The sequence below is a fragment of the Candidatus Latescibacterota bacterium genome (assembly GCA_020633725.1).
Classification (GTDB): domain Bacteria; phylum Krumholzibacteriota; class Krumholzibacteriia; order JACNKJ01; family JACNKJ01; genus VGXI01.
On sequence record JACKDC010000003.1, the window covers coordinates 346,029 to 403,699 of the forward strand.

A 57,671-nucleotide genomic window follows, 5' to 3' on the forward strand; every position below is an offset into this window, starting at 1 on the left:
GTCCCACGCGATTCGCCGGAGCCGCTTCGCGGTGGACCGGGACCCGGTGCTGGGCGAGAGCGCCACGGCCTCGGTCTTCCAGGTGCCGGAGACCTTCTGGCAGCTGGTGGTGGTGACGCCCCAGGGCGCGGCCCTGGCCTCGGCCACCTTCATCCGCCGCGCGCTCTTCCTGGCCATGCTGGGCGCCGCGCTGCTCTGCCTGCTGGCGGCCTTCGTGGTGCTGCGCGCGATTCTCATCCGTCCGCTGACGGGCATGACCCGCCAGCTCCAGGCCTCCTTCGCCCGCAGCGAACCCGGCAGCCTGCTGGTCCGCGCGCCGGACGGCGGCGAGCTCGGCGCGCTGGCCTACTGGTTCAACCAGCGCAGCCTCCAGCTCGATCGCCTGCTGCGTCGCCGCGAGGAGGACCAGGCCGCGCTGGTGGTGGCGAAGCGCAACGCCGAGGCCGCGACGCGCGCCAAGAGCGAGTTCCTGGCGGCCATGAGCCACGAGGTGCGCACGCCGCTCAACGCGATCCTGGGCATGACCGGCCTGCTGCTCGACTCGACGCTGCAGCGCGAGCAGCGCGACTACGCCGAGACCGTGCGCGCCCAGGCGAGCACCATGGTGACGCTCATCAACGACATCCTCGACTTCTCCAAGATCGAGGCCGGGCGGCTGGACCTGGAGGCCATCCCCTTCCAGCCGTCGGCGCTCTGCGCCGAGGTGGTGGACCTGCTCAGCTTCCGCGCCAAGGAGAAGGGCATCGGGCTCGACTACCCGCGCGGCCCCGGCGACGACGGCAGTTTCCTCGGCGATCCGGGCCGGATCCGCCAGATCCTGCTCAACCTGGTGGGCAACGCGGTCAAGTTCACCGGCGAAGGCCAGGTGGAGCTGCGCTGCGCGGTGGAGAACACTGGCGAGAACGGACAGATCCGCTTCACCGTGCGCGACTCGGGCGTGGGCATCCCCGCCGAGGCGCAGCACAAGCTCTTCCAGGCTTTCGCCCAGGGCGAGCGGAGCACCACGCGCCGTTTCGGCGGCACGGGGCTGGGCCTGGCGATCTCGCGGCAGCTGGTGGAGCTGATGGGCGGGTCCATCGGCTTCGAGAGCGAGGAGGGCGCCGGCGCCACCTTCTGGGTGCTGCTCACGCTGCCCCGTTCGCGCGTGATGCCGCCGCAGTCGCCCCGCGGCAAGAGCGCCGATGACGCCGAGCCCGGCCTGCGCGTGGACGCGCGCGTCCTGCTCGTGGAGGACAATCCCGTCAACCAGAAGGTCGCCATGCTCCAGCTCGAGCGCATGGGCTGCAGCGTGGACCTGGCCACCAACGGCCTGGAGGCCATCGACGCCTACAAGCGCCTCGAGTACGACATCATCCTGATGGACTGCCAGATGCCCGAGATGGACGGCTTCGAGGCCACGCGCATGATCCGCACGCTCGAGGTGCCGGGCAAGCGCACGCCGGTGATCGCCCTGACGGCCAACGCGATGAAGGGCGACCGCGACCGCTGCTTCGCCTCGGGCATGGACGACTACCTGGCCAAGCCCGTCGAACGCCGCGAGCTCGCCCGCACGCTCAAGCGCTGGGCCCGCGAGCGCCGCGACCAGGAGCTCCTGCGCCGGCGCTAGTCGTCCGCCCGCTCCAGCCCCAAGCGGCGCATCAACTTGCTCAGGCTCGAGTGATCGGCGAGGCCCAGCTCGCGCGCGGTGCGGGTGAGCTGGCCGCCGTTGCGCGCCAGGGCCTCGCGCACGATGCGCCGCTCCGCGACCCGGCGTCGCTCGCGAAAGCTGCCGACGTCCTCGCGACCCTCCCCCTCGGGCGCGCCGCGCAGCTCGGCCGGCAGGTGCCGCGTCTCGAGCGTGTCGCCGTCGGCCGCGATGACCATCTGCTCCAGCACGTTCCGCAGCTCGCGTACGTTGTTCTGCCGCCAGTCGTGCCGCTGCAGCGCGGCGACGGCCCCGGGCGCGAGCCGCGCCGGCCGGCGGCCGAAGTCCCGCGCGATGCGCGCGAGCAGCTGCTCGGCGATGGCGGGGAGGTCGTCCAGGCGCGCGCGCAGCGGCGGCAGCGCGAGCGTGTGCACCTTGAGGCGGAAGAGCAGGTCGCGGCGGAAGCGTCCCGCCTCCACGTCGGCCGCCAGATCGCGATGGGTGGCGGCGACCACCCGCGCGTCCACGGCCACCGGCTGGCTCGAGCCCAGGCGCAGGATGCGCTTCTCCTCCAGCACGCGCAGCAGGGCCGCCTGGGCGGGCGGCGGGAGTTCGCCGATCTCGTCGAGGAAGAGTGTGCCGCCCGCGGCTTCCTCGAAGGCGCCCTTGCGCGGACGGTCCGCCCCCGTGAACGCGCCCTTCACGTGGCCGAAGAGCTCGTCCTCCAGGGTCTGGCCCGGCAGCGCGGCACAGTTCACGGCGAGGTAGGTGCCCGCGCGGCCGCTCTGCCGGTGCAGCTCGCGCGCCACCAGCTCCTTGCCGCTGCCGCTCTCGCCCGCGATCAGCACGGTGGACGGGATCGCCGCCACGCGCGCGATGGCGTCCTTCAGCGCGCGCATGGGCGCGCTGTCGCCGACGAGCGGCGTGTCCTCCCCCGCGCGGGCGCGGCTGCGGCGCAGCTCGCCGCCGAGGCGCTCGTGCTCCAGCGCGCGCTCGATCTCCACCATCAGCCGCTCGATGGGGTCGCGCTTTTCCACGAAGCCCCGCGCGCCCAGGCGCATGGCGCGCACGGCGCGCTCCACGTCCCCCGTGCCCGTGTAGACGATCACCGGCACCTCGCTCCCCTCGTGCTGCAGGGTGCGCAGCAGCTCGAAGCCGTCGACGCGCGGCATCTCGAGGTCGAGCACGACGCAGTGCACGGGCTCCGCGCGCAGGCGCTGCAGGGCCTCGTCGCCCGCGGACGCGGTGAGGGTCTCGTAGCCGCCCAGCCGCGCGATGTCGTAGGCGTACTGCTCGCGCATGGCTTCCACGTCGTCCACGATCAGGATGCGTTTCACCGTTCACTCCCGGGACTGGGGTCGGACAGGGGCAGGAGCACGCGGAAGCGCGCGCCCGCTCCTGGCGCGCTGTCCAGTTCCACGCGGCCGCCCAGGTCGGCGGCGAGCCGCCGCACCACCGAGAGGCCGAGCCCGCTGCCCTGGGCCTTGCTGGTGTAGAAGTCCTCGAAGACGCGCGACCGGTCTTCGGGCGCGATGCCGCAGCCGTCGTCGGCGACCTCGAGCCGCAGATGGGGTTCGCCGTCGCGTTCGACCTGCCGCAGGTCCACGTCCACGCGCCCGCCCTCCGGGCCGAGCGCCTCGCGCGCGTTGCGCAGCAGGTTCTCGGCGATGCGCCGCAGGCTCGCGGGATCGGCGACGAGCCGCGGCAGATCGGGCGCCACCGCGAGCCGCGTCCTGACGCCGCCGGCCTCCCCCACCGGGACGATCTCCCTCAACAGCGCGCCCAGATCCACGCGCTCCGCCCGGCGCTCGGGACGCAGGCGCGCGTAGTGGTCGGCCAGGTCTTCGAGGTAGGCGAGCCCGCGCGTCAACGTGCCCTCCCGCTCCAGGTAGACGGCCGGCAGCTCGGCCGGCGTCTCCCGCGCCAGGCGCGAGAGATGCGCCAGCACGTTGCGCAGCGGCGTGAAGCCGTTGCGGATGTCGTGCGTGACCTGCCGCGCGAGATCGCCCAGGGTGGCGCGGCGCTCGGCCTCGACCAGGGCCACGCGTCCGCTGCGCAGGCGCGACGTGAGCAGCGACAGCGTCCGCGCCAGCGCGCCCACCTCGTCGCGGCGCTCACCGGCAAGGGGGAAGTCGGCGTCCAGGTTGTCCAGGTCGAGGCGTTCGGTCCGCGCGGCGAGGTCGCGCAGCGGACGGCCCAGCCGCGTGGACAGCCAGAGCGCCAGCGCGAGCCCGCCGGCCAGGGTCGCCGTCAGCGCGCCCAGCAGCCACAGGTCGAAGCCGCCGAGCAGCGCGGCCAGCGCGCCGCGGGACTCCGCCAGCAGCAGCACGCCCTCGCGCGGCTCGCCCCGCGGACCCAGCGCCGCCAGCGGCAGGCTGCGATCCGCCTCGCCGGGCAGCGGGCCGCCGCTCGTCGCGCGCGGCTCGCCATCCACGAGGAGCGCCAGGCGCAGACCGCTGCCGCCGGCGAGGCGGCGCAAGGCCGCGTCGTCCAGGCGTTCGCCGCCGAGCAGGCGGTAGTCGCGGCCGTCCAGGCGCAGGGAGTCCAGGCGCGTCAGGGCGAGCAGGCTGCCCTCCGGCCGACGGAACTCCGCCAGCGCCGTGCCGCCCGGCTGCCGCGCCAGCGCGTCGGCCAGGCCTGGCTCGCGGCGGTCGAAGGCGTCCCGAAAGTGCCCCGCGCTGAGGATGCGGCCCTCGGCGTCCTGGATCTGGAGGACGTCCAGGCCCATCAGCGCCATGCGCCGGGCCGCGAGGTCGATGCGGAGGCGCTGCGAGGCGGGGTCGTCGCCGGTCAGCGCGCGCCGCAGCGCGAGGTCGCCCTGCAGGTCGCGGCCGAGCGCGGCGAGGCGGGCCGCGATGGCGTCCGCGCGCAGCGCGAGGTCCTCCTCGAGCAGCGTGGCCATGGCGTCCAGCCGCGCGGCGTGCTGTTCGCGCAGGCGATGGGCCGTCTGCTGCCGCCCGGCCAGGGACAGCACGAGCGTCGGCAGCAGCACCAGCAGCGAGGCCGCCAGCAGGATGCGGGTGCGCAGGGTCATGGGGCGGCGCTCCGTGCGCCGATCTGATCGATGAGCAGGCGGCCGTCGCCCCCCCGCGCGAGGCCGGCGAGATCGTCGCGCAGGGCGAGCACGGGGCGGGTGCGCACGAGGGGGACGATGCGGAGCTCCTCGCGCGCCAGCAGCGCGGGTTGGGCCTCGCCGGGGCGCACGGCCAGCAGGAGCGGCGACGTCGTCAGTGCGTAGGGCTGCGCCGGTGGATCCGCCAGCGCGCGGAGCAGCGCGTCGAGGCTGTCGGGCGCGAGCGGCGCGGCCAGCAGGGTGATGCCGGTGCCGTCGCCCTGCGCGTCCGGGAGGGACACCAGCGCGGCCAGCCGGCGCGCCAGGTCGCCGGCGGCGGGGTCGTCGGCGGCGTAGGCCAGGCGCAGCGGACCGGCCGGCGCGGGGCCGGGCCAGGGCAGCGGGCCGGCGTCGGGCGTCCAGGGCAGCGGTTCCGCACGCGTGCTGGCGAGCAGGCCGGCCTCGGCGTCGCGGGCCAGCGCCGCGCGTAGGCGCTCCGCGTCCAGCGGCAGCGATGGAGGCAGGGCCAGCAGGTAGTGGGTCGCGTCCGCCGACGCGAGCAGACGCGCGTTCGGCAGGGCGCCGTAGGCGTCGGCGCGCCCGCGGTCCAGCAGGAGACGCAGGTCGGCGACGCCCGGCGCGAGGCGCGGCAGCGCCTGCGGCGATGCCGCCCTCACCACGAGGTCGGCCCAGCGCGCGGGGCGCGGGTGCCACGGATTCGGCTCGCAGGCGAGGACGTCCGCGGGGCCGGGCTGCGGCCGGCAGGGCCCCGTGCCCAGGCGCCAGACGTCCGCCGGCGCCGACGCGCTGACCGCGTAGCTCGGCGAGGCGAGACGCGCGGGGAGGTCGGCGCAGGGGGTGTCGAGATCGATGGCGAGGCGGCGGTCGTCCACGAGGCGCAGATGCTCGGCCACGGGGTGCAGGGGCGGGCAGGGCAGGGCGAGCCCCCGCGACTCGGCCTGGCGCTCGGTCCAGAGCCAGGCGGCGGCCACGTCGGCGGGCTCGAGGGCGCGGCCGTCCCAGAAGCGTGCGCCCTCGCGCAGGGTGAAGGTCCAGCGACGCCCCTCGCCACTCGCGCTCCAGGCGCCGGCCAAGGCGGGCCGCGCGTGGCCCTGGGCGTCCAGCCGGGTCAGCGACTCGTAGAGCTGCGCGTTGAGCAGGGCCTGGCCGGGGTCGCGGGGGAAGGGGAAGCCCGCCGGGGCGGTGGCCGCGGGCAGCTGCAGGCCGAGCCGGTCGCCGGGCGCCGCGTCCTGGGGGCCCAGGGCCACGCGGACGTCGCCGCCCCCGCAACCCGCCAGCAGCAGCGCGAGCGCGGCCAGGGCGGGGACGTGATGCGGGGCGGGCCGTGACCAGGGCATTGCTCGATCCTCGCGGCGAAGATAGCTTAGGCGCAGAGCCGCACCAAGAACGAAGGCGCCGGGGGGCGCCCGGTTCCCGGCGGCCGCCTTGGAGGTGCGACGTGCTCGCCGAGCGATTCCGCCTGCCCCGGTCCGAGGCCCTGGCCCTGCTGGCGCGTGCGCACGTCGTCCAGGTGGCGGGCGTGGGGCCAGACGGCGCCCCCCTCCTGCGCACGCTGCACGCCGCGCTCGTGCCCGGCGACGACGGCGACGCCCTCGTCTGGCACGGCTCGCACAAGGGCGAGAAGTCCGAGCTGGTGGGGCGTCCCCTGGCCATTGCCGCCCACGAGACCCTGGCGGAGATCCCGAGCCACTTCGTCGACCCCGAGCGCGCCTGCCCGGCCACCACCTACTACGAAAGCGTGCAGGCCACCGGCGTGGCGGAGGATCTCGTCTCGCCGGGCGACAAGGCCCGCGCGCTGCAGGCCCTCATGGAGAAGTACCAGCCGGAGGGCGGGCACCGCCCCCTGACCGGCGACGACCCGCTCTACACCGCCGACCTCAAGGGCACGCGGGTGCTGCGCATGCCCATCGCCACGCTCGCCGGCAAGTCGAAGCTGGGACAGAACCGCAGCCCCGCGCAGCGCGCGCGGATCGTGGAGCGGCTCTGGGAGCGCGGCGCGCCGGGCGACCTGACCGCCGTGGACCGCATCCTCGCGGGCAACCCGGACACGCCCTGCCCGGGGTTCCTGGCCGCGCCCGCGGGGGCGCGCCTGCTGGCGGGCCCGCCGGCCGCGCTGGCCCCGGCCGCCGCGGCCCTGCTGGAGGGGGCCTACTGGACCGTCGGCGAGACCCCGGAGGCCCTGGCCGCCGCGCACCGGCGCAGCGACGCCTGGGTGGCGGCGGTGGACGCGGCCAGCGGCGAGCTGCTCGCCTCCGGGCGCGTGCTCGGCGACGGCCTGCGGGTCGCCTGGCTGCTGGACGTGGTGGTGCGCCCCGACTGGAGGGGCCGCGGCCTGGGCTCGGCGATCGTCCGGCTCCTGGTGGACCACCCCCGCGCCCGGGGGGCGAGGGAGCTTCGCCTGCGGACCCGGGACGCCCAGAACTTCTACGCCCGCTTCGGGTTCCAGCCCTTGGTCCCCGGCGAGGAGGCCATTCCGACGCTGCGTCGCGCCGGGGCCTGACTCGGGCCGTAGATTCCCTTTTTGTAAAGGAAGCCCGTCCCTTTCCGGGTTCGTGATCCCCCTTACAGTGGCCGCGTCTGAACTCTGCGACAGTTGCCTCTCACGCAGTCGTCAACGCAGTCACTTTCCACGGAGGACCACGAATGTTCGCTCGCCAGTCAACAGCTCCGGGACGCGCGATCCTGGGTCTGTCCGCGCTCGGTCTGGCGCTCGCCCTGAGCCTGCCAGCCCTTGCGTCGGAGACCCCCAATCGCGGCCCGGCCACCGAGACGCCGGCCCAGAGTGCCGAGTCCATCCAGGCGCCGGTCATGGGCCCGCTGCTTCCCGAGAACCTGCGGCTCGGCGGTCCGCTCGAGCCGGTGACCCTGTCCCCGGTCGACGAGCTCGACCGCGGCTCGACCTTCACCGACGCCGGCCTCGGCCTGCGCGCCGAGGGCGATGACGTCCTCAACGCCATCGAGCGCGCCAAGCTCGACATGGCCCGCGCCGCCGTCGAGGCGTCGCGCGCCGCCGGCACGCTGTACGTGATGGGCCCGCAGCCCGGCAACCCCGCCGACCTGGACGCGCTGCGCGCGGCCAAGGACGCCCTCCAGCAGTCCATGCCGCCGGCGGCCGTCCCCAGCACGCCGGGCCTGAGCGGCATCGGCGCCGAGATCGATCCCATCCAGCTCGTGGGTCCCACCGAGCTCTCCCCCGCCGAGCTGGAGAAGCTGAACCACAGCTATCCGGCCCAGTCGGCGCCCGAACTGTCGACGCCCACCCCGGCCCGCCCGGCCGACGCGGCGCCCGCGACCGATCCCGATCGCCAGGCCGGCGCCCAGGAGGTGAAGTGATGCTTCGCAAGCTCCAGCTCACCGCGAGCGCCGCGCTGCTCGCCCTCGGCCTCGGCGCCGTGGCGGCGCAGGCCCAGTTCCCCGAGCCCACGCTCGGACACATGACCCGCGAGGACGTCGAGGCCGCCCGCCTCAGCGCCTCCAACAATCCGCTGGGCGACGATCCCGCCGCCTGGGAGGACGTCGACGGCATGGCCAACCAGGCCTTCGAGCCCGAGGGCAACGGCGACCGCGCCAACGACGACAACGACACCGCGCACTATGCCCGCGGCAGCACCCTGATCATCCACGTGTTCATCAGCCACGACGGCGGCACCTGGACCAGCACCGACCGCAACGCGGCCGCGGCGAAGGCCCAGGTGGCGAAGGAGCACTACCTCGACATCGCGCCGGCCGAGGCGAACCTCCGCTTCGACGGCAACGGCACGGCCTTCTGGTACTACTCCGCCGACCTGAACTACACGATCCCCTACAGCGGGACCGACGGCACCGTGGTCGAGGACGCCCTCGCGCAGATCGGCTTCTCCGACGCCGACGGCGACGGCAGCCGCGTCGACGACATGACGATGTACCTGCAGAACTGGAACGGCGGCTACGACAACGTGATCGCGTCGTTCGAGTCCTACGTCAACGGCCGCGCCTGGGCCGCCTACGGCAACGCCCAGATCCGGCTCTACCTGGACAGCAGCGGCAACGTCTGGGCGCACGAGATGGGCCACAGCTTCGGCGCCTGCGACGAGTACGTCGAGAGCGGCCAGTGCAACGGCGGCATCGACTGCGGGCTCTGCCAGAGCTGGTACCTGGACTACAGCGTCAACAACGGCAACTGCCAGCTCGCGACCTGCCCCATCGACGTCAGCTGCCTCATGATCAACAACACCTTCACCAACATCTGCGACTACACGCGGCAGCACTGGGCCTGGTGGGACAGCGACAGCAACGGCCAGCTCGACAAGACCAAGCGCCGCGTCTCCGGCAGCACCTACACGAACATCTGGGAGCTCTGGCACAACGGCTACTTCTACTGGAACAACGTCGACCAGGGGATGATGGCGGCCCAGAAGTGGACGAGCTGGTCGGTCTTCGGCCTGCGCAGCCCGGCCACCGCGGACTACGATCCCTACCTCTACGCCGACAACAACCACAACAACTACCTGGCGAACTCCTACACCGGCTACCCAGTGGACTTCATCGTCGGCGACTACAACCACAACCGCCTGGGCGACGAGCACATCGAGGTGCGCCGCTACTCGGGCGACACGGCCAACTACAACCTCACCTTCGAGAGCGGCACGGGCGTGCTCTACCCCGACGGCATCTCCCGCGTGGTGAACTGGAGCGACTACAACACCGTGCGCGTCTGGGACGTGCCGCTCTTCGCCGGCGAGGAGGTCACCTTCTACGGGTGGAACGTCAGCGCGGGCGTGGACATCGGCCTGGCGCTCTTCAAGAGCAACGGCGACACCTACTTCGCCGGCCGCACCAGCGCGGTGGCCCTGGCGGACGCCGCCGGCGCCGGCGCGAGCGAGAGCTTCACCTACATCGTGCCCGAGGACGACGTCTACGGTCTCGTGGCCTTCGCCAACACCGCGGTGAACGGCAGCTTCGAGATCCAGATCGGCCCCTCGCCGGCCACGCTGGCGGAGGAGACGCCCTTCCTGTCGGCCTTCCCGCTGCGCCTGTTCAACTACGACCCCAACGCGATCTACTGGTCCGTGGTGGGCACGCGTCCGGACGCCGGCACCGACGTCATCGGCCAGCTCTTCGCCGACGAGAACTACACGCAGCTCCTGGACGAGTCCACGACCTACATCCCCGGCACGCCCGAGTACGTGGCGGTGGACTACTACTACGCGCCCTACAACCGCGACTACTGGCGGGTGAACCGCACGAGCGGCGCCGGCCTGCACCGCACGGAGTGGGAGCACGACCCCGAGCTGCTGCCGGGCTACCAGTACAGCAGCTGGGCCACGGGGCACGTGGTCAAGATCTGGGACTTCTCCGCCACGAGCGGACAGAACTACTTCTTCCGCGAGTACCACAGCACCGGCAGCCTCATGGACACGGCGCTCTACGCCTACACGTCCAGCAACGGCGCGGACAACTACCACGGCCGCGGCGACTTCATCGGCATCTCGAACTACCATCCCGCCGGGGACGGCGGCGAGTGGTTCAACGTCACCTCGCCGGTGAACGGCTGGCTGGGCTTCGTGATGATGACCCAGGACGACAACGGCGGGAGCTACGAGCTGATGGCCGGCCCGGACATCAGCATGAGCGAGGACGTGGCGGTCACCCGTTCCGACGAGATGGTCTTCGCCAGCCACACGATCCCTTCGTCCTGGTGGACGGTCTGGGGCGTGCGCCCCTCCGCCGGCGACGAGGCCAGCGTGTGGCTCTACGGCGACGACGCCTACACGATCGGCACCCTGGCGGTCTCCGACCAGACGGGCCCCGGCGTTGCCTTCGTGGTGGGCGACTACAACCACATCGGCAGCGGCAGCACCGTCTACCCCCGCTTCTGGCGGCGCTCCGGCACCGGCGCGCTCGACATGGAGTTCGAGGGCGGCGGCGAGACGCTCAGCTACACCCCCGGCGACGCCAACAGCTACGATCTGACCTGGCCCGCCGGTGACGTGGCGGAGATCTGGGACGTCTACCTGAGCGACGGCGACCAGGTGCGCTTCCGTCTCGAGGACCTCAGCGGCGGCATGAACCTGGGCATGGCGCTCTTCGCCTCCAACGGCGCGGCCTACTACGCGCCGGAAGAGGCGGCGAACCTGCTGCTGGACGGCGTGGGCCCCGGCGGCGAAGGCTCCTTCGTCTTCACCGCGGACCACAGCGACTGGTACGGCTTCGTGGTCTACAACGAGCGTGACAACGGCGGCTCCTACCGCGTCACGCTGCAGGACGAGACCACCGTGGCCGTGGGCGATCCCCTGCTGCCGGCGGACTTCGGCCTGCAGGCGGCGTCGTCCAACCCCTTCGCGGACGGCATCACGCTGCGCTACAGCCTGCCCAGCGAGGGGCCGGTGGCGATCGACGTCTTCGACGTCACCGGGCGCCGCGTCCGCTCGCTGCTGAACGGACAGGGTCCGGCGGGCGATCACCTGCTGGTCTGGGACGGCCGGAACGACGCGGGCACGGCGATGCCGGGCGGCGTCTACCTGGCGCGGCTCCGGGCCGGCGGCGAGGTGCACAGCGCCAAGCTGGTGCGCGTGCAGTAGCCGTCAGGACTTTGCTTCGACGCGAGGCCGCCGGCGATCGCCGGCGGCCTTTTTCGTGTGCTCCGGCATTTCGTACCGATTCCGTGCTCTTTCGCCTTGCGCCCCCGGGGACCGCTTAGTAGGTTCTGCACGCAAACAGTACTGATACGGTCCAGTTTCCGGAAAGCCTGAGAATTTCCATGATTCGGGTCGCCAAGCTCACCGACTACGGCATCGCGCTCATGACTCGCCTGGCCCAGGAAGAGCCGGGCGGGAGCATCACGGCGCGCGATCTGGCCGCCTCCCTGGGCCTGCCCCTGCCCACGGTCAGCAAGCTGCTCAAGCTGCTCGCGCGGCGGCAGCTGCTGGTGTCCCAGCGGGGCGCCCACGGCGGCTACGCGCTGGCGCGGCGACCCGAGGAGATCACCCTGGCCGAGCTGGTGGGCGCCCTGGAAGGGCCGGTGGCCGTCACCGAGTGCGCGGCGGACGACTGCAGCTGCGAGCTCGAAACCACCTGCGACGTCAAGGACAACTGGAGCTGGATCAACCGGCAGGTGATGAGCGCCCTGGAGGGCGTCACGCTGCGGGAAATGACCGGCTCCCTGGCCAGGCCCGCGGGCGGCAAGCACGAAGGAAGCGCCTGATGTCCCAGCTCGAGAATGCGCCCCAGAATTCCCAGCCGAGCGAGAGCGAGCAGATGCTCGAGGAGCTCACGCGGCAGGACTACAAGTGGGGTTTCGTCACCGACATCGAGGCGGACACGGTTCCGCCCGGGCTCAACGAAGACGTCATCCGCCTGATCTCCGCCAAGAAGGGCGAGCCCGAGTGGCTGCTGGACTGGCGGCTCAAGGCCTTCCGCCACTGGCAGACCCTGGACGAGCCGCACTGGGCGAAGGTGGAGTACCCGGCGGTGGACTACCAGGCCATCAGCTACTACTCCGCGCCGAAGGCCAAGAAGCAGCTGGCGAGCCTCGACGAGGTGGATCCGGCGCTGCTCGAGACCTACGACAAGCTGGGCATCCCGCTCGAGGAACAGAAGCTGCTGGCCGGCGTGGCGGTGGACGCGGTCTTCGACAGCGTCTCGGTGGCCACGACCTTCAAGGAGAAGCTGAAGGAGATGGGCGTCGTGTTCCTCTCCTTCTCGGAGGCCGTGCGCGAGCATCCCGAGCTGGTGAAGAAGTACCTGGGCAAGGTCGTGCCCTCCACCGACAACTTCTACGCCGCGCTCAACGCGGCGGTGTTCACGGACGGCAGCTTCGTCTACGTGCCCAAGGGCCTTCACTGCCCCATGGAGCTGTCCACCTACTTCCGCATCAACGCCGCCAACACGGGGCAGTTCGAGCGCACGCTGATCGTGGCCGACGAGGGCGCGTCCGTGAGCTACCTCGAGGGCTGCACGGCCCCCCAGCGCGACGAGAACCAGCTCCACGCCGCGGTGGTGGAGCTCTACGCGCACGCGGACGCCACGATCAAGTACAGCACCGTGCAGAACTGGTACCCGGGCGACAAGGACGGCAAGGGCGGCATCTACAACTTCGTCACCAAGCGCGGCCTCTGCGCCGGCGACCGCGCGAAGATCTCGTGGACGCAGGTGGAGACGGGCTCGTCGATCACCTGGAAGTACCCGAGCTGCGTGCTCAAGGGCGACGACTCCGTCGGCGAGTTCTACTCGGTGGCCCTGACCAACAACCGCCAGCAGGCGGACACGGGCACCAAGATGATCCACCTGGGCAAGCGCACCAGCAGCACGATCATCTCCAAGGGCATCAGCGCCGGCCGCGGCGACCAGACCTACCGCGGCCTGGTGCGCATCGCCCGCGGCGCCGACGGCGCGCGCAACTTCACCCAGTGCGACTCCATGCTGCTGGGCGACCGCTGCGGCGCGCACACCTTCCCCTACATCGAGTCCAGCAACCCGACGGCCCGCATGGAGCACGAGGCCACCACCACCAAGATCGGGGACGACCAGCTCTTCTACTGCAACCAGCGCGGCATCTCCACCGAGGACGCCGTGTCGATGATCGTCAACGGCTTCTGCAAGGAGGTCTTCCGCGAGCTGCCCATGGAGTTCGCCGTGGAGGCGCAGAAGCTGCTCAGCGTGAGCCTCGAGGGCAGCGTCGGCTAGCCCCGGTCCAGACAAGGAGTGACTTCCACCATGCTCGAGATCCGCAACCTGCACGCCGAGGCCGACGGCAAGGCCATCCTGAAGGGCATCGACCTGACGCTGCCCCCCGGCGAGGTGCACGCCATCATGGGCCCCAACGGCTCCGGCAAGAGCACGCTGGCCCAGGTGCTGGCGGGCAACGAGGCGTTCACCGTCACCGAGGGCGAGGTGCTCTACGCGGGCCGGAACCTGCTGGAGATGGAGGCCGACGAGCGCGCGCTCGCGGGCGTCTTCCTGGCCTTCCAGTACCCGGTGGAGATCCCCGGCGTCAGCAACACCTACTTCCTGCGCGCCGCGCTCAACGCCGCGCGCAAGCACCGCGGCGAGCCCGAGCTGGACGCCATGGACTTCCTGACGCTGGCCAAGGAGAAGATGCGCCTCTTCGAGCTGGATCCCGCGCTGATGAACCGCTCGCTGAACGTGGGCTTCTCGGGCGGTGAGAAGAAGCGCAACGAGGGCTTCCAGATGGCCGTGCTGGAGCCGCGCCTGGCCATCATGGACGAGACCGACTCCGGCCTCGACATCGACGCGCTGCAGATCGTGGCCAAGGGCGTGAGCGCCCTGCGCGGCCCCGAGCGCTCCTTCCTCGTGATCACCCACTACCAGCGCCTGCTCCAGTACATCGTGCCCGACCGCGTGCACGTGCTGGCCGGCGGCCGCATCGTCCGCTCGGGCGGCAAGGAGCTGGCCGAGGAGCTGGAGGCCAAGGGCTACGGCTGGCTGGAGAAGGAGACGGCAGCGTGAACACCCGCAGCGACAACGGCAGCGCCGCCACCCTGGTGGCCGACTTCGCGGACTTCGCGGGCCGCCGCACCGAGGACGCCGGCCTGCACGCGGGCCGCGTGGAGGCGGCCGCGCAGTTCGCGCGCCTGGGCCTGCCCGGGCGCGAGCGCGAGGAGTGGAAGTACGCCGACCTGCGCCCGTTCGCCGCGGCCGGCTTCCGCGCACCGCTGGCGGAGCGGTCCGCCGTGGACGCCGCGACCGTCGCCGCGCTGGCGCTGCCGGGCCTCGAGGCCCACCGCTTCGTGCTCGTGGACGGCCACTACGCCCCCGCGCTCTCGTCCCCCGGCAGTCTGCCCGCCGGCGTGACGATCACGCCGCTCGCCGCGGCCACGTCCGCGCAGCTGCAGGCTGCCAGCTTCGGTCAGCTGGCGCGGACCGCCGACAACGCCTTCGCCGCCCTGAACGCCGCCTACTGGCAGGACGGTCTGCTCGTCACCCTGGCGCCGGGAACCGCGCTCGAGGCGCCGATCGAGCTGCTGCTGGTGAGCACCGCCGCCGCCGCCGGGCGCCTGGTGGCGCCTCGCGTCATCGTGAGTAGCGGCTGCGAGAGCAGCGCGACGATCGTGGAGCGGCACGTCGGCCTGCCCGGCGCGGCGATCTTCTGCGACGCCATCACGGAGCTGCGCGTGGCCGACGACGCCCGCGTCACGCACCTCAAGCTGCTGCAGGAGGACGCCGCGGCCTGGCACATCGGCGGCACCCATGTGCTGCAAAGCGGCGCGCGCAGCCTCTACCGCTCGCTGGAGATCGTCCTCGGCGGCGCCTCGGCCCGCCGCGAGCTGCACCTCGACCTGGCCGGCGACCACGCCCGCTGCGAGCTCGAGGCGCTCTACCTGGCGAGCGGCGACCAGCGCCGCGACCTGCGCACGCGCGTGCGCCACTCGGTGCCCGACTGCGAGACCCACGAGCTCTACAAGGGCGTCCTCGACGGTCACGCGCGCGGCATCTTCGACGGCCTCATCTACGTGGCCCAGGACGCCCAGCGCACCAACGCCCGCCAGACCAACCGCAACCTGCTGCTCTCGGCCGACGCCACCGCCTACAGCATGCCGCGGCTCGAGATCTACGCCGACGACGTCCGCTGCACCCACGGCTCCACCAGCGGCCAGATCGCCGACGAGCAGCTCTTCTACCTGCGCTCCCGCGGCTACGACGTCGAGAGCGCCCGCGCGCTGCTCACCTTCGCCTTCGCCAGCGAGCTGCTGGAGCGCGTGGAGGCGGAGCCCCTGCGCAAGGCCCTGACGGGCGCGCTGCTGGAACGTCTCCCCCGCAGGGAACTGGTGGAGGGATCGCTGTGAGCAAGGACGACGAAAACGGCCTCCCCGGCGCGCCGGCCGCCTCCGCGACCAGGTCCCGTCCCGCCGGCGCCCGCGCGGGCGCGCTGCTGGACGGCGGCCTGCGCGCGGACTTCCCCATCTTCAAGCACAGGGTGCGGGGGCACGATCTCGTCTACCTGGACAGCGCGGCCAGCGCCCAGAAGCCCCAGGTGGTGCTGGACACGCTGCACCGCTTCTACGCCGAGGGCTACGCGAACATCCACCGCGGGGTGTATCGGCTGAGCGAGGAGGCGACGCGCATCTACGAGGGCGCCCGCGAGAAGGTGCGGCGCTTCCTGGGCGCGGCCGAGACGCGGGAGATCGTCTTCGTGCGCGGCACGACGGAGGGGATCAACCTCCTCGCGCAGACACTGGGTCGCCAGCGCGTGGGCGCGGGCGACGAGGTGCTGCTGACCCAGCTCGAGCACCACTCGAACATCGTGCCCTGGCAGATGCTCTGCGAATCCGTGGGCGCGACGCTGAAGGTGGCGCCCATCGACGACGCAGGCCGCGTCGACCTGGACGCCTACGCCGCCCTGCTCGGCCCGAAGACCAAGCTCGTGGCCCTCGGGCACGTCTCCAACGCGCTGGGCACGATCAACCCCGTGAAGCGGATGGTCGCGCTGGCCCACGAGCACGGCGCGCCGGTGGTGGTGGACGGTGCCCAGGCGGTGCCGCACCTGCCCGTGGACGTGCAGGACCTGGACTGCGACTTCTATGTCTTCAGCGGCCACAAGCTCTACGGCCCCACGGGGATCGGCATCCTCTACGGCAAGGGCGAGCTGCTGGAATCGCTCCCGCCCTACCAGGGCGGCGGCGACATGATCCGCTCGGTCACCTTCGAGAAGACCACCTTCGCCCCGCCGCCCGGACGCTTCGAGGCGGGCACGCCCGACATCGCCGGCGCGATCGGCCTGGGCGCGGCGATCTACTACCTCGAGAGCATCGGCTTCGACGCGATCCAGGCCCACGAGCAGGAGCTGCTGGCCTACGGCACGCGCCTGCTGGCCGGGATCGACGGCCTCCGCCTCATCGGCACCGCGCCGGAGAAGGTGGGCGTGTTCTCCTTCGTGATCGAGGGCGTGCATCCGCACGACATCGGCACCATCCTGGACGGCGAGGGCATCTGCGTGCGCGCCGGTCACCACTGCGCGCAGCCGGTGATGGAGCGCTACTGCGTGCCGGCGACCACGCGGGCCTCGCTCGGCCTCTACAACACGACGGCGGACCTGGACGCGCTGGCCGCCGGCCTGCGCCGCGTGAAGGAGATCTTCCAGTCATGAGCGACCTGCGCGACCTCTACCAGGAGATCATCCTCGACCACGGGCGCCACCCGCGGAACCGGCGGCGCATCGAGGGCTGCGACGCCCACGCCGACTGCCGCCGCGCCGAGGGCTTCAACCCCCTCTGCGGCGACACGCTGACGCTCTACCTCAAGCTGGACGGCGACCGCGTCGCCGACGCCGCCTTCGAAGGCGCGGGCTGCGCGATCTTCACGGCCTCGTCCTCGTTGCTCACGGACGCGCTGCGCGGCCGCACGGTGGACGAAGCCCGCGCGCTGCTGCACGAGTTCCTGGCCATGGTCACCGACGAGAACGCGGCGCCCGACCCCGAGGCGCTGGGCAAGCTGGCCGTCTTCGCGGGCGTGCGCGAGTTCCCCGTGCGCGTGAAGTGCGCGAGCCTGGCCTGGCGCACGCTCGAGGCCGCCCTCGACGACGCCGGCGCGAAGCCGGTGAGCACCGAAGTGGAGACGCCATGAGCGAGGAAGCGAAGCCCAGCGTCGCCGAGCTGGACGCCCTGAAGGCCCAGGTCATCGAAGCCCTGCGCACGGTCTTCGACCCGGAGATCCCCGTGAACATCTGGGAGCTGGGCCTGGTCTACAGGGTCGAGGTCACGGAGGACCGAGAGGTGGACATCGTGATGACCCTCACCTCGCCCGCCTGCCCCGTGGCCGGCAGCCTGCCCGGCGAGGTGGAGCGCAAGGCCGCCGCCGTGGACGGCATCGCCGCCGCGCGCGTGGAGCTCACCTGGGAGCCGCAGTGGACGACGTCCATGATGTCCGAGAGCGCGCGGCTGGAGCTGGGCTTCTTTTAGCCGAGATTCCGGTGACAGCTCATGCAGGCCGCCCCCTGGCCGTGCACCGTCGACTCCCGGTAGTGACACTTCACGCAGAGCGCCTTCTGGTCGGGGTGCGCGTAGGGATTGGGCAGCGCGTAGGAGCCCGAGACGCGGCCGTCATGGTCCAGGAACTCCACGTTGGGATCCCAGCGCGTGGACGCCGGCCCGCTGCTCGCGTGCGCGCGGTGACAGCCGAGGCAGGTCAGGCGGCTGTCCTTGGCGGCGCCGCCGGTGCCGTCCACGGTCGTCTCGGCCTGCTCCAGCGGCACCTCCGGCAGGTAGGCGCTGTTCACGTCGCCCTCGCCCGGCGCGTCCGGCCCGTCGTAGCTGTTGTAGCTGCGGCGGGGTTCCCCGCTCAGCACCCGGTCCACGGGATGGCCGAAGCCGGCCGTCCCCTCCTCGTGGTAGAAGCCGTGGCAGTTGGCGCACCAGGCGGACCAGCCGGCGCGGTAGGCCGTGTGCGCCGTGGGGCTCTCGGGGCCGCCGGAGAGCGGCAGTCCCTCGCCCGCTGGCGCGTCGAAGAGGAAGGTGTAGCCGGCGGCGTCGGTCTGCCCCGCGCCGCGCAGGAAGCGGAAGGTCGCGCCGCCGTGCGGGTCGTGGCAGCTCGTGCAGCCCAGGGCGCTGGAGGGATAGCTGCCCCCGGGGGCGACGGGATAGTCCGGATCGGGATCGAGGCCGAGGTCCAGCGACACGATGCTGTGCCCCGCGTGCTCGCCGCCGATGGGGTGAACGGCGCCGTCCGCCGCATCGTTCAGGTTGATCGCCGCGAGGAAGGCGAAGTTGCCGCCGCCCAGTTCGGGGGGTGGGTTCCGCGGGTCGGCGCCCATCACGGCGCCGTTGGCGGTGGCGTGGCAGGCCAGGCAGAGATCGGTGGCCGAGGCGTAGCGGAGCAGGCCGGACACGCCGCCCGGCGCCTCGCCCCCCTCGCCGTGGAGCACGTGACAGACCTCGCAGATCCCGACGCCGCCGTCGTGGAAGGCGCGCGCCGGCCCGGCCAGGGCGGTCGACAGCAAGAGCAGGCCGATGACCGGCGGGATGCGCACCCTCGGACTCCCCTCCGCGCGGCCGCGGGGGCATCCCCGGCGGCGCCTCGTGATCGTGGACACGGGCCGCGCGCGAGTATAGCCGATCCCTGAGCCCGAAACCAGACTCCGCCTCTGCCCCGCCAGCGAGCGGACCCTTGGGTCGAGCGCCTCACGCAGTGTGAAGCGAGACCAAGGGTCCGCGAGCGCCCGTGTGAAGCGAGGCAGAACGCCCGCGAGCGACCTTACTTCACGACGCTGAGCGCCGCCTCCTGCGACTCGTAGATCGCCAGGAACTGCTCCAGGTTCAGCAGGCGGATCACCGAGAGCACGGCCTTCGACGCCGGCGCCAGGTAGAAGCCGCCCTCGGCGCCGAACTCCTCGGTGAGCGCGAGCAGCGCGCCGACGCCGCTGGACGCCACGAAGGTCACGCCGCTCAGGTCCAGGGCCAGGTGCTTGTGGCCCGCCTGGCGCAGCGCGGTGCAGGCGTGGCGCAGGTCGCCGGCCGCGGCGCCGTCGAGACGGCCGGTGGCCGCCAGGGCCGCCACGTTCCCCTCGCGCAAGGTCTCCTTCAACGTGAACTCGTCATGCATGGATGCTCTCCTCGGGTGTCGGAACTTCGGCGTCGGCAAAGGACAACACGGTGAGGTTGCCCTCCGCGGTCTTCGGGAAGTACTCGAAGCGGCGCGTGACGCCGCGGATGATGTCCAGCCCGATCCCGCGGCCGCGGCCGCGGACCTCGGGCTGGCTGAAGTCGCTGGCCGGGCGCGCGGCCGGCTCGAAGCTGTGGCCGTCGTCGCGCAGCAGGAAGAAACCCCCCGCGAGCCCCTGGCCCTCGGCCATCGCGCAGGCGCTCGGCGCCACCCACCACAGATCGTAGTGTCGCCGCGTGTCGAGCCCGTAGGCGTGCTCTGCCACGTTGGCGGCGGCCTCGTAGACCGCCGTCTCCACCAGCGCCCGGCTCTCCGCGTCGAGGCCGGCGATCGCATCGCAGTGGTCCAGCCAGTCGCTCAGCACCGACAGCGCGCTCAGATCCGCCGGCAGCTCCAGGTGACGCCCCGCGCGCCGCGCGCGCGCCAGCCACCTCGCGCCCGGGTCCTTCGAGACGGTGGCGCCCTCGAAGGCGATGGCCAGCAGGGTCTCGTCGTCGCTGGGGGCGCCCTCGCCCGACCACTCCTGCACGCCCTCGTGCAGGGCGGCGAGCACCGCCGCACCGCCCGCCTCGCCGCGCCGCTTCAGGCAGCGCTCGATGCGCGTGAGCCCGAACTGCTCGCCCGCGGCGTTGAAGGCCTCGTTCACGCCGTCGGTGTACTGCAGCAGCAGGTCGCCCGGCGCGAGCTCCACCTCGTCCTCCACCAGGGTCGAGGCCAGCGCGCGCGTGGACACCGCCCCGAGGGGAATCGCCTGCGTCACGCGCCACTCGATCTCACCGTTGGCGCGGCGCAGGGCCAGCGGGCTGTGGGCCGCCGAGGCGAAGCGCAGCCGTCCCGTGGCCGGATCCAGCAGTCCGTAGAACATGGTGACGAACTGCCCGGTCTTGAGCGTCGGCGAGAGCTGTTCGTCCAGCGCCAGGAGCAGCTCGCGCGGCGAGTCGTAGCGCGGCGCGTGCGAGCGCCAGAGCGCCGACAGCATGGACATGATCAGGCAGCCCGCCAGCCCCTTGCCCGAGACGTCGGCGATGGCCACGGCCACGCGGCCATCCGGCAGGGTGAGGAAGTCGTAGTAGTCGCCGCCCACCTCGGCCGCCGCGCGGTGCTTGCCCGCCAGCAGGAAGGGGCCGGCGTGGACGTCGCCGTGGGGCAGGAGGCTGGTCTGGATCTCCCGCGCCAGCTCCAGCTCGTGGGACAGGCGCTCCTTCTCCACCATGTCCGCCTGCGCCACGCGCAGGCGCGTGGCCATCTCGTTGACGGTCTCGGCCAGCAGGCTGAACTCCGTGCGCCCGGTGACGGGCAGGCTCGTGTCCAGATCGCCGTCACCGATGCGCTCCAGCCCCTCGCGCAGCGGCTTCACCGGCCGCAGCAGGTGCGACATGACCAGCAGGATCGCCAGCAGCGACACGCCCAGGATCGCGCCGATCACCACCAGCTGCTGCACGCGCGCCGCGGCCAGCAGCTGGGCGACGTAGCTGCGCTCCATGGCCACCACCGCGCGCCCGATGGGCTCGCCGCTGGGATGCAGCACCGGCGCCTGGGCCAGGATCAAGGTCGGCCCCGTGCCGAGGATCTCCCCGTCGCGCAGGCTGAGGCCGGCGCCGGCCTCCACCGCCTCGGGCGGCTGATAGGCCTGGCCGAGCTGCCGCGCGTCCGAGTGGCCCTGGATGACGCCGTCGTGGTCGATCACCTCCACCAGCACCAGGCTCGGCTGCTCGCGCTGCATCTCCTTGATCAGCGGGTGCAGCGTGAGCTCCGGGTAGTCGCTGAGCAGCGCGCCCGAGCTCATCATGGCCAGGTTGCGCGCGGTCAGCAGCAGCCGCGTCTCCAGCTCCGCGCCCAGCTGCTCGCGGCTCTGCCGCTCCGAGAAGACACCCAGGGCGAGCACTCCCGCCGCGGTGAGTCCCGCCGCCAGCATGGTGACGATGGGCCGAAGGCCGACGATACGCCGCCGGCGCGATGGCTTGCTCATGTCACCCCCCCTTCTGCCCTCACGGGCTATCGCTTGAAGATCTCCTGCGTCCGCGCGAGCTGCTCGCGCGCCCGCGCCAGGTAGCCCTGCGCGCGCTCGTCGGTGGGATCCACGGCCAGCGCCTTCTCCCAGAGCGCCGCGGCCTCCTCGAGGCGGCCGGCGGCGAAGGTCTCCATGCCGCGCACCAGGTACTCGCGCTTCAGATGCTCGGCCACCTGCTGGTAGTCCGGGTCCTTGCTCCAGATCAGCTCCCAGTAGCGCAGGGCCTCGTCGCCGCGGCCCGCCTGGGCGGCGGCCATGCCGTGCTGATAGAGGTCCCCCAGCTCGGCCTTTTCCCTGGCGCTGAGCGCCGGACGCGTCGGCGCGGCGGGAGCCGCCTTCGCGGACGCTCGCGCGGCCGCCACGCGCTCCGACTCCGCCTTCCGCTGGGCCAGCGCACGGCGCTGCGTCAGCGCGCGGCCACGCAGGGCGCCGATGCGCGGATCGTCCGCGGCCAGGCCGGCGGCCTCGTCGAGGGCGGCGTCGCACTCGTCCAGCAGACCGCGGTCGAGCAGACGGCCCGCCTGCTCCAGCGTGGCGTCCACGCTGTGGGCGATGGCGACGTCCGTGCGCTCCAGCATGGCGCGCGCCTCGGCGTCGTCGGGCTGCTGGGCGAGGATCGCGCGGAACTCCCCGCGGGCCTCCAGCAGGCGGTCGGCGCCGAAGGCGTCGAGACCGCGGTCGAAGCGCTCGCGCAGGGCCGCGCTGCGCTTCGCGCGACGGTCGCTCTCGGCCTGGCAGCGCGCCAGTCCCTCGAGCATGAGCGGGTGGTCGGGCATGAAGACCAGCGCGCGGCGGTAGGACAGGCCGGCCGCGGTGAAGTCGCCGTCGGCCTCCTGCGCCTCGGCGAGATCGCAGTGCACCCGCGCCGCCAGCGCCGTGGCCCGCGCCTCGCCGGGGGCGAGCGCGAGCAGCGTGGCCAGGGAGGACAGCGCGTCGTCCGCGCGGCCCTCCTCGCGGGCGACCGTGGCGGCGGCGAGGAGGTCCTCCACCTGGGCGCGCTGCCGCTCGGCGAAGGCGCTGTCCAGCTGCGCCTGCAGCGCGTCGTCGCGGGCCTGGGCCGCGGCCTGGCGGTGCTCGTCGACGCCCGCACCGAAGCGGAAGCTCACGCCGACGCGATGCACCGCCTCCAGCGCGTTGTCCTCGAAGACGTAGTCCACGCCCAGGTCGCGCCAGCGCAGCTCGGCCCCCGCGTGCAGGCGGCCGTAGCCGTAGCCGCCGCGCAGGGCGAGCACGCCGTAGCGCAGCTCGAGCCCCGCGTGCAGCTGCGCGCTGCGCTGACCGGCGACCTCGAGGTCGAGGGCGCCGTCCACGTCGAGCCCGGCCAGCGGACGTCCATAGGCCAGACCCAGGCGCAGCACGCCCGGATCGCGGACGCTCTCGCTGTCCAGGCGCAGCGTGGGCTGGATGGCGTTGCGCAGGGCCAGGCCCAGGCGCAGCCGCTCGGCCCGCTGCCAGCCCAGCGCGGCCGCGGGCGCGACGAGCGCGCCGAGATCCAGGCCCAGCGCGCCGCCGGAGTAGCCGGCCAGCGACTGGCGTCGCAGCTTGAGGTTCGCGCCCAGGCTCCAGGCGTCCCCGAAGGCGCGCGAGTAGGCGAGGCTGAGCTGCTGCTCGAGATCGGTGAGATCCTCGTCGAGGAGCAGGTTGCGGTCGTCGCGGCCTTCGATCCCGCCCACGCCGTAGTGGCGCAGGCCCACGGCCACCACGCCCCAGCGGTAGTCGGGCCAGGCCACGGCCGCGAACTCCTCGTTGAAGCCGAGGCCGTAGAGGCTCGTGTGGCCCAGGCTCAGCTCCCGGCGCTGCAGCCGGCCCAGCGCACCGGGGTTCCAGAAGAGCAGCGTGGCGCCCTCCTCCGTGGCGCAGGCCGCGCCGCCCATGCCCAGCGCGCGGGCGCCGGCCCCGTAGGCGAAGATCGACTGGCTGCCCGCGTCCTCCGCGGCGCGCGCGGAGCACGCCGCCGAGAGCGCCGTCAGCAGCACCCATGCGCGGAGCGCCCTCATCGCAGCACCGCCACCTTGCGGAGGATGCGCTCGCTCCCCCCGTCGTCGTAGTCCACGCGCAGCTCGGCCAGGTAGACGCCGCTCTGCACCGCGTTGCCGGCCCCGTTCAGGCCGTCCCAGCGCTCGTCCTGGTGCAGGCCCGCGGCGCGCGCGGTGTCGTCGATCACCGTGAAGACGGCCTCGCCCCGCCCCGTCCACAGCCGCAGCGTCACGTGCGCGGGGCGGTCGAGGTAGTAGGTGAAGCGGGTGGACGTGCGGCCGGCCGCGAAGGGGTTGGGGAAGTTGCTGTAGCTGTCGGCCAGGCTGCGCGGGCTCAGGTTGCCGGTCGCCGTCCAGAGCGGGAAGCTCTGCCCCGACGCCGCGCGCGTGGCGATGGCCAGCAGCGGGTTGGCGGGCTGGACCACGTGGACGTCCCCGTCGCGCAGGCCCAGGCGCAGGCTGGGGCCGGCGAAGTCCTCCTGCAGCTCCACGCGCAGCTCCAGGACGCGCGCCTGCTGCGGCTCCACCGGCAGCGGCGTGGCCGCGCCGACCCAGGCCCCGAGCGAATCGGCCGTGAGGACGGCGCTCTCGGCCCAGAGCGTGTCGTCCAGGTAGAGGCGCGCGCGGCGCAGCGCGGCGCCCACGGGCAGTGCGACGCCTCGGCCGTCCTCGGCGCAGAGGACCAGGCCGGCCAGGGGCACGGCGCCGTCGCCGGCCGCCGCGGGATTGGACAGGGTGAAGCTGGCGCAGGCCAGCTCGAGGCCGTCGGCCGCGAGCACGGCGGGCATCCGGCTCTCGATGCCCACGCTCAGCTCGCGCGGCGGCGCCTCCAGCCAGATCAGCCCGGAGACCAGCGGGAAGCTCTGCCCGATCTCGGGGCCCAGCGCGACGGGGGCGGACGTGTTCTCGTCCACGGCCTGCCAGCCGGGGCCGTCGATGGCCAGCTCGAGGAAGCCGCCCGCGGCCGCGGGGTCCAGATCGATGGCGATGTCGAGCGTGGCCGAGTCGCCGGGCGCGAGCACCGCGTCGCCCAGGGGCAGCCAGACCGAACCGCCGCTCGCGGGCAGCTCGGGCAGCGGCAGCGGCTGGCCGTTCCACTGCGCGCGCAGGGCGGAGAGGAGGTCGCCCGGGGGCAGGGAGTCGCGGGACGCGTCCCAGAAGCGGATGGCGCAGCCGTGGCTGCGCAGCGCGGCGCTCTCGGGGCCGCCGGGATGGCGCAGCCGCAGGCCGAGCACCGGCACGGCCGTGGCGCCGAGGCTCACGCTGTCGGGCGCCGCCGCGACCCGGCGCGCCAGCAGCATGCCGGCGGCCGCCTCCACGCGCACGCGATGGCCGAGGAGCGTGGGCGCCGCGTAGGCCGGCGTGACCGGGCCGCCGCTGATCGCGTCGTGCACGACCATGCTGGACGGCGGCTCGAGACGCGCGCGCAGGATCCCCAGCGGCGCGTCGGGCGCGATGTCGCCCAGCAGCAGCAGGGTCTGCGGCGTGCCGCTGGCCACGGCGAGGAGCGGCGAGCAGACCAGGGCGAGCGGGGCCGTGTCACCCGCGTCGAGGCCGCGCTCCGCGTGCGTGACGCCCAGGCCGTCCACCACGCGCAGACGCGTCAGCACGGCGCCGGGCGCGATCGCGTTCACGCCGCTGCTGTCCGCGAAGCCGAGGCCAAAGGCGAGGAGGCGGGCGTCGGCGGTGATGTCGGGGATGCCGTCGTTGTCGAGGGTCAGCACGCCCAGGAGCACGGCCGGCTGGCCCTGCCCCGCGGGGCGCAGGCTGTCCGGCGCCGCGCTCACCAGCAGGGTCTCGGCCGGAGCGCTCACCTGCGCGGGGCCGGCGCTGACCGGATAGCTGCCGGATTCGAGCGCCACCGACACCGGCGCGCCGCTGGTGGCGTCCACCGCGTCGAAGACGCTCGCGCCCGTGATCTTGACGCTGAAGCCCGGCACCACGGTGCCCGGGGCGACGTCGACCTCGAGGTCCAGCGTCACCGGCGCGCCCGGCGCGACGCTCACCACCGGATCCAAGGGCAGCGACAGCGTGGAGCCGGCGGTCTCGATCTCGGCGGCCGTCTTGACCAGGTAGACGTCGCCGCCCTCCTTCACCCGCACGCCGTCGAAGAGCTCCGCCGGCACGATGCCGCCGCCACCGGTGGCCTCCAGCTCGAGGGAGAAGCCGCGCAGGTTCACCGCCGACGCCTCCGCGCCGCCGCCGTTGCTGAAGGTGAGGTGCAGCGGCACCACGCCATCCTGCCCGCGGTTGACGAAGAACGGCAGGCTCGGCACCGGATGCAGGCTCAGGCTGTCCGTGGCGACGAAGACCGTGTGCGCGTTGGAGTGGCTGGTGAGCGACAGATGGGTGAGGCCGCTCTCGTCGCCGGTGCCCGACGCGCTGCCCGCGAGCAGCACGCCCCCGGGGGCGGCGGCGCGATAGGTCCACTGCACGCTGCTGTCGGCGCCGGCCTCCAGATCGAGACTCGGCGGCGTGGGGCCGGCGATCAGCGTGAGCTGCCCGTCGCCGCTGGCGGCGAGCGGCGAGGGCGCGATCCCGGACATGCGTTCGCCGCCCTGGTTGCGCAGCACCATGACCACGTTCACGTCCTGGCCCACGATGCTCGCGACCGGACTGATGCTGAGGCTGCTGAGCAGAGTGGCGGGGCTGAGCAGCTGCGACTCGGCGTTGACCAGCGGCGCGTCCCGCGGGCCGTCGTTGTCGGAGGCCATGATCAGGCCGTCCTGGGGCACGCCCAGCTGCACGGTGGACGAGTCCGCCAGCGACGACGCCACCGTGAAGCTCACGTAGAGCCGCAGGCCGCCCTCCGGCACCGGGATCGACGACAGGGCGCTCTGCCAGCTGTCCCCCAGCCAGGCCAGCGCGCCGAGCTCGACGTCGTCGCCACCGGCGTCGCCGGCGTCCCAGGCATCGTTGCCGCCGTCGCTCCAGAGCGTGAGGGTCGGGAGCGCGTCGCCGTCGGCGTCGCCGCCGAGGTTGGCCACGGTGACGTGCTGCAGCGCGTCCGGCAGGTAGCCGTTGGCCGGCAGCGTGAAGGCCAGGCCGAGCACGGGCCCCTCACCCGGGCCCACCGTGGCCACGGGCGCGCCGAGGTTGCCGAGCTGGGCGGCCACCATGCCGTCCACGCGCAGCGCGCCGCCCGAGCCCAGGGGGAAGATGGCCGCGGGCGCGGTGCCGTCGGCGAAGGCGAGCGCCTCCACGCCGGCGACCTCCACGGCCTGCAGGTCGCCGTCGGCGGCGTCCAGCAGGGAGACGTCCGCCGTCACCAGCAGCTGCACCTGGCTCTCGGCCGGCACGGTGAAGCCGAAGCCCGTGAAGTCCACGACGCCGTCCGCGCCCATCGCCGCGCCGTCGAGGGGTTGCGCGCCGGCGTCCGGCAGGCCGTCGCCGTTTGCGTCCGCCCAGAGCCGCAGGTAGTCGAGCCCCTGGGCGAGCTGGGCGGGCGTGCCGGCGCCGCTGGCGCTGGACTCGAGCTCCAGGCTCTCCAGCAGCTTCGGCTCGCCGAAGCTGTTGCCCAGCAGCAGGCGCAGGACGGGCGCGTTCCGGGCGCCCGGCGCCGCGCTGCGCTCGGGCAGCTCGATGCTGGACACGGTCAGGCGGTTGTCCGCCGTGATCACCTGCGTCAGCGGCGCGGGCACGGCGCGGTCCACGGGGCCGTCGTTGCTGCTGCTCATGCCGAGGGCCGTGTCGGTGGGGTCGGCCGGCAGGCCCAGCGCCACCGTCGCGCCCTCGGTGGCGAGCAGATTCAGATCGGCGCTGACGAAGAGCTGCAGCCCGCCCACCGGCACCGGCTCGCTGAGGCCGTAGAGCTCCCAGCGCGCCTGCGTGCTCACCAGCTCGCCGAGGGGCTGGTCGGTCTCGGTGTCGAAGTCGCCGTCGCCGTCGTCGCGCCAGAGGCGCAGCGCGGTGATGTCCCCGCCCGGCTGCGCGCTGCCGCCGTTCACGACGTTCACCTTCTGCAGCACGTCGGGCAGGTAGCCGTTGGCCGGCACGCGCAGGCGCATCACCAGCGCGTCGGTGGCGCCGGTCATGAGCGCGGCCGAGTCGGGCGCGACGGGCGCGTCGAGCCGGATCTGCGCGGCGGACATGCCGTCCACCAGGAAGCTGCCCGCGGGATCCAGCGGCCAGGTCGCGAGCAGCGAACAGGGCGCGGCGAAGCCGAGGTCCGCGGCCGTCTCGAGGCGCAGGTCGAGGCGGTCGCCGTCGCGCGCGGTGAGCGAGGCGCCGGCGCGGACGTCCACGCGCAGCGAGTCGCCGGGATCAAGGGCGAGCCCCAGCGCGTCGAACTGCGCGACGCCGCCGACGAAGACCACGTCCGCGCGCTCGATCACCTCGCTGATCTCGGCGGGACTGCGCAGCGTCTCCAGCCCGAGCGGGGTCCAGATGGAGTCCAGCTGGCCGGCGCTGCCGAGCCCGGTGGCGCGGTTGTGGAGCGTGAGTCCGTCGAGGGTCTGCAGCTCCTGGCTCTCGTTCACGATGCGCAGGGCCAGCACGCTCGGGCGCGTGGCTCCCGGGAACAGCGTCTGCACGCTCTGTTCGAGGACGGTCACCCGCAGGCGGGGCAGGTAGTCGCCGGCCACGACCAGTTCCACGCCGGCGCTGTTGTTGGCCGGCGCGGGATCGTCGGTGTGGGCCTGGGCCAGGCCGCTCAGCGCCAGCAGCTGTCCCGCGGCCTCGGGCTCGACGCGCAGGTCGAGATTGAGCACGGCGGCGCTGCCCGCGCCGAGATCGCCCAGGCTCCAGATCCCGGAGTCCACGGCGAAGGCGCCCTGGCCCGTGCTCTGGGCCTCCACCGTGAGCCCGGCGGGCAGCGTGACCAGCACCGACGCGTCCTCGGCCGTCTGGGGACCCGAGTTCGCGAGGGTGAGCGACACGTAGCTCAGCGCCCCCACCTCGAGGTCCGTGGGCGCGGCGGACATGGCCAGCGCGAGATTGGCGGAGCGGACGGCGATCGCCGCGCTGTCCGCGTCGGCCGCGCCCCCGGGGTCGGGCTGGTCGCTGGCCGCCACCCAGGCGCGATTGATCAGCGTCTGGCCCGCGTGCCCGGCGCCCAGCACGGTCGCCAGCTCGAGCACGAGGCTGTCGCCGGCGGCGAGGTCGCCCAGCGTCCACACCCCGGTCGCCGGGTCGTAGTCGCCCTGCTGGGGCGAGGCGTTCGTCACGCTGAGGCCGGGGGGCAGCGAGTCGCGCACGCTGACGCCGGTGGCGTCGTTGGGACCGAGATTCTCCAGCACCACGCTGAAGACGAAGGGGTCGCCCGGATCGCCGGCGGGCAGGTCCACGGACTTGCGCAGCGCGAGGTCGGCGCCGGCCACCGCGAGGAGCACGCGCGCGCTGTCGTTGGCGGTCACCGGGTCGGGCGGCGAGGCGGCGTCCACCCAGGCGTCCACCGCGAGCTCGCCGCTGGCGCCCGGGTCCACCGTGGCGTCCAGCAGCAGCGCGCGGGCGTCGCCGGCGGCGAGGTCGCCCAGGGTCCAGAGGCCGGTGCCGCTGTCGTAGGCGCCCTGCTCGGGCGTGTCCGCCTGGTAGACGAGTTCCGCCGGCAGCGGAAGCAGCAGCTGCGCGCCCGTGGCGTCGTTGGGGCCGTTGTTGGTGACCCGCAGCGTGAACTGCAGGGCGCCCCCGGGGTCGGGGGCGGGGTCGTCCACGGCGAGCTCGAGCGCGAGATCCGCGGCCACGGCGCTCACGGTGACGCTGCAGCTGTCGTTGACGGCCACGGGGTCGCCCTGGTCGGCGGCCACGCGCCAGGCGCGGTGCGTGAGCGGCGCGCCGCCAGCGCCCGCGGGCACGGTTGCGCTGATGTCCAGCGTCGCGCTGTCGCCCGCGGCCACGGCGCCCACCAGCCAGCGGCCCCCTACCACGACGAAGCTCCCCTGGCTGGGCGTCGCGCCGCTGAGCGTGAGCCCCGTGTCCAGCGAGTCGCCCACGACGATCCCGCTGCCGTCGCTCGGCCCCAGGTTGCGCAGCACGAGCCGGTAGTTGACGGTCCCGCCCGGCAGCGGGTGCAGCGTGTCCGCGCGCATCGTGAGCGCCAGGTCGGACGACGTGACCTGCAGCGTGACCGTCGCGACGTCGTTCGCGGCCACCGGATCCGCCTGGGCCAGGTTGGCCACGCTCAGGCTGTCCACCAGGGTCGCGCCCGCGGCGTCCGCGGCCACGTCGGCCTCGATCCGCAGCGTGACGCTCTCGCCCACGGGCAGGCCGCCCAGGGTCCAGAGCCCGGTGGCGGACGAGTAGCTGCCGCGGTCCGGCGTGGCGGACACGAAGTCGAGGCCGGCCGGCAGCGCCGCGCGCAGCAGCAGCGCGGCGGCGTCCTGGGGACCGGCGTTCTCCACCGTCGCGGTGAGCTGGACGCGCTGCCCCGCGTCGGGCGCGGGGTCGTCGACGTTCAGGCTCACCCCGAGGTCGGCGCTGCCGGTGGTGGTGACGATGAGCTTGGGGCGCCGGGGGGCGTTGCTCTCCTCCCTGGAGTAGTAGCGGGACTCGTCGTCGTAGGAGGTCGCCTCGAGCAGGAACCCGTGGTTGGGCTGCACGCCGTCCACCCAGTCGCGGACCAGGGAGGTGACGTCCACCTGATAGGCGTGCGGCAGCGCCGGCAGCAGGGTGGCGACCACCGCTGGGTCGAAGGCGCTGCCATGGCTGTTCCAGGTGGCCGTGGCCTCGTCCCAGGGGGAAGTCACCCGATGGATCAGCACCGGATCGCCGGAGGCGTCGGCGCTGCGGACCGTGAGCTGCAGCTGCGCGGACTGCACCTGGCTGCCGGCGGGGAAGGACGACAGGTCGAAGCCGAACAGGGAGAAGCGGTCGTCGCCAGTCTTGTGCTTGACCTTGGTGTCGCCTTCGTCACCGTGGGTGTCGGTGGGGTGACCCTCCTCGAGCCAGGTGTCGCCCATCGCTTCCAGCGTCGTGATCTGCAGCGCGGTGACGGTGACCGTCGCGCTCGCGACGTCGTCCTCGGGCGTAGGGTCGCCCGGCGTGGAGGTCAGCAGCGCCGCGTCCACGGGAATGAGCTCGCCCTCGGTGCCGGGCTGCGCGGCGACGAGCACGCGCAGCGTCACAGCCTCCCCCGCGGCGATGGGGCCCGGCGACCACAGGCCGCTGACCGGATTGTAGGCGCCCGGTCCGCTGACACTCAGCAGGTTGAGACCCGCCGAGACGTGCAGGGAGATCTGGACCCCCGTGGCCCCGTTGGGGCCGAGGTTCTGCGCCACGAGCTCCAGGGCGGTGCTGTCGCCCTCGGCGATGACCGGCGGCGAGGCCGCCATGCCCAGCACCAGGTCGGCGCCGGGGATGTCGAGCTGCAGGGTGGCGCTGTCATCGGCGGGGTGCAGATCCAGCAACTCGTTCGCGACGATGGCGCCGTCCACGGTGATCGCACTGCCCGCCGTGCCCTCCGCGACGAGGCAGACGAGCTTGAGCGTCACCGACTGCCCCGCGGGTAGCGCGCCCAGGGTCCAGTCACCGGTGACGGGATCGTAGTCGCCCTGCCCCGCCGAGGCCTGCTGCAGCAGCAGCTCGGCCGGCAGCGCGCAGTTCAGCGCCACGCCGCGCGCGGTGCGCGGGCCGTCGTTGCGCACGCGCAGGCTGAGCGTGACCTCCTGCCCCTGCCCGGGCGTGGCCGTGTCGGCGCTCAAGTCGAGCGCCAGCTCGGCGTGATCCGCGCCGCGCAGCGCCAGCCAGTAGAAGGCCTGCGCGTTCTGGTTGACGTTCGCGCTCGTCCCCAGCGTCACGCCGTCCGCGGTGAGCGCCTGGATGCCGTTGGGGAAGGAGGCGAGCGGCGAGAACTGCAGGGTCAGGTCGCCCTGCAGCGCGCTGGGCCGGTGCGCGCCCGCGGTCACGCCGCCGGACTTCACCCAGACGTAGTCGGGCTGGAAGCCGCCGAGCGGCACGTTGCGATTGTCCAGACCGTCGCCCCAGTAGCGGCCCGAGGCCACCCGCCCCGGCTCGGCCTTGAAGGCGACGTAGTGATAGCTGCCGAAGAGCGCGTTCACCTCGGTCGACGTGCCGACCTTGAAGCCGTCCGCGACCAGCGCCGTGATGCAGCTCGTGCTGGACCCCACGTCCGCGAAGGGCAGGCTCGAGCCGTCGTTCATGGACTGGCCGCGATGCCACACGCGCGTGGAGCCCTCGCCCATCACCAGCACCAGCTCGGGCGCGAATCCCACACCGGTGATGGTCTGCGCCGCCAGACCGAGGCCGGTGTAGCTGCCGAGGGCGATCTCGTCGCCCGCGCTCACCGCGATCCAGGTGAAGGTGACGCCCGCGGCGTTGACCTCGGCGCTCCCGCCGACGCTGAAGCCGTCGGCATCGAAGCCGAGGATGCGGTCGGTCAGCAGCGAGGACGCGCCGGCCAGCCGCTTGGAGCGGCCGTCGGGCAGCGTCGCGCTGCGGCAGACCGCGGCGGACATCTCCCCGCTCTTCACGATCACGAACACCGGCTCGAAGCCCAGACCGCCGATGGTCTGTCCGCCGCTGCCGTCGCCGACGTAGCTGCCGCTGGCCACGAATGCGGGATCGGCCTCGGCGGCCCGCGCGCCCAGGCCAAGGCCCGGCACGAGCGCCAACAGCACGCTCAGGACGCGGACGACGATGTCGCGGCGACGGATCACGGCGATTCCCCAGGCCTCCCCGTCGGGGTTCATGAGGGCACGGACAGACCGGGACCCGGCGGGGGTCCCGGCCCTTCGCCGTGACATCGGCCGCTATCGCCTTGATCTTGACGTGTTTGTACGGGATTCGCGGGCCCTCGCCCGGCCGTCGCGCCGGGCGAGGGGAAAGCGCAATCTAGACGAGGACGCCCAGCGCCGCCGCGTAATCGGGCTCGTTGGCCGTCTCGGCCACGAGCTGGCTGTGGATGACCTTGCCGTCCGTGTCCACCACCACCACGGAGCGCGCGAGCAGGCCCTCGAACTTGCCGTCGAGGATGCGCACGCCGTAGCTGTCACCGAACTTGCGCGTGCGGAAGTCCGAGACCGGCACCACGTTCTCGAGGCCTTCGGCCGCGCAGAACTGCTGGTGGGCGAAGGGCAAGTCCATGGACACGCAGACCACGACCGTGTTCGTCAGCGTGCTGGCCTCGGCGTTGAAGCGCCGGACGCTGGTGGCGCAAACGCCCGTGCCGATGCTGGGGAAGATGTTGAGCACCACGCGCTTGCCCTTGAGTTCGGAGAGCGTCAGCGGGCTCAGGTCGGTCTTGGTGAGCGTGAAGTCCGGGGCGGCGCTGCCCACCGCGGGCAGGTCGCCCACCGTGTTGCAGGGATTGCCGCCGAGGGTGAAGCGAGCCATCGTGGCCTCCTCGTTTGGGTCCAGGCCCTCAGCCATAGCACAGCCACCCGGCGAAGACCAGCCCCGCCGGGTGACCGCATGCTTCGGGCGCCTACGGCTCGGCGGGCAGCACCCGGTCGCCGACGAACGCGCGCCCCTCCAGTTCCAGCAGGGCCATCTTCGCCGGCAGTCCGCCGCCGAAGCCCGTGAGCCGCCCGTTCGCCCCGATCACACGATGACAGGGGACGATCACCGGCAGCGGGTTCGCCCCGTTGGCCGCCCCCACGGCGCGCACCGCCTGCGGACGCCCGACGCGCCGCGCCAGTTCGCCGTAGCTGAGGGTCGCGCCATAGGGGATCTCCCGCAGGCCCAGCCACACGCTGCGCTGGAAGTCCGTGCCCGTCGGCGCCAGGGGAAGGTCGAAGCGCTGACGACGCCCCGCGAAGTACTCCCCCAGCTGCTCGGCCGCGCGCGCGAGCACGGCGGCGGCGGCGGGGCTGTCGTCGCCGGCGGGAAACGGGCCCTCGTGGCCCGGGAAGAAGACGTGGGTCAGCCCTTCGGCGCGGGCGATCAGCGTGAGCGGCCCGATGGGGCTCTTCAGCGTGAGGGTGCCGTGGGTGCATTTCATGTCAGTTCCTTTCGCGTTGTCGCGGGGGACCGGGGAGGTCGGACTGCCAGAGCAGCATGGCGGCATAGCCGCGCCAGGGGCGCCAGCCCTCGGCGCGCCTGCGCAGCGCCGCGGCCGTCGGCAACGGGTGCTGCTCGCCCCCGGGGGCGAGCGCAGGCAGGGCGCGACGCAGACCGAGGTCGCCAGCGGGAAAGGCGTCGGGCTCCTTCAGTGCCCGCAGCGCGATGTACTGCGCCGTCCAGTCGCCGACGCCATCCAGCGCGGTGAGCCGGTCGACCGCCTGCTGCGACGACGCCGCCAGCTCGAGCAGCGGCGCGCCGCTCGCCACGGCGCTCGCGAAGCCGCGGATCGCATCAGCGCGCGCGCCGGGCATGCCGAGGCTTGCGATGTCCGCGTCCGCCAGATCTTGCGGACGCGGGAAGAGCCAGGCCGGTTCGCGCGAGGCGACCGCTTCCGGCGCGCTCGTTCGCGCGTCGAGCGGACGCCCCCAGCGCCGCACCAGACGACCTGCCAGGCGCGTGGCCGCCGCGACGGAAATCTGCTGGCCCAGGAGCGCGCGAATCGCCAGCTCGAAGCGGTCCCAGGCACCCGGCGCGCGGAGCCCCGGATGTTGCGCGAGCAGCGGAGCCAGAACCGGGTCCGCAGCCAGCACGCTCCCGATCGCCGCGGGGTCGGCATCCAGGTCGAAGAGCGACCGCGCCCGGGCGGCCAGCGCCGCGAGCACGGCGGCCGCGGAGGGCGGCGCGCTCAGCACCAGCGCCCCGCCCCCGGGGGCGAGCGACACGCGCACGACGCCGGCGAAATCGCCCTGAGCGACGGTCCGGCTGTAGCTGTCGCCGTCTACTCGCTCCACACCGGGGATCGCCCGTGGAGCGAGATAGGCCAGCAGGGCGGACCAGTCGAGCGGCGGACGAAACGCGAGGCGCAGCTGCAGTTCTCTCCCCGCCGCCCGTCGCGCTCCACGGCGAATCTCGCTGGGGCTGCACTGGAAGCGCTCGCGAATGCTCGCGTTGAAGCGCCGCACGTTCGGGAAGCCGGCCGCCAGCGCGATGCGCGTCATCGGCAGCGACGACACCTCGATCAGTCGCCGCGCCAGATGCGCTCGCCGCGTCTGCGCCACCGCCAGCGGCGACGCCCCCAGCTGCTCCGCGAACAGCCGCCGCAGGTGCCTGCCCCCCACGCCCAGCCGCTCGGCGAGGTTCTCCACGCCGTGGCCCTCGTCGTCCAGCGCGCCGTCGTCGATCAACCTCAGCGCGCGCGACACCGTTGACGCGCTGCCCTGCCACGCCGGTGTACCGGGCGCGGTTTCGGGCCTGCAACGTCGGCACGGGCGGAAGCCCGCCTCCTCGGCCGCCGCCGCACAGGCGAAGAACCTGCAGTTCTCCACCCTGGGAGTGCGCGCTGGGCAGACTGGCCTGCAGTAGATGCCCGTGCTGGTCACGCCGGTGAAGAAGCGTCCGTCGAAGCGCGCGTCGCGGCTTCGCAGCGCGCGATAGCAGATGGTGGCATCGAGCTCCATGCGGATAGGGTAGCAACTTTCGCGGGCGAGGCTGGTCGTTTTCGGACATCGCCGTGGAACGGTGGTGCCCCGCCCCCGGGGGCGGGTTGTTCAGCGGCGGCGCGTGTCTGGCGGTATCGGACCTCCTGGTCTCGCTCGCCCCCGGGGGCGGGTGGGGACTGCCGCGGGAAGATTCTCTCGACTATCTGCTGTGCCGCCCTTGACGGCCTTCGTATGATACTATACATTAGTATCCATCGCAAGCCTCCCGCTCCACTTTCCTGGGACTTTCATCATGGAGACTCGAGCCGACCGCGCCCGGCGACTGCACCGGGCTCTGACGACTGAACTTCAGCGATTGCAGCGCCTCGAGAAGGGCGCGCTGCTCTCCTTCGCTACTATCATGGAAGATCAGCTCTACCGCGAGCTGGGCTACTCCTCGATCCACGCCTATGGCCGCGATGCGCTGGGCTTCTCCGAGCGCAAGCTCTCGGCCTTCGTGCGCATGGCGGGTGCACTCGAGCGCCTGCCGGAGACACGACGCGCCGTCGAGGCCGGCGAGCTGCCCTGGACCAAGGCGCGTGAGCTCGTGTCCGTGGCGACGCCGGCGAACGAAGGCCACTGGCTCGACGATGCCAAGCGGCTCGGCCGCCGCGCGCTCGAGCGCAAGGTGAAGGCGAGCCGGCCGCGGCCGCCGAGGAAGCGCCAGGATCCCCCGGCGCTGTTCGCGGCGGGCGAGCCCGAAGCGCGCCGCGAGGAGGCCGAAGCCGCCGCGCCCCTGCGCGTCACGCTGAACTTCACGCCGGAGCAGTACGCGCGCTGGGAAGCGCTGATCGAGCAACTGCGCAAGGACGGCCAGCTAGACCCGAAGGAAGAACTGGTGCTCGACGCGCTCGCCACCCGCCCCCGGGGGCCGGTGAAGCAGGCCGCCACCGTGATCATTCGTCGCTGTCCGGACTGCGGGGCACAGGCCTACGTCACGGGCCGCGGCGAACTGCCCGCCCCCGGGGGCGACCTGCCGCGCACGCTCACGCCGGCACTGCGGCGGAAGATCCTCGCCCGTGACGGCCACCGCTGCCAGGGTCCGGGCTGCACGAGCACGCGCTTCCTCGAAGTGCACCACCGGAAGCCCCGCGCGAATGGCGGCACGAACGACCCGAGCAACCTGATCACGCTCTGCAGCGCCTGCCATCAACTCCATCACGCGCGCGGCCTCGCGCGGACGGTTGTCGCCGGGGCGAGCGCGCGCGGCTCGCCCTGACCGACGCCGCCGCACGAAAAAGCCCGGCGACACGGGGTCGCCGGGCAGGGCGGAGCTGTGCCCAGCGCGCTACTTGAGCAGGGTGCACTTCCGAACGATCACAGCGTCGTCCGTGCGCAGGCGAATCAGGTAGAGGCCGGACGGAAGGTCCGCGGGACGCCACTCGATCTGGTGCGCGCCGGCATCGAGCGCGCCGTTCACGAGCACTGCGACTTCGCGGCCAGCGACGTCCGCCACGCTGAGGTGAGTCTGGCTGCGCCGGGTGAGGGTGAAGTCGATGCGGGTCGCAGGATTGAACGGGTTCGGAAAGTTCTGGGCCAACTGCGCCGCCGGTGCGGCGACCGGAACCGCGGTCGGGTCTGCGAATTCGTCGATCACGATTTGCCGCGAGAGGACGCCGCCGGCGCCTTCGCAGCGATAGGCGCCGTAGTCGTTCGCGCCGACGGTGTTCAGGGTCAGCGTCGAGGCGGTTTCGCCGGGCAGCGCGATGCCGTCGCGATACCACTGGTAGCTCGCGGCGCTCAGCTGTGAGTCGAGGACGAAGCTGGGAACATCGATGCCGGGCCCCGCGCCGACGGCCTGGTCGAGTGCGCCGGCCACGATGACAGTGGTGTTCGTCCACAGGCCGAGGTTCTGGGCATCGCCCTGCAGGCGCAGGGTGAGCACGCCCACGTTGTCCTGGATCGTGCCCTGGTTGAGGAGCGGGCCGTCCACGGTCAGGGTCGGGCTGTAGAACTCCCAGCACTGGAGGGTGTCCTGCACAGTCAGGCCGCCCGTGAACTGGCTGTCGAAGGAGATTCGCATTGCGCCCGCGAGGACGACCGAGTCGAACACGAGATCGCCTAGCGCGCCATGGGTGCCGCTCATGCTGATCGTGTTCCCGTTGGCGAACACGGTGCCGCCGCCCATGCCGGCGTAGTCGTTGAAGTGGAGATCGGCGCCGGGCATGAGCGTGAGCGTGCCGCCGCTCAGTGACAAGCCGCTGGAAAACGTGAGTGGTGTTTCGGCGACGACGTCGCCTCCGACGAACTCGGGAAGGAAGAGGTTGGCATCGAAGAGCGCGCCGGGGCTCGCACTCAGGTGGTGCGGGGCGTCGCCCACGAGTTCGATGAAGGAGTTGTCGATCAGGCCGTGATTGATCAGGTCGCCGGTCAGGCTGAAGGTGAAGCTGTAGTCGTCGTGCGAGATGTGCCCCTCGTTCACGAGGTCGCCCTCGATGCTGGACTGCGTCCCGCCGGTGAAGACCGCGTTGCGCAGGCCGTCCTTGACCGTCAGCCCGCCGGTGAAGGTGACCTGATAGCTGACCTCGGTCTCGCCGAAGAGCACGGCCTGGTCGAGGTTGGCGTACTCGAGGTAGGTCCAGCCCTCCACGTGGATCGGCGTGCCGCCGCAGAAGACATCGCCGGAGATCGCGCCGTCCGTGACGGTGAGCGGGCAGTCGGGGGCGAGCGTGAGCTGGCCGCCGCGTACGTCGACGTTACCGGTGAGCGTGAACGGGGTGTCCAGGGTGAGGGCGCAGGTGGCGCCGTCGGCGACGTCGAGGGATGTCATCACCTGCGAGCCGGGTTCCATGCTCAACTGGTAGTCGCCCGCACCGGCGAAGATCGTGCTGCGGCAGAGCAGGCTGCCGCTGTTGTGGAGATCGCCGGCAAGCTGGAGGTCGAAATAGAAGGGGTCGTCGATCACCGTGCCGGCGTTGTCGACGGGCCCGCCGACCTCGAGGCGGTTGGGGGCGCCGGGCAGTCCGCGCAGGCTGCCGGCCGGCTCGACGCTGAGCGACAGGCAGGACTGGACGCTCGGCACCACCACCGGTCCGGCGATCACCACCTCGTCGCCCGCGCCGGGCACGAGCCCGCCGACCCAGGTGCTGCCCACGGCCCAGTTTCCGCCGCTGGACGTGGAGGTGATCACGCTGGCGGCCGCCGGCCACGCCAGTAGCAGCAGACTCGCGCCGAGAAGAAGCGCACGCTTCATGGGGACCTCCCGGTTTGGCCTGGACCGATTGTACATTAATCGGAATTATTGGGCAATGCCGGACATAGCGCGCAGCCCTGGCCAGCGGGCGAGGGACTCGCTAGGCTCGGAATGCAGCGGGCAAAGGAGGTCGCCGATGCTGCATCGAATCGTGGGGATGGTTCTGCTGCTGAGCGTGTCGCTGCTGTTGAGCTGCGCCGCTGGACCCAACGAGCTGCGTCAGACGCCGGACGAGACCGGCGAGGTGGCGGGCTTCTGGCTCGGGCTCTGGCAAGGGATCATCCTGCCCTTCGCGTTCATCGTGTCGCTGTTCAACGACGGCGTGTCGGTCTACGACGCGCACAACAACGGGCACCTCTACGACCTGGGCTTCGTGCTGGGCGCGATGCTCATCCTGGGCAGCGGCGGCAAGTCCACGCGCCGGCGCAAGCGGAAGGACTAGCCAGGGCATCAGCGGTAGAGCGATTTGACGCGGCTCCAGCTCATCAGCTCCGCCCCCGGGGGCGGCGTCACGCCCGTAGGATCCAGCACGCGAAACTCCACCGGCAGGCAGCGCGAGATCCACATCGTGTGCGCGCGCAGCCTGGCGGTGTAGAGCCCCGGTTCGAGGCCGGTGGCGTCCGCCGTCAGCGTGACGTCGAAGTAGTCGTGCTCGACGAGCTTGTGCACGGCGCTGAGCCAGGGGGCCGTGGTGTCGAGCTGCACCTGGGACCAGCAGAGGTCGATCCCGTTCACCTCGGTCGAAGCGACGGCGCTGGCGCCGGGCGGCGCGCTGAGTTCGAGGGACTCGGTCGGGAAGAAGGGGCTGCAGGGCGGCAGGTAGCCACAGTGGAAGCGCGTGTACTCGCAGTCCTCGCCGAGCTCGGCGAAGCAGAAGACCGGGTAGGTCTGCACGGTCGTGGGCGGACAGCCCAGCGTCACCGTGCTCCCGTTGTGGTACTCGGCCCAGAAGCGTCCCGGCTCGGTGGCGTTGAACACGAAGCGCGCCATCAGGAACACGCCGCCGTCCTCGATCGGCAGGTTCGGGCAGTCCCACCACTCGAGGGTGAGCGCGTGGGGAGAGCCGGTCCAGTCGAGTTGGCCCCAGTCCGCGGAGCAGCCGTCGGCGTCGAGGAGTTGCCAGGCCTCGGGCCAGTGAAGCTCCGTGTGAAGACTCGAGAGCCGCACCGGCTGGTGGGACTGCTGCCAGTAGATGGGCTGGAAGTAGAGGAGAAACTCCACCTGCCCAAGGGCCAGCGCGCTGCCCTCGATGTCGTCGCAGTGCGTGATCGGGCTGTCGCAGTTCCAGGCCGGCGTCTGCACGTGGACTTCGAGCGCGGCGTCCGGCGTGACGTCCGCGCGCGCGGGCAGGCCGCCCGCGATCGACAGGCCACCCAGCACCAGCACCCACGAGAAGACGCTACGCATCCCCGCACCTCCCGGTCGGCGCAGGGAGTGTAGTCCCGCTTCCGGCCGCCGTCGAGGGGCTCAGGGGCGCCAGCGCACCGTCACGTCGTGCTGCGGCCAGAACTCGCAGGCCTCGTAGACGTAACGACCGGCACACGCCGAGTCGGGCAGGAAGGGGAAGCTGAACTCCAGCGGCCGGGCGCCCTGCGGCAGCCGGATCCCGAAGCCTGCGTAGTTCAGGGGCCGTCCCCAGCCGCCCACCGTGGTGACGATGTAGCGCGCGTAGTCCGTGCGCCGCGCCTGCCGGTAGACGGCCTCGAGCACCAGGGTGTCGGCCGTGCACGGCGGCACCCAGAGCCGCACGGCCGAGGCGCCGGGCATGGGCTCCCAGCGGATGGGTGCGGGCGGATCGCCGGCGACGCGCGCGTCGATCATGCGCCAGCCGCCGAGCAGGGAGTCGACGGGGAAGGGAAAGACCAGCGGTGTCGGGCGCTCCGTGCGTCCGCGGCAGCGCATCACGTAGCGCGCGTCCACCTGCAGGCTGTCGGGGACGATCGTGAGCTCCACCCACTCCGAGTCGAAGAGCAGCGGGAACGCCCCCGGGGGCGAAGGGTGTCGGGGCTGCCCGGCGGCTACCAGTGCCGGCAGGAGCACAGCGATGGCCAGTGCGCCGATGGGTCGCATTCCCCCTCCCTTCGCCCACCGAGTATAGCGCCACGGCGCCCCAGCGGCGAAACGGAGCCGAAATGCGCCATAGCGAGATCTTTGCGATTTCTTGGTGGTTGCGCTATGCTCGGGGACCCTCAGCCACGGAGTGTCGCCATGGAACGTCGCAGCCTGCTCAAGACCCTGCTTCTCGGCCTCGGCTATGCCTCGCTGCCGCGCCCCGTGCGCAGGGCCTTCGCGCGAGGGGCGACGCGTTCGCCGCGGGACGGGAGCAGTTGCTGGATCACGCCCGAGGAGACGGCCGGCCCCTTCTACTTCGATCCGAACCTGCTGCGGCAGGACATCCGCGAGGACCGGCTGGGCGTGCCGCTCGATCTCGAGATGACCGTCATCGACGAGAACTGCGTCCCCGTGCCCGGCGTGCTCGTGGACGTCTGGCACTGCGACCGGGGCGGCTGCTACTCGGGCTACAGCCAGGTCACCTGCAACGCCGTGGGCGAGACCTTCCTCCGCGGCACCCAGCTCAGCGACGCCGAGGGCAAGGTGCGCTTCACCACCGTCTACCCGGGCTGGTACCCGGGGCGGGCGACGCACATCCACTTCAAGGCGCGCAGCGAGGACGCCATCTACAAGACGTCGCAGTTCGCGTTCCTCGACAGCGTGAACGACACGGTCTACGCCTCGCCGCTCTACGCCGACCGCGGGCCCAATCCCACGAGCAACGCGCAGGACGGCATCTTCCACGCCGACGAACCGCTCTACCTCACGGCCGAGGCCAACGGCGATCCGGCCAACGGCTACCAGGCCGCCTTCACCATGGGGCTCGAGGCGGGGATCACGAGCGTGGAGGCCGACTCCGCGGAGGACGCCCTGGAACTGGCGGGCTGGCCCACGGCCTTCCGCCGGCAGGCGACGCTCGAGGCCTCGCTGGGCAGCGCCGGGGAGATCGCGCTCAGCATCCACGATGCGCAGGGGCGGCGGTTGCGTCGATTGGCCGCGGGCTACCGCGAGGCCGGGCGTTTCCGCATCAGCTGGGACGGCCGCGACGAGCAAGGCCGCAACCTGCCGGCGGGCGTCTACCTGGCGGTGCTGGAGCAGGCGGGACGCAAGTCCACCGCGCGGCTGGTCAGGCTGCGCTAGCGCGAGCGCTCAGTCCGCGCGCGGCAGCGCGAGGCGCAGCACCCCGACCCCGAGCAGCGCCGAGAGTATCGACCCGCCGAACACGCCCAGCCGCGTGGCCACGGCGTAGTCGCCGGGCTGTCCCTCGAAGGCGAGCATGCCGATGAAGAGGCTCATCGTGAAGCCGATCCCCGCGAGCAGGCCCACGCCGAGCAGCGCCGGCCAGCTGACGCCGGCCGGCAGTCGCGCCACGCCGAGGAGCACCGCCAGGGCGGAGAAGCCGAAGACGCCCACCGTCTTGCCGAGCACGAGTCCGAGCGTGATGCCGAGCGAGACCGGCCCCAGCCACAGCTCGGCGCCCACCCCGCGAAAGCTCACGCCGGCGTTCGCGAAGGCGAAGAGCGGCAGGATGAGGTAGGCCACCCACGGGTGCAGGATGTGCTCGAGGTGCCGCAGCGGCGAGTGCCCTTCCGCGTCGCGGGCGCGCAGCGGGATGGCGAAGCCCGTCACCACGCCGGCCAGCGTGGCGTGGATGCCCGACTTCAGGACGCAGATCCAGATGAAGGTCCCCACCAGGAAGTAGGCGCCCAGGCGCGTGACCCGCCGCCGATTGAGCGCGACGAGCCCCACCACACCCACCAGCCCGAGGCCCAGGGCCAGCAGCGAGAGCTTCTGCGTGTAGAAGAGCGCGATGATGAGAATGGCGCCCAGGTCGTCCACCACCGCCACCGCGGTGAGGAAGACCTTGAGCCCCAGCGGCGCGCGCGAGCCGAGCAGCGCCAGGACGCCCAGCGAGAAGGCGATGTCCGTCGCCGCGGGAATCGCCCAGCCGCCGCGGGCCACCGGGTCGGCCTGCGCCATCGCCAGGTAGACCGCCGCCGGCACGAGGATGCCGCCGATGGACGCCAGCACCGGCAGCACGAGGCGCTGCGCGCCGGCGAGCTCGCCCTCGAGGATCTCGCGCTTGATCTCCAGGGCGACCAGCAGGAAGAAGATGGCCATCAGGCCGTCATTCACCAGCAGCAGGAAGTTCTTGTGCAGCTCGAGTCCGCCCAGCGTCAGCTCCACGGGCAGGTCGAGCAGCGCCTGGTAGAGACGCGCCAGGCCGGGCAGATTGGCTGCGAGCACGGCGAGCAGCGCCGCGAACATCAGGAGGATGCCGCCGGCCGACTGCAGCTTCAGGAAGCGCTGCAGCATCTGCAGCACATCGGCGCCACCGCCCTGGGATCTCGACACGGGACCTCCTCGGCCGGCCGCGCCTGGCGCGGCGTCAGGTTCTCGAGCCCTTGCTCTTGGGCACGTCGTGGCTGCGGTTGTACTTGATCGCCGCGCGGACGAGCGCCTTGAAGGCCGTCTTGTCGAGCGCGTCACCCTCGTGTAGGTCGATGGCCCGCCACTTGTTCCCTTCGAGACCCGCATTGAAGAGGCCCTTGGGGTCGTCGAGCTGCGCGCCGTGGTGGAAGGTGATCTTCACCTTGCCCTTGAAGGCGCCCGCGTTGGCGATCATCCCGTCGCGGGACCAGACCGGCGCCCCGCGCCACTTCCAGTCCTCCACCACCTCGGGATCCACCGCGTGGATGAGCGCGCGGATCTCGGCCAGCCGCTCGCCGCGCCAGTCGTCGAGGGCCGCGATCATCGCGTCGATCTGCTTGCTGGCCGCCGAGCGGGCGGCGGGGCTGTCGCTGGTTTTCGACGTTTTCCCGGGCATCAGCGAGTCCTCCGTCCAGCCGGCGTCAGCGGCTCGAGGTTGAAGCGTCCGTAGGCGAGGAACGCCGCCAGGAGACCGATGGCCAGGCTCCAGACCAGCGGGTTCGTCGCGGCGATGGCGAGCGAGGTCTTCGCATAGAACGCCGCCAGGCCGAGGGCCTCCACGGCGAGCAGGGTCGCGGCGATCGGGGTCAGCCGCGGTGCGCGCCGCACGCCGGCCGGAATCACCATCAGCAGCGCGAGGACGATCTGCAAGATCCACAGCAAGGCGTTCATCGACGCGACCTCCTACGGCGGTGCAGCGCAGTCTAGTCGCGGCCCGGCGCGCTGTCAAAGCGGCGCGCCACCGGGACTTGTGGACCCTCAAGGCGCGAACGGCACCCCTCGCCGCGCCCCCGGGGGCGTGACTATCTTGACCGCGACGGAAAGGAGCGCGCCATGAGCGACGAGCGCATGCCCGTGGTCTTCGTCGGCCACGGTTCGCCGATGAACGCGATCGAGGACAACCGCTGGAGCCGCGGCTTCGCCGAACTCGGGCGGATGCTCCCGCGGCCGGCCGCGATCCTCTCGGTCTCGGCGCACTGGTTCGTCGACGGCCTCTACCTCACGGGCGACGCGCGGCCGAAGACGCTCCACGACTTCGGCGGTTTCCCGCCGGCGCTCTACGAAGTGGACTACCCCGCGCCCGGCAAGGTGGACCTGGCCGAACGGGTGCGCGCGCTGCTGGGCGAGCGGGACGCGAGCCTCAGCACGCGCTGGGGCCTCGACCACGGGACCTGGAGCGTGCTGAAGTGGATCTATCCCCACGCGGACGTCCCCGTGGTCCAGCTCAGCATCGACCGGCGGCTCGGCCTGCGGGAGCACCTCGAGCTGGCGCGCTCGCTCCGGGATCTGCGGCAGCAGGGTGTGCTCGTGATGGGCAGTGGCAACGTCGTGCACAACCTGAGCGACGCCTTCCGCCGTATGCAGACCGGCGACGCGACGACCCCCGAATGGGCGGCGCGCTTCGACGCGACGGTGAAGGCGGCGACGCTGCAGGGTGACGCCGCGGCGCTGGTGTCGCTCTGGGACGCGAGCGACGACCGCCGCCTCGCCCACCCCACGCCGGACCACTGGCTGCCGTTCATCTACGCGCTCGGCGCGACGGACGCGGACGACCAGGCGCGCTTCCCCACCGAGGGCTTCGACCTGGGCTCGCTGTCGATGCGGAACGTGCTCTGGGACTGAGTTCGCCCCGCGGGTGACCACGCTGTTCCTCGAAATCCGCACGAACGGTCGGTTGCGCCCTGTGCGTTCACAGGTGTAAACTTTATCGCCACCCAGCCTCCATGTCGGATCACCCCATGCCCCTGGAGACGCCATGAAGACCCCAGCCCTGCTCGCTCTCGCCTTCCTGGTCTTCGCGACCCACCCAGCCCTCGCCGTGAACCACTGGCACGTGTCGACCTACTGGGCCGAGTACGTCCCGGGCCATGGCCAGGACAACCACGCACTCTACTGCGGCGACGAGACCATCCCCGCCTGCGAGTACCCGGACACGCTCGGCGGCGTCAGCGGCGGCTGGATCGACGAGGTCGAGTGGCGCCACACCGTCGACGACCCGTCGCTGTCCACCGCCGTGCGGATCACGGGGCTGCTGAACTACGACCTCCCCGACGAGGGCTGGGACTTCCTCGACCTCTACATCCAGCGCGGCGCCGTGGAGGAGCTCTTCGAGACCTGGACGGGCGGCGACTACGGCACGGTCTACGTCGACTTCGGCGCCGTGCTCTACCCCGGCGACTACACCGGCCCGTACAACGACGAGGTGCGGCTCGTCTGGCGCGTGCGGACCTCCACGGATGGCTGGGACGACGAGGACTGCCTCAACCCCAGCCACGGCGCCTGCCAGCTCGACGACCTCGCCGTCGCCTTCGACGGCGCGCAGATCACGTTCGACGACTTCGAGCCCGGCAGCCCCGTCCACTGGACGCCCGTCTCGGATCTGACCGGCGTCGACGACAGCGCGCCAGCCACCGCGCAGCTCGCCATCGCGGCCCATCCGAATCCGTTCAACCCCAAGACCACGCTGGCCTTCACGCTGCCGACGGCCGGCGACGTGACGCTGGCCGTCTACGACCTCCAGGGCCAGCGCGTGCGCACGCTGCTCGATCGGGTGGCGACCACCGCGGGGCATCACGAGCAGATCTGGGACGGCCGCGACGACAGCGGGCGCGCCGTGACGAGCGGCATCTACTTCTACCGGCTCAGCGCGGGTGAAGCGCGGCGCGCGGGGAAGCTGACGCTCGTCAAGTAGCGCTCAGGATCTACCTCGCTACGGGAGGCGGTCATGTCTCGGCTGGCACCGCAGTTTCGCGCGCTGCAAGGCAGATTCCAGGGCAGCGGCGCCGCGGGAAGCGCCCCCACGGGGGTGCACGGCGTGCGGTTCTTCTGGGCGACGGAGTTCGTGCCGCGCGCGCCGCTGCTCTACAGCGCGGGCATCGTCATCGTAGGCCAGGGACACAAGGTCGGCTACCTCGGCGACCGCAGCTTCCGCTACGACGAGAACACCGCACTCGTCCTCGGCGTGCCCATCCCCTTCGAGTGCGAGACCCACCCGGCCGTGGACGGGCCCCTGCTCGGCCTGCGCATCGACATCGACATGGCCGCGCTGCACGGTTTCGTGGCCAGCCTGGGCGTCGGGACGGACCGGACCCAGGACCCCGCGCCACCGAGCGGGCTGGAGCCCGTCCCGCTGCACGACGACGTGCGGGAGGCGACGGTCCGGCTGTTGCGATGCCTGGGCGACCCGGTGGACAGCAGGGTGCTGGGAACCGCGATGGCGGGCGAGATCGTCTACCGCGTTCTGCGCGAAGAGGCGGGGCGGGTGCTCTACGCGCTCACGCAGCAACACACGCCGTACACGGCGATCGCCCACGCGCTGGACCGGATCCATGGCGACTACCGCGAGGCGCTCAGCGTGGAGCGCCTGGCGGACGAGAACGCCATGAGCGTGTCCGCCTTCCACCGGGCCTTCAAGCGCGTCACGGGCGACTCGCCGCTCCAGTACCTGAAGAAGGTGCGGCTGGAGAAGGCCAAGGGCCTGCTCGTGCAGCAGGGCATGCGGGTGAACTCCGTGGCTTTCGAGGTGGGCTACGAGAGCCCGTCGCAGTTCAGCCGTGAGTTCAAGCGCTACTTCCAGGTCCCCCCATCCGAGGCCAGCACGCTCGCCTACACCTAGCCTGGAGCGCGGCCGCCCGCGCCGGAGGCTCGCCGGTCGGCGATCCCGATTCACCTGTCTGCCATGAACCCCCGTGGCAGGATTGGGCATGCCTTCGCCAGCCTCGCCCATTCCCTTCGCGGGGGCTTTCGACCAGATTGGTCTGCGTGCCCCGGGGCGGTCCCGCGATCGACCCGGCGGCGAGCGAGAAAGGAGAGTCGCATGAACATCCAGCGTGCAGGTTCGCAGCCCTCGATGCCGGGACCGAACGACTGGTTCACCGGCGCCGTTCGCATCGATCCGCTCTTCCAGGCCGCGGCGCCCGCCCGCGTGGCCGGGGCCACGGTCACCTTCGAGCCGTCCGCGCGAACGGCCTGGCACACCCATCCGCTGGGGCAGACGCTCATCGTCACCGCCGGCCTTGGCCGGGTGCAGCGCGAGGGCGGGCCCATCGAGGAGATCCGCCCGGGCGACGTGGTCTGGTTCGAGCCCGGCGAGAAGCACTGGCACGGCGCAGCGCCGGGAACGGCAATGGTTCACATCGCGATCCAGGAGGCCCTGGACGGCAAGGCGGTGGAGTGGATGGAGAAGGTCACCGACGCGCAGTATGGAGGCAGCCATGAGTAGCGGAATCGAGAACAAGGTCGTGATCATCGCCGGCGCGAGCAGCGGCATCGGCGAGGCGACGACCCGCCGCCTGGCCCGGGACGGGGCGAAGCTGGTGATCGGCGCGCGGCGCGAGGAGCGACTGAAGCAGCTGGCGGGGTCCCTGCCCGGAGCCGAGATCCGCTGGCAGGTCGCCGACGTCGCCAACCCAGAGGACATGGACCGCCTCGCGCAGACGGCCCTGGAGACGTACGGCCGCATCGACGCCATCTTCAACAACGCCGGCGTCATGCCCACGGGCATGCTGAACGAGCTGCGCCGCGACGAGTGGCGACAGATGCTCGACATCAACATCATGGGCGTGCTCAACGGCATCGCGGCCGTCCTGCCCACCATGCGAAAGCAGCAGGCGGGGCTGATCATCGCCACCGATTCGGTGGCCGGCCACGTGGTCTATCCCGGCTCGGCCGTGTATTGCGGCACCAAGTTCGCCGTCCGCGCGATCATGGAGGGGCTGCGGCAGGAGGAACGGGAGCGCAACATCCGCTCGACGCTCATCTCCCCGGGCCTGGTGAACACGGAGCTCTACACGACGATCGCCGACGCGAAGGTGGGCGAGTCCCTCCGGCAGGCCTCCGAGATCCCCGGCGTGGGTCTGAGCGCCGAGGATGTGGCCGAGGCGGTCGCCTACGCGATCGGGACACCTGACACGGTGGCGGTGAGCGAGATCGTCCTGCGCCCGACCCGGCAGGTGGTGTAGCGGCCAGGGCGCTCGCGGGGTCCTGCCGAACCTCCGTTGGCAGGTCCCCGCGCCGGCCTCCCCGCCCCGCAGCGCGCGACGCGCTGGCATGGGCCTTGCCGCCGCCTGGGCCGACCTGCGACCCAAGGAGGCTCCTCGTGCGTTCACGCGTCCTGCTGTTCCTCGCGCCCCTGGCGTTTTGCGGCTGCAACCTCTTCACCGACGCGACGGGCGGCGGCGATGCCGAAGCGCTCGCCGGAGCATGGGCGTCCACGTCGTTCCTGGCCGTGACTCCGGACGGAATGACGAGCGTCGACATCATGGATTCGCTCAGCGGGCACTTCGACGCGGAGTTCCGCAAGACCGGCGGCCTCGACGTCGTGGACCTCTCCGTGTTCATGCCCGGCCAGCCCGTCAGCTACACCGTGTCCGCGTCGTATCACCTGAGCGGCGACACGATGACGGTGGACTACGTCGACGGACCGATCGACTACGAGCTGGTCCGCGGCGAGAACTCGCTGGCCATCGCGCTGAGGGACGCGGACTTCGACTTCGACGGCGACCAGCAGACCGAGCCCGCCCAGCTGCTGGCGGTGCTGGAGAAGGTCGTGAACTAGGCGAGCTTCAGGGGGCGGAGCCGGCCCCGGCCTCGATCTCTGCGAGCGTGTCGCGGTCATCGCGGACCTCCTCCGAGTCCGCGCCGAAGATCTGCGTGTCGATGTCGATCACCCGCTGCAGGAGCTTCCGCGCAGCCGGGAACTGCCCCAGCGCGGCGCGGGCGCCGGCCAGGTGATAGAGCGAAAACGAGAGCGAGATCGAGCGTCCGTCGGGAGCCGCCTTCTCGTGCAGCGCGACCGCGCGTTCGAGGTCGCCGACCGCGGCGGCCGCGTCGCCGCCCTGCAGCTTCAGCAGTCCCAGGTTCATCCAGGCCTTCGCCACCATCGGGCTCTCCTCCCCGAAGATCGCGATGTGCGCCGCCAGCGACTCCTCCATGTAGGGACGCGCGTCGTCGAACTGGCCGCGCTCGGCGTAGTTGATGCCCACGTTGCCCAGCGCCCGCGCCACGAGGGGATGCCGGTCGCCGTAGATCGCCCGGTAGGTGGCGAGCGCTTCGAGATAGTACGCGGTGGACTCCTCGGGATGCCCGCGCTGGGCCGACGCCACGCCGAGGTTCGTGAGCAGGGAGGCGGTCATGTCGCTCGTGTCGCCGTTGAGGCGACGCGAGTCGACGAGCGCGCCGTTCAGCACCGCCATCGCCGAGTCCGGGCGGCCGCAGCTGGTGAGGATGGTCGCCAGCGTGCTCTCGAGGGACAGATCGCGCTTCGGGTCGGGGGGATCCTGCGCCGCGGCGGCCTCGAGCGCCGAGCGGATCGCCGCCATGGCGTCGTCGAGTTCGCCGAGCTGCCCCTGCAGGAAGGCCAGATCCCGCAGCGACGCCACGTAGCCCTTGCGGCCCGCGGGGCCGAGCGCGTCGTAGATCCCGATGGCGCGGCCGTAGGCGGCGCGGGCGCCGTCGGGGTCGCCGGTGGACTCCAGGACCTTGCCCAGCAGCTGCTCGCTGTTGGCGATGGCCGCATCGCCGGGCGCGAGCTGCGATTGGCGCAGCGCCAGCGACTGCTCGACGAGCTCCTTCGCCTCGTCGTACATCGCGAGACTGGTGTAGACCTGCCCGATCGTCGCCAGCAGCCGCGCCTTCAGCAGCGGCTCGACGGAGAGCTCCGACTCGATCTGGCGCGCGCCTTCGTCCACCACCTCTCGCGCCGTGACGGTCTGCCCGCGATTCCGTTCCGGGTTGGCCCGATCGAAGAGCGTGACGAGGAAGTCCGACGTCCGCTGCGCGGTCTCGGCCTCGAGCCGCGCGTCCTTCTCGGCCGTCACGGCGCGGGCGAGGTTCCGCTCCGAGCGCAGGTAGAGCGCGGCGATGCCGATCATCGCGAACACGAGGAGGACGAGCGCGGCCCCGGCCGTCGCGAAGAGCGGCTTGCGGCGCGCGACGAGCTTGCGCAGCTGGTAGATCGTGCTCGGCGGGCGCGCGAGGATGGGCTGCGAGGTGAGGAAGCGGCCGACGTCGTCGCCCAGGGCGTCGGCGCTGGCGTAGCGCTCGTCGGGCGCCTTGGCGAGCGCGGTCGTGACGATGGTCTGCAGATCGGGATCGAGCTTCACTTCGGCGGTCCACGCCGCCGACAGCGGGCGCGGCGGCTGCTCGCAGATCACCGCCACCGCGGCGAGCAGCGAGCCGGCGTCCACCGCGTAGGGCCGCTGGCCGGTCAGCAGTTCGTAGAGCAGCACGCCGAGCGCGTAGACGTCGGTGCGGACGTCGACCTCGCTCCGCTCGCCGCGGGCCTGCTCCGGCGCCATGTAGGCCAGCGTGCCCTTGATGACGCCCACCTCGGTCGCCGCGCTGGCCTCGCGGTCCTCCTCGGTTAGACGCGCGAGGCCGAAGTCCAGGACCTTCACCTGCGGCGTGTCCGACTCGGGGGACATCACGATGATGTTCGACGCCTTGAGATCGCAGTGGATGACCCCGCGCTGATGCGCGTAGTGCACGGCGTCGCAGGTCTGCCGGAAGAGCTTCAGGCGCAGGGCGATCTCCGCGGCGTCCGGCGTGGACGGGCGGCTCGCAAGCCACTGGGCCAGGGTCGGCCCGGGCACGAGCTCCATGGCGAAGTAGTGCTGCCCGTCGGGCGTGTGGCCGGAGGCGTGGATCGCGGCGATGCCGGGGTGCTGGAGGCGCCCCAGCGTGGCCGCCTCGCGCGCGAACATGCGCAGGTGCAGCTCGTCGCGGTGCTCGGTGCCGCGGATGACCTTCAGCGCCACGCGTCGCTTGGGCGAGGGCTGCTCGGCTTCGTAGACCACCCCCATGCCGCCGGCGCCCAGACGGCCAAAGACGCGGTAGCCGCCGATCTCGGCGGGCAGCGGCCCGACATCCCGGCGCGTGGCCCCCGCGCTCGTGAGCGTGGGATCGGTGTCGCCGCTCGGAACGCGGCCGTTGACGGTGGGGTCGTGCTCGGAGCTGTGGTCGGCCATGCGGGCACCCCGGGTCGCGTTGGTGGTTGGCGTGCGGAGAGTCTCGCACCAGCAATGAGTAGCATGGCCGAGGCAGGGAGGACAGCGCGTTCCCGCGCCTGCGCCAGGAGTCTGGAAGGACCCGGCCTGAACCGCCGAACTCCCGAGTGGACAGCGGCCTCGCCAAAATCTACGATCGGCCGGCGCCTCGGCTTCGGGCGCAGATCGGTCGAGTGATCGCCCACTTCGCCGCGAGTCCCGCCGGCACCCCTACCTCGAGGCGCAGCCTTGCACGACCTTCGCACGATAGTCCACAGGGAGAAGGGCTCAGCCGCGCCGAGCGACCATGGGCTGCCCCCCGACCTGCTGGCCAAGGCTCGCTCTCGCGTCGCGGGACTCGCCGCCGTGCTCGGCACGCTGTCGCTGCTGGCGATCCTCGTGAACGCCACGGTCTTCCGCGAGCACGTGGACGCGGTCGTTCAGCCTCAGCACCTGCTTGCGGTGGGACTGGCGCTGGCGGTCATTCTGATCGCGCGCTCCAGACGGATCGCCGACATGCCGGCCTTGAACGTGGGGCTGATCTACGAGGTGTTCCTGTGCTGGGTCGTGTCGTTCTCGGCGCAGCACGCCACCGTCGCCTCCTTCGGCCGTCCTCCCGAGATCACGTGGACGTCGATGATCATCGTCGTCTTCCCGATGGTGGTTCCGTTGCCGCCGCGGCGCCTGCTGGCGGCGTCGATCCTCGGGGCCATCAGCTCCCCGGCCTCGCTGATCGTCCTCGATCGCATGGGGAAGCACGCGCTCTCAATCGATGAGCTCGTCGGCGTGTCCATCAGCCCGGCCTTCGCCGTGGTTCTCGCGTACTTCGGCGCGCGCATGATCTACGCGATCAGTCTGGACGTCTCCAGGGCCAGGCGGCTGGGGGCCTACCAGCTCGAGTCGCGGATCGGCGCCGGCGGCATGGGTGAAGTCTGGCGAGCGAGCCATCGCATGCTGGCGCGGCCCGCCGCCATCAAGCTCATCGCGCCCAAGCAGCTCGGCGATGACGCCCCCGCGATGCTGACGCGATTCGAGCAGGAGGCCCAGGCGACGGCCCTGCTGCGCTCCCCGCACACGGTGGAGGTCTATGACTTCGGGCGCGCCGACGACGGCTCCTTCTACTACGTCATGGAATTGCTCGACGGGGTGGACCTGCACGAACTCGTTCGCGCGCACGGACCCCTGCCCGCGTCGCGGGGGGTCCACATCATCCGCCAGGCCTGTCACTCGCTTGGGGAAGCGCACGCCGAGGGACTGGTTCACCGGGACATCAAGCCGGCGAACCTGCTCGTCTGCCGCTACGGCAAGGATTTCGACTTCGTCAAGGTGCTCGACTTCGGTCTGGTGAAGCAGCTGAAGCTCGCCGATGAGCCCGCCGTGACACAGCACAACCGCTTGATCGGCACACCGGCGTTCATGGCGCCGGAGATGCTGAGTGGCTCGACGCTGGATGGTCGAGCCGATATCTACGCGCTCGGCTGTGTCGCCTACTGGCTGCTGACCGGCCAGCTCGTCTTCGAAGCCGAGAGCTTCGTGGCGCTCGCCGCCAAGCATCTGCACGAGGATCCCGTCCCTCCCTCGCAGCGCAGCGAACTTGACGTCCCCGCGGATCTGGAGGCCGTGATCATGGCCTGCCTGCGGAAGAACCCCACCGAACGGCCCGGCAGCGCCGAGGAACTGGCCGACCGGCTATCGCAGTGCACGGTGCGCCCGTGGACCGCTGAGGACGCCAAGCGCTGGTGGCAGCTTCGACGCGGCGGCGCGGGGGCAGCCTCGCACGAGTGACCGCCGCTGCGCCCGGAGCTTCGATGCGCGAAGGACGTCACAGGGGTCATTCCTTGCATAGCATTGCCTGCGAACGCAGGCGCCGGCCGTTGAGAGAGCTCGTCGGCCACGCAGCCCATGCCCTCGCACTCGTCGCTTCCTGTCATGGTGGATCTCCGCGAAGGTCCGAGGGCTTCGTCTGCAAGCACTGTCATCGTCGGTTCAGCTGGGCGACCGGCAGTCTGTCGGGAACACCGCGCCACGCCGACGGGGTGGCTACGCAGGCTCCTACACCTCGGCGGCAGGACGTTCATGCACCGATGCCATGGCATGGAACGCGGCGAGAGCCGCCTGCTCGCCGATGATCGCCACCAGGTCCTCCCCTCGAAGCTGCAATCCCGCATCCGGGTTGGTGAGCAATCCGTCTTCGCGGATGACCCCGACGACGGTTGCACCCGTGCGGCTGCGAATCCCGAGTTCGGCGATCGAGTGGCCGGCGAGTGGACTTTCCGCCCCGAGGGGTACCCACTCGAGATCGAACTGGTGCGCGGCACCGCGCAGCTGAGCCAGGGATCGATAGCTCCCGCTCGGCGCGTCGAAGGCGGCGAACATGGCCTGCCTCAGGGCTTCCGTGCTGCGCTGGACTTCGGTCACAGGAATCGAAAACTGCAGCAGACACTGCCGTGTCATCTCCAGGCTTGCCTCAAATTCCGGAAGCACGGCACTGGCGGCCCCCATCTCCTTGAGAACCGGCAGGAAGGCAGGGTCGGACGCCCTCGCCACCACCTGCAGCTCGGCATTAACCCGTCTGGCCTGATGGATGATCGCTCTCGCTGCCACCATGTCCGGCGTCGTGAGGACGAGCAGTCGGGCGCTGCCGATGCGGGCCGCCTCCAGCACCGTGTCCCGAGCGGCATCTCCGTAGACCACCGGAATGCCCTCGCTCCGCACCGTCTCGAAGCGCCGGTGGTCAGCCTCGATCACCACCAGCGACAGGTCAAGGCGGCGCAGCGCGGACGCGATGCTCGACCCGACCCTTCCCCCGCCCACGATCACCGCGTGCTCGGACAGGCCCTCGGCGGGGATGTTCACCGACTCCAGTGGCTCGTGCCTGAACAATCGCCGTCTCAGGGCGTAGAGGCGCGCCGTCTGGCTGGAAACCAGGGGCGTTAGGATCATGGTCACGATGGCCGTCGTCAGGATCAGCGAGTAGGCCTCCTGGCTCATCGCGCCGACCGTCACGCCGACGGTCGCCAGCACGAAGGCGAACTCCCCCACCTGGAAGAGACCCAGGCCCACGGCCAGCGGGATGACGTTCCCGTAGCCGAAGAGCCGCGCGATCCCCGCGAAGATGACGCCCTTGCCCAGGCTGACCACCAGCACGAGCAAGACGACCTCGCCGAGGTGCGCCAGCACAAAGACCGGATCCAGCAGCATGCCAACGGCCGCAAAGAAAAGAAGGCTGAAGAGGTCTCGGAGCGGGACCACGTCGCTCAGCGCCTGGTGGCCGAACTCCGACTCGCTGAGCACCATGCCGGCGGCGAAGGCGCCGAAGGCGAAGGAGAGCCCCGCCATGTAGGTCGCGTAGCCCACTCCCAGCCCGATGGCCGCGTTGGCCAGGAGGAACAGCTCCTTGGAGCCCAGTCGCGCGATGTAGGCCATCAGCCGCGGCAGAAGCTTCGCACCAAGGAGCAGCATGCCGGCGATGAAGACCGCCGCCTTCAGAGCAGCCAGACCCAGCACTCTCAGCCCGACGCTCGGCTCGTCCAGGCTCGGCAGGATGACCATGAGCGGGACGATCGCCAGATCCTGCACGATGAGCATGCCGATCATTACCTTGCTCGACAGCGTGCCCAGCCAGCCCTGGTTCATCAAGGTCTTGAGCAGGACCATGGTGCTGGAGAGGGAGATGCAGGCGCCCAGCCACAGCGCGTCCTTCCAGGGCCAACCCGTGAGGCGCCCCACGACAAGCCCCAGCCCGATCGTGAGCAGCATCTGGATCGGCGTGCCGATCAGCGCGATCCGTCGGACTGGCTTGAGGTCCTTGAGCGAGAATTCCAGCCCCAGCGCGAAGAGCAAGAGGGCGACACCGATCTCGGCCAGCCTCTCGATGGTGTGGACATCGGAGACGGTCACACCGCCGGTGTGAGGACCCAGGATCACGCCCGCGGCGATGTAGCCGATGATCAGGGGCTGTCCCAGGCGCTGCAGGAGCAAGCCGCAGGCGAAGGCCACGACGACCAGCAGGATGATGTCGGTGGCGATCCCCATGGCGCGGCGGCGTCCTTCAGGTAGGGGTGGGGCGGCAACGCGGACTCTAGCATGGAGTGGGTGCCGTGGGGCAAGGGCCGCGTGGCGAGTTCCCTTCGCTCGCGAGAGGAGAACCGGCGATGACGGCCCCTGGCGGCGGTGCGCGATGAGCGACGTCTTCGTCCAGCGCGTGGGCGGTGTCCACAGCGCCGACCTCGCGGTCACTGTTGACCGCGCGCTCGATCTGCAAGGTAGAGGGCGGGCGCATGGCAAGGAGGACGGCGGAAACAACCTGTGGGCGGTGCTGCTCGATCCGAACGGCGCGGCGGCCGGTCGGTCAGGTCCAGGCCGCGGGATCCAGCTCGAAGTACTCGGCCAGCACGGCGTGGACGGCCGGGAAGCCCTTCTTCAGGTCCCGCGGCAGCTCGAAGAACAGCTCGACCGCGGTGGCGAAGAACTCGCTGGGGCTCTCGCCGGCGTCTTCGTCGAAGAGCAGTTCGCGCCGGCGGCGCAGGCTGCGTTGGTGTCGCTCGAAGGCGGTCTGGAAGGCGTCCCGCCAGCGTTCGCCGAGTTCAGCCGTGGGCAGGTGCGGCGTGCCGTCGGCCTCGCCGGTCAGGTCGTCGAGCTGATGGGCGAACTCGTGCAGCACGACGTTGTAGCCGTCCCGGCGCGCGGCCTCCTGGGCGGCGTCCTGCCAGCTGACGACCACCACGCCCCGCTGCCAGGACTCGCCGGCGCGCTCGTCGGAGCCCTCGTGCACGAAGCCGTGCTCGTCCGGCTCGGACAGCTCCACGTGGAAGGCCTCGGGGTAGATCAGGATCGTCTCCAGGCCCGGGTAGTACTCCGCGCCACTGCGCAGCTGGAGGAGGGCCGCCTGGCCGGCGATCGCCAGGGGCATGGTCTCGTCGAGGACCAGGTCGCCGGCGGCCTCGTAGTGCTTCTCCGCCAGCAGCACCTGGACGACGCCTTCGTGCCGCGCGCGCAGGTCCACCGGCAGCGATGCGCAGAGCGGGACGGCGGCGAGCAGGGTCCGGCGCTGCGCCGCCGTGAGAGGCGTCTCGAGCAGGCGGCGGCGCCGCCGGCCTCGCAACAGGAACATCCGGCTCCTCCCTTTGCGCGGCTCAGTCGCTACCCGCGCCCGGCGCGACGGCCCACGGATCGTAGGATCCGAAGTTCCACAGGTGCCCCTCCGGATCACGGCAGGAGTAGTCGCGGCCCCCGTAGTCCTCGTCCTTGATGTCCACCACGATCTCCGCGCCCGCGGCGACCGCTCGCGCGTAGTGCAGGTCGGGGTCGTCCACGACGATGTACGGGCTCTGGGATACGGCACGGCCCAGGGCGCCGGGGGGCTTCTGGAGATCGTCGAACTCGCTTTCACGCGCGGAGCCGAGCATGACCATCCCGTTGCCGAACGTGAGCTGCGCGTGAGCGATCGCGCCGTTTTCCGCCGGCACCACCAGGTGCTTCTCGAATCCGAACGCCTCGCAGAGCCACTCGATGGCCGCCGCGGCGTCCTGGTATCTCAGGGTCGGAATCACCGTTGCGGTCGTGTTCTTGGCGTTGGGAGCCATGGCCACCTTCCTTCCGTGTGCACGCCGCGCGGGGGCTGCCGGCACCCCTGCCCCGGCGGACGTCCATCATGCGGGGATTCTAGCCCACGACCAGGCCACTGGACACGCACGGTGCGCACAAAAAGCCGCGCTGCATCGCAACTCGATACAGCGCGGCTTCTTGCAAGAACTCGGCTCCCCGGGTAGGACTTGAACCTACAACCCTGCGGTTAACAGCCGCATGCTCTGCCAATTGAGCTACCGAGGAATGTCGCGGGGCAGGATAGTGCTGCCCGAGGGGCCTGTCAAGATGGCCCCCGGCCCGCCGAGAGGGGCCGCGAGGGCTTGTCTCGCGGCGGAATCCGAGTAAACTACGGGGGTTGTCCCCAACCAACCCAGAAGGGAAAGGACCCGCCCATGGCCGTCGCCAGCCCGCCGCGCAAGTCCAGCGCCAAGCCCAAGACCGACCCGAAGAAGATCCTCTGGGACCTCTCCGCGCTCTACGCCAGCCGCGAGGACCCCAAGCTCGAGCGCGACTTCAAGGCGCTGGAGCGCGGCTGCGCCGCCTTCGCCAAGAGCTACCACGGTAAGGTGGCCAAGCTGGCGGTGCCGTCCCTGGCCAAGGCGCTGGGCGAGCTGGAGAAGATCGAGAACATCGCGTACCGGCTCTTCATCTACGCGCAGCTCGAGTTCTCCACCAAGAGCAACGACCCGGCCTGGGGCGGCTTCATGCAGTCGGTGCAGGAGCGCTACACGAAGGCCGCCGCGCAGCTCGAGTTCTTCCGCGTGGAGTGGGTGGCCGTGGGCGAGACCAAGGCCCGCGCGCTCATCAAGGACAAGAAGCTCGACCGCTATCGCCACTTCCTCGAGCACTCGCGCGCCTACAAGAAGCACACGCTCACCGAGGCCGAAGAGGTGCTCGCCACCAAGCTGGGCCAGGTGGGCGCGAGCGCCTGGGTGCGCTACTACGGCAGCGTGCTGGCGGACGTCCAGTACACCTTCAAGGGCAAGAAGATCACCGAGAGCGAGCTCACGGCCAAGTTCCGCGATCCCGACCGCGAGGTGCGCCGCCTGGCCAGCGAGGCCCGCGCCGAGGGCCTGCTCGGCGCCAAGAAACCGCTGACCTTCGCCTTCAACATGGTGCTGGCCGGCAGCAAGGTGGGCGACGAGGTCCGCAACTACGAGCACTGGGTCCAGCGCCGCAACCTGGCCAACGAGATCCCGGATGCGGTGGTGGACGCCCTGGTCACGGCCTGCCTGGACCGCAGCGACATCCTGCGCCGCTACCTGAAGCTGAAGAAGAAGGCCATGGGCCTGAAGACGATGATGTCCTACGACGTCTGGGCGCCCCTGCCCGGCGCCAGCCAGCGCAAGCAGGACTACGGCGAGGCCATGCGGATGGTCGCCGAGCTCTTCGCCGAGACCCGTCCCAGCTTCGGCAAGATCGCCGCGGACATGTTCGACCAGCACCACGTGGACGTGCCCCCCTACCAGGGCAAGCGCGGCGGCGCCTTCTGCATGCCCAACATGCAGGGCCTGCCCTACGTCATGCTGAACTGGACGGGCAAGGCGCGCGACGTCGCCACACTCGCCCACGAGTTCGGCCACGCCGTGCACATGGAGCTGAGCCGCAAGCACGGCCCCATGGGCTCGGTGGAGAGCCTGGTGATGGCCGAGGTCGCCTCCGTCTTCATGGAGACGCTCCTCTACGGCAAGCTGCTGGCCAAGACCAA

The 57,671-nt window shown here is 71.8% G+C and carries 43 protein-coding genes and 1 tRNA gene (2 of these 44 cut by a window edge); 22 read left to right on the plus strand and 22 right to left on the minus strand.

The features are described from left to right. On the plus strand, positions 1-1,606 hold the 3' portion of the coding sequence (locus H6693_08780; protein MCB9516278.1) for a response regulator. It extends 1,010 nt beyond the left edge of the window; only the last 1,606 of its 2,616 coding nucleotides appear in the window; its start codon lies beyond the left edge, outside the window; the stop codon is at positions 1,604-1,606. Here the strand turns inward: H6693_08780 and H6693_08785 are convergent. The 3 genes from H6693_08785 to H6693_08795 are packed head-to-tail and all read right to left on the minus strand — an operon-like array spanning position 1,603 to position 6,034. Further along, positions 1,603-2,961: a sigma-54-dependent Fis family transcriptional regulator gene (locus H6693_08785; GenBank protein MCB9516279.1), complete on the minus strand. Its 1,359-nt coding sequence runs from the start codon at positions 2,959-2,961 to the stop codon at positions 1,603-1,605. The two genes, H6693_08780 and H6693_08785, sit on opposite strands and share 4 nt — an antisense overlap. Next, the gene (locus tag H6693_08790) at positions 2,958-4,658 is read right to left on the minus strand and encodes a HAMP domain-containing protein (GenBank protein MCB9516280.1); all 1,701 of its coding nucleotides are present in this window, start codon (positions 4,656-4,658) and stop codon (positions 2,958-2,960) included. Before H6693_08790 ends, H6693_08785 begins: the two co-directional genes overlap by 4 nt. Next, positions 4,655-6,034 carry a hypothetical protein gene (locus H6693_08795; GenBank protein ID MCB9516281.1) on the minus strand — a complete coding sequence of 460 codons (1,380 nt, stop codon included), beginning with the start codon at positions 6,032-6,034 and terminating at the stop codon, positions 4,655-4,657. Before H6693_08795 ends, H6693_08790 begins: the two co-directional genes overlap by 4 nt. A 101-nt stretch (positions 6,035-6,135) precedes the next feature. Here H6693_08795 and H6693_08800 point away from each other — a divergent pair, with 101 nt between their 5' ends. The 10 genes from H6693_08800 (at position 6,136) to H6693_08845 (ending at position 17,593) form a co-directional block, all read left to right on the plus strand. Then, positions 6,136-7,197, plus strand: a complete 1,062-nt coding sequence (locus H6693_08800; GenBank protein ID MCB9516282.1) for a GNAT family N-acetyltransferase — start codon at positions 6,136-6,138, stop codon at positions 7,195-7,197. A 143-nt stretch (positions 7,198-7,340) separates the two neighbouring features. Beyond that, positions 7,341-8,030, plus strand: coding sequence for a hypothetical protein (locus H6693_08805; GenBank protein ID MCB9516283.1), 690 nt, complete (start codon positions 7,341-7,343; stop codon positions 8,028-8,030). Then, entirely contained in the window at positions 8,030-11,257 is a 3,228-nt protein-coding gene (locus H6693_08810) for a hypothetical protein (GenBank protein ID MCB9516284.1), read from the plus strand. The genes H6693_08805 and H6693_08810 overlap by 1 nt, the downstream gene beginning before the upstream one ends. Positions 11,258-11,436: 179 nt before the next feature. Continuing rightward, the gene (locus tag H6693_08815; GenBank protein MCB9516285.1) at positions 11,437-11,880 is read left to right on the plus strand and encodes an SUF system Fe-S cluster assembly regulator; all 444 of its coding nucleotides are present in this window, start codon (positions 11,437-11,439) and stop codon (positions 11,878-11,880) included. Beyond that, positions 11,880-13,361: a Fe-S cluster assembly protein SufB gene (sufB, locus tag H6693_08820; protein MCB9516286.1), complete on the plus strand. Its 1,482-nt coding sequence runs from the start codon at positions 11,880-11,882 to the stop codon at positions 13,359-13,361. Before H6693_08815 ends, sufB begins: the two co-directional genes overlap by 1 nt. Before the next feature lie 30 nt (positions 13,362-13,391). Further along, complete coding sequence (gene sufC, locus H6693_08825; protein ID MCB9516287.1) at positions 13,392-14,144, plus strand: Fe-S cluster assembly ATPase SufC; 753 nt, start codon at positions 13,392-13,394, stop codon at positions 14,142-14,144. Then, entirely contained in the window at positions 14,141-15,481 is a 1,341-nt protein-coding gene (gene sufD, locus H6693_08830) for a Fe-S cluster assembly protein SufD (GenBank protein MCB9516288.1), read from the plus strand. The genes sufC and sufD overlap by 4 nt, the downstream gene beginning before the upstream one ends. Positions 15,482-15,564: 83 nt before the next feature. After that, positions 15,565-16,782, plus strand: coding sequence for a cysteine desulfurase (locus H6693_08835; protein MCB9516289.1), 1,218 nt, complete (start codon positions 15,565-15,567; stop codon positions 16,780-16,782). Further along, complete coding sequence (locus H6693_08840) at positions 16,779-17,258, plus strand: SUF system NifU family Fe-S cluster assembly protein (GenBank protein ID MCB9516290.1); 480 nt, start codon at positions 16,779-16,781, stop codon at positions 17,256-17,258. The genes H6693_08835 and H6693_08840 overlap by 4 nt, the downstream gene beginning before the upstream one ends. Beyond that, positions 17,255-17,593, plus strand: coding sequence for an SUF system Fe-S cluster assembly protein (locus H6693_08845; GenBank protein ID MCB9516291.1), 339 nt, complete (start codon positions 17,255-17,257; stop codon positions 17,591-17,593). The genes H6693_08840 and H6693_08845 overlap by 4 nt, the downstream gene beginning before the upstream one ends. On the opposite strand, the gene H6693_08850 is transcribed toward H6693_08845, so the two are convergent. From H6693_08850 to H6693_08885, 8 genes are all read right to left on the minus strand, one after another. Beyond that, positions 17,590-18,660, minus strand: a complete 1,071-nt coding sequence (locus H6693_08850; protein MCB9516292.1) for a hypothetical protein — start codon at positions 18,658-18,660, stop codon at positions 17,590-17,592. The genes H6693_08845 and H6693_08850 overlap by 4 nt on opposite strands. A gap of 224 nt (positions 18,661-18,884) precedes the next feature. Then, positions 18,885-19,232, minus strand: coding sequence for an STAS domain-containing protein (locus H6693_08855; protein ID MCB9516293.1), 348 nt, complete (start codon positions 19,230-19,232; stop codon positions 18,885-18,887). Next, positions 19,225-21,261: a SpoIIE family protein phosphatase gene (locus tag H6693_08860; protein MCB9516294.1), complete on the minus strand. Its 2,037-nt coding sequence runs from the start codon at positions 21,259-21,261 to the stop codon at positions 19,225-19,227. The genes H6693_08855 and H6693_08860 overlap by 8 nt, the downstream gene beginning before the upstream one ends. Positions 21,262-21,287: 26 nt before the next feature. Next, the gene (locus H6693_08865) at positions 21,288-23,300 is read right to left on the minus strand and encodes a hypothetical protein (protein ID MCB9516295.1); all 2,013 of its coding nucleotides are present in this window, start codon (positions 23,298-23,300) and stop codon (positions 21,288-21,290) included. Continuing rightward, a complete protein-coding gene (locus H6693_08870) occupies positions 23,297-31,924 on the minus strand; it encodes a DUF11 domain-containing protein (protein ID MCB9516296.1) in 8,628 nt (2,875 codons plus the stop codon). Before H6693_08870 ends, H6693_08865 begins: the two co-directional genes overlap by 4 nt. A gap of 142 nt (positions 31,925-32,066) precedes the next feature. Next, complete coding sequence (gene tpx, locus H6693_08875) at positions 32,067-32,567, minus strand: thiol peroxidase (GenBank protein ID MCB9516297.1); 501 nt, start codon at positions 32,565-32,567, stop codon at positions 32,067-32,069. Positions 32,568-32,658: 91 nt separating this feature from the next. Next, on the minus strand, positions 32,659-33,174 hold the full coding sequence (locus H6693_08880) for a methylated-DNA--[protein]-cysteine S-methyltransferase (protein ID MCB9516298.1): 516 nt from the start codon (positions 33,172-33,174) through the stop codon (positions 32,659-32,661). Position 33,175: 1 nt separating this feature from the next. Next, positions 33,176-34,693, minus strand: a complete 1,518-nt coding sequence (locus H6693_08885) for a DNA-3-methyladenine glycosylase 2 family protein (protein ID MCB9516299.1) — start codon at positions 34,691-34,693, stop codon at positions 33,176-33,178. 337 nt (positions 34,694-35,030) lie between these two features. Between H6693_08885 and H6693_08890 the strand changes: the two genes are divergently transcribed. After that, entirely contained in the window at positions 35,031-35,933 is a 903-nt protein-coding gene (locus tag H6693_08890; GenBank protein ID MCB9516300.1) for an HNH endonuclease, read from the plus strand. A gap of 69 nt (positions 35,934-36,002) precedes the next feature. Here the strand turns inward: H6693_08890 and H6693_08895 are convergent, their stop codons facing one another. Continuing rightward, a complete protein-coding gene (locus H6693_08895) occupies positions 36,003-37,907 on the minus strand; it encodes a T9SS type A sorting domain-containing protein (GenBank protein MCB9516301.1) in 1,905 nt (634 codons plus the stop codon). A 136-nt stretch (positions 37,908-38,043) separates the two neighbouring features. Here H6693_08895 and H6693_08900 point away from each other — a divergent pair, with 136 nt between their 5' ends. Beyond that, on the plus strand, positions 38,044-38,349 hold the full coding sequence (locus H6693_08900) for a hypothetical protein (GenBank protein ID MCB9516302.1): 306 nt from the start codon (positions 38,044-38,046) through the stop codon (positions 38,347-38,349). 8 nt (positions 38,350-38,357) lie between these two features. Here the strand turns inward: H6693_08900 and H6693_08905 are convergent, their stop codons facing one another. Together H6693_08905 and H6693_08910 are read right to left on the minus strand one after the other, a co-directional pair. Beyond that, the gene (locus H6693_08905; GenBank protein ID MCB9516303.1) at positions 38,358-39,314 is read right to left on the minus strand and encodes a hypothetical protein; all 957 of its coding nucleotides are present in this window, start codon (positions 39,312-39,314) and stop codon (positions 38,358-38,360) included. 60 nt (positions 39,315-39,374) lie between these two features. Next, positions 39,375-39,977: a hypothetical protein gene (locus H6693_08910; GenBank protein ID MCB9516304.1), complete on the minus strand. Its 603-nt coding sequence runs from the start codon at positions 39,975-39,977 to the stop codon at positions 39,375-39,377. A gap of 138 nt (positions 39,978-40,115) precedes the next feature. Here H6693_08910 and H6693_08915 point away from each other — a divergent pair, with 138 nt between their 5' ends. Next, positions 40,116-41,099 carry a hypothetical protein gene (locus H6693_08915; protein ID MCB9516305.1) on the plus strand — a complete coding sequence of 328 codons (984 nt, stop codon included), beginning with the start codon at positions 40,116-40,118 and terminating at the stop codon, positions 41,097-41,099. Positions 41,100-41,108: 9 nt separating this feature from the next. Here the strand turns inward: H6693_08915 and nhaA are convergent, their stop codons facing one another. From nhaA to H6693_08930, 3 genes are all read right to left on the minus strand, one after another. After that, a complete protein-coding gene (gene nhaA, locus H6693_08920) occupies positions 41,109-42,284 on the minus strand; it encodes a Na+/H+ antiporter NhaA (GenBank protein MCB9516306.1) in 1,176 nt (391 codons plus the stop codon). A 64-nt stretch (positions 42,285-42,348) separates the two neighbouring features. Continuing rightward, positions 42,349-42,786, minus strand: coding sequence for a DUF1801 domain-containing protein (locus H6693_08925; GenBank protein MCB9516307.1), 438 nt, complete (start codon positions 42,784-42,786; stop codon positions 42,349-42,351). Continuing rightward, positions 42,786-43,061, minus strand: a complete 276-nt coding sequence (locus tag H6693_08930; GenBank protein ID MCB9516308.1) for a hypothetical protein — start codon at positions 43,059-43,061, stop codon at positions 42,786-42,788. Before H6693_08930 ends, H6693_08925 begins: the two co-directional genes overlap by 1 nt. Before the next feature lie 177 nt (positions 43,062-43,238). On the opposite strand from H6693_08930, the gene ygiD reads away from it, so the two are divergent. The 6 genes from ygiD (at position 43,239) to H6693_08960 (ending at position 47,946) form a co-directional block, all read left to right on the plus strand. Further along, complete coding sequence (ygiD, locus tag H6693_08935) at positions 43,239-44,012, plus strand: 4,5-DOPA dioxygenase extradiol (protein ID MCB9516309.1); 774 nt, start codon at positions 43,239-43,241, stop codon at positions 44,010-44,012. A gap of 133 nt (positions 44,013-44,145) precedes the next feature. After that, a complete protein-coding gene (locus H6693_08940) occupies positions 44,146-45,081 on the plus strand; it encodes a T9SS type A sorting domain-containing protein (protein ID MCB9516310.1) in 936 nt (311 codons plus the stop codon). 33 nt (positions 45,082-45,114) lie between these two features. Next, positions 45,115-46,005: an AraC family transcriptional regulator gene (locus H6693_08945; protein MCB9516311.1), complete on the plus strand. Its 891-nt coding sequence runs from the start codon at positions 45,115-45,117 to the stop codon at positions 46,003-46,005. Between the two features lie 201 nt (positions 46,006-46,206). Next, positions 46,207-46,611: a cupin domain-containing protein gene (locus H6693_08950; protein ID MCB9516312.1), complete on the plus strand. Its 405-nt coding sequence runs from the start codon at positions 46,207-46,209 to the stop codon at positions 46,609-46,611. Next, complete coding sequence (locus tag H6693_08955) at positions 46,604-47,350, plus strand: SDR family oxidoreductase (protein MCB9516313.1); 747 nt, start codon at positions 46,604-46,606, stop codon at positions 47,348-47,350. The genes H6693_08950 and H6693_08955 overlap by 8 nt, the downstream gene beginning before the upstream one ends. A gap of 137 nt (positions 47,351-47,487) precedes the next feature. Further along, positions 47,488-47,946 (plus strand): hypothetical protein, encoded by a 459-nt coding sequence (locus tag H6693_08960; protein MCB9516314.1) that lies wholly within the window; start codon positions 47,488-47,490, stop codon positions 47,944-47,946. Positions 47,947-47,953: 7 nt separating this feature from the next. Here the strand turns inward: H6693_08960 and H6693_08965 are convergent, their stop codons facing one another. Next, entirely contained in the window at positions 47,954-50,356 is a 2,403-nt protein-coding gene (locus H6693_08965) for a serine/threonine protein kinase (GenBank protein ID MCB9516315.1), read from the minus strand. Between the two features lie 384 nt (positions 50,357-50,740). Between H6693_08965 and H6693_08970 the strand changes: the two genes are divergently transcribed. After that, positions 50,741-52,159 (plus strand): serine/threonine protein kinase, encoded by a 1,419-nt coding sequence (locus tag H6693_08970; GenBank protein ID MCB9516316.1) that lies wholly within the window; start codon positions 50,741-50,743, stop codon positions 52,157-52,159. 267 nt (positions 52,160-52,426) lie between these two features. Here H6693_08970 and H6693_08975 read toward each other — a convergent pair whose 3' ends face one another. The 4 genes from H6693_08975 to H6693_08990 form a co-directional block, all read right to left on the minus strand. Then, complete coding sequence (locus H6693_08975; protein ID MCB9516317.1) at positions 52,427-54,409, minus strand: cation:proton antiporter; 1,983 nt, start codon at positions 54,407-54,409, stop codon at positions 52,427-52,429. A gap of 316 nt (positions 54,410-54,725) precedes the next feature. Continuing rightward, a complete protein-coding gene (locus H6693_08980) occupies positions 54,726-55,487 on the minus strand; it encodes a zinc-dependent peptidase (protein MCB9516318.1) in 762 nt (253 codons plus the stop codon). Between the two features lie 22 nt (positions 55,488-55,509). Next, positions 55,510-55,959, minus strand: coding sequence for a VOC family protein (locus tag H6693_08985; GenBank protein MCB9516319.1), 450 nt, complete (start codon positions 55,957-55,959; stop codon positions 55,510-55,512). A 174-nt stretch (positions 55,960-56,133) separates the two neighbouring features. Further along, positions 56,134-56,206, minus strand: a tRNA-Asn gene (locus H6693_08990). Between the two features lie 149 nt (positions 56,207-56,355). Here H6693_08990 and H6693_08995 point away from each other — a divergent pair. Next, positions 56,356-57,671 carry the 5' portion of a M3 family oligoendopeptidase gene (locus H6693_08995; protein MCB9516320.1) on the plus strand. It continues 508 nt past the right edge of the window, so the window shows 1,316 of its 1,824 coding nt (coding positions 1-1,316); the start codon lies at positions 56,356-56,358; the stop codon falls past the right edge of the window.

Coding starts and splice junctions, on each gene's coding strand:
- H6693_08790 (MCB9516280.1), bottom strand. CDS start 4,658: ATGACCCTGCGCACCCGCATCCTGCTGGCGGCCTCGCTGCTGGTGCTG.
- H6693_08795 (MCB9516281.1), bottom strand. CDS start 6,034: ATGCCCTGGTCACGGCCCGCCCCGCATCACGTCCCCGCCCTGGCCGCG.
- H6693_08805 (MCB9516283.1), top strand. CDS start 7,341: ATGTTCGCTCGCCAGTCAACAGCTCCGGGACGCGCGATCCTGGGTCTG.
- H6693_08810 (MCB9516284.1), top strand. CDS start 8,030: ATGCTTCGCAAGCTCCAGCTCACCGCGAGCGCCGCGCTGCTCGCCCTC.
- H6693_08815 (MCB9516285.1), top strand. CDS start 11,437: ATGATTCGGGTCGCCAAGCTCACCGACTACGGCATCGCGCTCATGACT.
- sufB (MCB9516286.1), top strand. CDS start 11,880: ATGTCCCAGCTCGAGAATGCGCCCCAGAATTCCCAGCCGAGCGAGAGC.
- sufC (MCB9516287.1), top strand. CDS start 13,392: ATGCTCGAGATCCGCAACCTGCACGCCGAGGCCGACGGCAAGGCCATC.
- H6693_08840 (MCB9516290.1), top strand. CDS start 16,779: ATGAGCGACCTGCGCGACCTCTACCAGGAGATCATCCTCGACCACGGG.
- H6693_08845 (MCB9516291.1), top strand. CDS start 17,255: ATGAGCGAGGAAGCGAAGCCCAGCGTCGCCGAGCTGGACGCCCTGAAG.
- H6693_08855 (MCB9516293.1), bottom strand. CDS start 19,232: ATGCATGACGAGTTCACGTTGAAGGAGACCTTGCGCGAGGGGAACGTG.
- H6693_08860 (MCB9516294.1), bottom strand. CDS start 21,261: ATGAGCAAGCCATCGCGCCGGCGGCGTATCGTCGGCCTTCGGCCCATC.
- H6693_08865 (MCB9516295.1), bottom strand. CDS start 23,300: ATGAGGGCGCTCCGCGCATGGGTGCTGCTGACGGCGCTCTCGGCGGCG.
- H6693_08870 (MCB9516296.1), bottom strand. CDS start 31,924: ATGAACCCCGACGGGGAGGCCTGGGGAATCGCCGTGATCCGTCGCCGC.
- tpx (MCB9516297.1), bottom strand. CDS start 32,567: ATGGCTCGCTTCACCCTCGGCGGCAATCCCTGCAACACGGTGGGCGAC.
- H6693_08880 (MCB9516298.1), bottom strand. CDS start 33,174: ATGAAATGCACCCACGGCACCCTCACGCTGAAGAGCCCCATCGGGCCG.
- H6693_08885 (MCB9516299.1), bottom strand. CDS start 34,693: ATGGAGCTCGATGCCACCATCTGCTATCGCGCGCTGCGAAGCCGCGAC.
- H6693_08895 (MCB9516301.1), bottom strand. CDS start 37,907: ATGAAGCGTGCGCTTCTTCTCGGCGCGAGTCTGCTGCTACTGGCGTGG.
- H6693_08900 (MCB9516302.1), top strand. CDS start 38,044: ATGCTGCATCGAATCGTGGGGATGGTTCTGCTGCTGAGCGTGTCGCTG.
- H6693_08905 (MCB9516303.1), bottom strand. CDS start 39,314: ATGCGTAGCGTCTTCTCGTGGGTGCTGGTGCTGGGTGGCCTGTCGATC.
- H6693_08910 (MCB9516304.1), bottom strand. CDS start 39,977: ATGCGACCCATCGGCGCACTGGCCATCGCTGTGCTCCTGCCGGCACTG.
- H6693_08915 (MCB9516305.1), top strand. CDS start 40,116: ATGGAACGTCGCAGCCTGCTCAAGACCCTGCTTCTCGGCCTCGGCTAT.
- H6693_08925 (MCB9516307.1), bottom strand. CDS start 42,786: ATGCCCGGGAAAACGTCGAAAACCAGCGACAGCCCCGCCGCCCGCTCG.
- H6693_08930 (MCB9516308.1), bottom strand. CDS start 43,061: ATGAACGCCTTGCTGTGGATCTTGCAGATCGTCCTCGCGCTGCTGATG.
- ygiD (MCB9516309.1), top strand. CDS start 43,239: ATGCCCGTGGTCTTCGTCGGCCACGGTTCGCCGATGAACGCGATCGAG.
- H6693_08940 (MCB9516310.1), top strand. CDS start 44,146: ATGAAGACCCCAGCCCTGCTCGCTCTCGCCTTCCTGGTCTTCGCGACC.
- H6693_08945 (MCB9516311.1), top strand. CDS start 45,115: ATGTCTCGGCTGGCACCGCAGTTTCGCGCGCTGCAAGGCAGATTCCAG.
- H6693_08950 (MCB9516312.1), top strand. CDS start 46,207: ATGAACATCCAGCGTGCAGGTTCGCAGCCCTCGATGCCGGGACCGAAC.
- H6693_08955 (MCB9516313.1), top strand. CDS start 46,604: ATGAGTAGCGGAATCGAGAACAAGGTCGTGATCATCGCCGGCGCGAGC.
- H6693_08965 (MCB9516315.1), bottom strand. CDS start 50,356: ATGGCCGACCACAGCTCCGAGCACGACCCCACCGTCAACGGCCGCGTT.
- H6693_08975 (MCB9516317.1), bottom strand. CDS start 54,409: ATGGGGATCGCCACCGACATCATCCTGCTGGTCGTCGTGGCCTTCGCC.
- H6693_08980 (MCB9516318.1), bottom strand. CDS start 55,487: ATGTTCCTGTTGCGAGGCCGGCGGCGCCGCCGCCTGCTCGAGACGCCT.
- H6693_08985 (MCB9516319.1), bottom strand. CDS start 55,959: ATGGCTCCCAACGCCAAGAACACGACCGCAACGGTGATTCCGACCCTG.